This window comes from Paraglaciecola polaris LMG 21857 (assembly GCF_000315055.1).
Taxonomy (GTDB): domain Bacteria; phylum Pseudomonadota; class Gammaproteobacteria; order Enterobacterales; family Alteromonadaceae; genus Paraglaciecola; species Paraglaciecola polaris.
Window position 1 is genome coordinate 1 of sequence record NZ_BAER01000115.1, and the last position, 57,671, is coordinate 57,671.

The 57,671-nt window shown below is 45.5% G+C and carries 51 protein-coding genes and 1 pseudogene; 21 read left to right on the forward strand and 31 right to left on the reverse strand.

Features of this window, described 5'->3' with window-relative positions:
* Positions 1-1,023, forward strand: a pseudogene (locus GPLA_RS23635) (hypothetical protein); the annotation flags it as partial.
* A gap of 85 nt (positions 1,024-1,108) precedes the next feature.
* On the opposite strand, the gene GPLA_RS17840 reads toward GPLA_RS23635, so the two are convergent.
* The 16 genes from GPLA_RS17840 to GPLA_RS17915 form a co-directional block, all read right to left on the reverse strand.
* On the reverse strand, positions 1,109-2,245 hold the full coding sequence (locus tag GPLA_RS17840; protein ID WP_153810592.1) for an endo-1,4-beta-xylanase: 1,137 nt from the start codon (positions 2,243-2,245) through the stop codon (positions 1,109-1,111).
* Between the two features lie 293 nt (positions 2,246-2,538).
* Entirely contained in the window at positions 2,539-3,972 is a 1,434-nt protein-coding gene (locus GPLA_RS17845; RefSeq protein WP_007106371.1) for an NADH-quinone oxidoreductase subunit N, read from the reverse strand.
* On the reverse strand, positions 3,969-5,420 hold the full coding sequence (locus tag GPLA_RS17850) for a complex I subunit 4 family protein (RefSeq protein WP_007106372.1): 1,452 nt from the start codon (positions 5,418-5,420) through the stop codon (positions 3,969-3,971). The genes GPLA_RS17845 and GPLA_RS17850 overlap by 4 nt, the downstream gene beginning before the upstream one ends.
* On the reverse strand, positions 5,408-7,228 hold the full coding sequence (gene nuoL / locus GPLA_RS17855; protein WP_007106373.1) for an NADH-quinone oxidoreductase subunit L: 1,821 nt from the start codon (positions 7,226-7,228) through the stop codon (positions 5,408-5,410). Before nuoL ends, GPLA_RS17850 begins: the two co-directional genes overlap by 13 nt.
* Before the next feature lie 6 nt (positions 7,229-7,234).
* A complete protein-coding gene (gene nuoK / locus GPLA_RS17860) occupies positions 7,235-7,540 on the reverse strand; it encodes an NADH-quinone oxidoreductase subunit NuoK (RefSeq protein ID WP_007106374.1) in 306 nt (101 codons plus the stop codon).
* Complete coding sequence (nuoJ, locus tag GPLA_RS17865) at positions 7,537-8,076, reverse strand: NADH-quinone oxidoreductase subunit J (protein ID WP_007106375.1); 540 nt, start codon at positions 8,074-8,076, stop codon at positions 7,537-7,539. The genes nuoK and nuoJ overlap by 4 nt, the downstream gene beginning before the upstream one ends.
* Positions 8,073-8,588, reverse strand: coding sequence for an NADH-quinone oxidoreductase subunit NuoI (gene nuoI / locus GPLA_RS17870; RefSeq protein ID WP_007106376.1), 516 nt, complete (start codon positions 8,586-8,588; stop codon positions 8,073-8,075). Before nuoI ends, nuoJ begins: the two co-directional genes overlap by 4 nt.
* Before the next feature lie 2 nt (positions 8,589-8,590).
* Positions 8,591-9,544 carry an NADH-quinone oxidoreductase subunit NuoH gene (nuoH, locus tag GPLA_RS17875; RefSeq protein ID WP_007106377.1) on the reverse strand — a complete coding sequence of 318 codons (954 nt, stop codon included), beginning with the start codon at positions 9,542-9,544 and terminating at the stop codon, positions 8,591-8,593.
* Positions 9,544-12,321 (reverse strand): NADH-quinone oxidoreductase subunit NuoG, encoded by a 2,778-nt coding sequence (nuoG, locus tag GPLA_RS17880; protein ID WP_007106378.1) that lies wholly within the window; start codon positions 12,319-12,321, stop codon positions 9,544-9,546. The genes nuoH and nuoG overlap by 1 nt, the downstream gene beginning before the upstream one ends.
* A 3-nt stretch (positions 12,322-12,324) precedes the next feature.
* Positions 12,325-13,605 carry an NADH-quinone oxidoreductase subunit NuoF gene (nuoF, locus tag GPLA_RS17885; protein ID WP_007106379.1) on the reverse strand — a complete coding sequence of 427 codons (1,281 nt, stop codon included), beginning with the start codon at positions 13,603-13,605 and terminating at the stop codon, positions 12,325-12,327.
* On the reverse strand, positions 13,598-14,143 hold the full coding sequence (gene nuoE / locus GPLA_RS17890) for an NADH-quinone oxidoreductase subunit NuoE (RefSeq protein WP_007106380.1): 546 nt from the start codon (positions 14,141-14,143) through the stop codon (positions 13,598-13,600). Before nuoE ends, nuoF begins: the two co-directional genes overlap by 8 nt.
* The gene (gene nuoC, locus GPLA_RS17895) at positions 14,140-15,894 is read right to left on the reverse strand and encodes an NADH-quinone oxidoreductase subunit C/D (protein ID WP_007106381.1); all 1,755 of its coding nucleotides are present in this window, start codon (positions 15,892-15,894) and stop codon (positions 14,140-14,142) included. Before nuoC ends, nuoE begins: the two co-directional genes overlap by 4 nt.
* A 2-nt stretch (positions 15,895-15,896) precedes the next feature.
* Entirely contained in the window at positions 15,897-16,541 is a 645-nt protein-coding gene (locus tag GPLA_RS17900; RefSeq protein WP_007106382.1) for a NuoB/complex I 20 kDa subunit family protein, read from the reverse strand.
* Positions 16,541-16,930, reverse strand: a complete 390-nt coding sequence (gene ndhC, locus GPLA_RS17905; protein WP_007106383.1) for an NADH-quinone oxidoreductase subunit A — start codon at positions 16,928-16,930, stop codon at positions 16,541-16,543. Before ndhC ends, GPLA_RS17900 begins: the two co-directional genes overlap by 1 nt.
* A gap of 196 nt (positions 16,931-17,126) precedes the next feature.
* Positions 17,127-17,585 (reverse strand): hypothetical protein, encoded by a 459-nt coding sequence (locus GPLA_RS17910; protein ID WP_007106384.1) that lies wholly within the window; start codon positions 17,583-17,585, stop codon positions 17,127-17,129.
* A gap of 457 nt (positions 17,586-18,042) precedes the next feature.
* Positions 18,043-18,924, reverse strand: coding sequence for a LysR family transcriptional regulator (locus GPLA_RS17915; protein ID WP_007106385.1), 882 nt, complete (start codon positions 18,922-18,924; stop codon positions 18,043-18,045).
* 166 nt (positions 18,925-19,090) lie between these two features.
* On the opposite strand from GPLA_RS17915, the gene GPLA_RS17920 reads away from it, so the two are divergent.
* On the forward strand, positions 19,091-19,591 hold the full coding sequence (locus GPLA_RS17920) for a lactoylglutathione lyase family protein (protein ID WP_007106386.1): 501 nt from the start codon (positions 19,091-19,093) through the stop codon (positions 19,589-19,591).
* Positions 19,592-19,628: 37 nt separating this feature from the next.
* Here GPLA_RS17920 and GPLA_RS17925 read toward each other — a convergent pair whose 3' ends face one another.
* On the reverse strand, positions 19,629-20,513 hold the full coding sequence (locus GPLA_RS17925; RefSeq protein ID WP_007106387.1) for a LysR family transcriptional regulator: 885 nt from the start codon (positions 20,511-20,513) through the stop codon (positions 19,629-19,631).
* Between the two features lie 152 nt (positions 20,514-20,665).
* On the opposite strand from GPLA_RS17925, the gene GPLA_RS17930 reads away from it, so the two are divergent.
* Positions 20,666-21,340: a type 1 glutamine amidotransferase domain-containing protein gene (locus tag GPLA_RS17930; protein WP_007106388.1), complete on the forward strand. Its 675-nt coding sequence runs from the start codon at positions 20,666-20,668 to the stop codon at positions 21,338-21,340.
* A 163-nt stretch (positions 21,341-21,503) separates the two neighbouring features.
* Here GPLA_RS17930 and GPLA_RS17935 read toward each other — a convergent pair whose 3' ends face one another.
* Together GPLA_RS17935 and xthA are read right to left on the reverse strand one after the other, a co-directional pair.
* A complete protein-coding gene (locus tag GPLA_RS17935; RefSeq protein ID WP_007106389.1) occupies positions 21,504-22,160 on the reverse strand; it encodes an energy-coupling factor ABC transporter permease in 657 nt (218 codons plus the stop codon).
* A gap of 14 nt (positions 22,161-22,174) precedes the next feature.
* Complete coding sequence (gene xthA / locus GPLA_RS17940) at positions 22,175-22,984, reverse strand: exodeoxyribonuclease III (RefSeq protein ID WP_007106390.1); 810 nt, start codon at positions 22,982-22,984, stop codon at positions 22,175-22,177.
* Positions 22,985-23,317: 333 nt separating this feature from the next.
* Between xthA and GPLA_RS17945 the strand changes: the two genes are divergently transcribed.
* The 8 genes from GPLA_RS17945 (at position 23,318) to GPLA_RS17980 (ending at position 34,214) form a co-directional block, all read left to right on the forward strand.
* The gene (locus tag GPLA_RS17945) at positions 23,318-24,013 is read left to right on the forward strand and encodes a GntR family transcriptional regulator (RefSeq protein WP_007106391.1); all 696 of its coding nucleotides are present in this window, start codon (positions 23,318-23,320) and stop codon (positions 24,011-24,013) included.
* Positions 24,010-25,164 (forward strand): mandelate racemase/muconate lactonizing enzyme family protein, encoded by a 1,155-nt coding sequence (locus GPLA_RS17950; protein ID WP_007106392.1) that lies wholly within the window; start codon positions 24,010-24,012, stop codon positions 25,162-25,164. The genes GPLA_RS17945 and GPLA_RS17950 overlap by 4 nt, the downstream gene beginning before the upstream one ends.
* Positions 25,165-25,178: 14 nt before the next feature.
* Complete coding sequence (locus GPLA_RS17955; RefSeq protein ID WP_007106393.1) at positions 25,179-26,582, forward strand: MFS transporter; 1,404 nt, start codon at positions 25,179-25,181, stop codon at positions 26,580-26,582.
* Entirely contained in the window at positions 26,579-27,583 is a 1,005-nt protein-coding gene (locus GPLA_RS17960; protein ID WP_007106394.1) for a sugar kinase, read from the forward strand. The genes GPLA_RS17955 and GPLA_RS17960 overlap by 4 nt, the downstream gene beginning before the upstream one ends.
* A gap of 37 nt (positions 27,584-27,620) precedes the next feature.
* Positions 27,621-28,286, forward strand: coding sequence for a bifunctional 4-hydroxy-2-oxoglutarate aldolase/2-dehydro-3-deoxy-phosphogluconate aldolase (locus tag GPLA_RS17965; RefSeq protein ID WP_007106395.1), 666 nt, complete (start codon positions 27,621-27,623; stop codon positions 28,284-28,286).
* Positions 28,287-28,300: 14 nt separating this feature from the next.
* Positions 28,301-30,625 (forward strand): beta-galactosidase, encoded by a 2,325-nt coding sequence (locus GPLA_RS17970; RefSeq protein WP_007106396.1) that lies wholly within the window; start codon positions 28,301-28,303, stop codon positions 30,623-30,625.
* 12 nt (positions 30,626-30,637) lie between these two features.
* Positions 30,638-31,756: an SMP-30/gluconolactonase/LRE family protein gene (locus GPLA_RS17975; protein ID WP_007106397.1), complete on the forward strand. Its 1,119-nt coding sequence runs from the start codon at positions 30,638-30,640 to the stop codon at positions 31,754-31,756.
* A gap of 67 nt (positions 31,757-31,823) precedes the next feature.
* A complete protein-coding gene (locus tag GPLA_RS17980) occupies positions 31,824-34,214 on the forward strand; it encodes a hypothetical protein (RefSeq protein ID WP_007106398.1) in 2,391 nt (796 codons plus the stop codon).
* Positions 34,215-34,331: 117 nt separating this feature from the next.
* Here GPLA_RS17980 and acuI read toward each other — a convergent pair whose 3' ends face one another.
* Positions 34,332-35,318, reverse strand: coding sequence for an acrylyl-CoA reductase (NADPH) (gene acuI, locus GPLA_RS17985; RefSeq protein ID WP_007106399.1), 987 nt, complete (start codon positions 35,316-35,318; stop codon positions 34,332-34,334).
* A gap of 55 nt (positions 35,319-35,373) precedes the next feature.
* The gene (gene acuR / locus GPLA_RS17990) at positions 35,374-36,006 is read right to left on the reverse strand and encodes an acrylate utilization transcriptional regulator AcuR (protein WP_007106400.1); all 633 of its coding nucleotides are present in this window, start codon (positions 36,004-36,006) and stop codon (positions 35,374-35,376) included.
* 118 nt (positions 36,007-36,124) lie between these two features.
* Between acuR and GPLA_RS17995 the strand changes: the two genes are divergently transcribed.
* Positions 36,125-36,451, forward strand: a complete 327-nt coding sequence (locus GPLA_RS17995; RefSeq protein ID WP_161601753.1) for a diguanylate cyclase domain-containing protein — start codon at positions 36,125-36,127, stop codon at positions 36,449-36,451.
* Positions 36,452-36,671: 220 nt separating this feature from the next.
* Entirely contained in the window at positions 36,672-37,214 is a 543-nt protein-coding gene (gene gloA / locus GPLA_RS18000) for a lactoylglutathione lyase (RefSeq protein ID WP_007106403.1), read from the forward strand.
* A gap of 158 nt (positions 37,215-37,372) precedes the next feature.
* Here gloA and GPLA_RS18005 read toward each other — a convergent pair whose 3' ends face one another.
* The 5 genes from GPLA_RS18005 to GPLA_RS18025 all read right to left on the reverse strand — a co-directional run bounded on the left by GPLA_RS18005 (position 37,373) and on the right by GPLA_RS18025 (position 44,202).
* Entirely contained in the window at positions 37,373-38,746 is a 1,374-nt protein-coding gene (locus GPLA_RS18005; RefSeq protein WP_007106405.1) for a hypothetical protein, read from the reverse strand.
* 199 nt (positions 38,747-38,945) lie between these two features.
* Positions 38,946-39,815: an EamA family transporter gene (locus tag GPLA_RS18010; protein WP_007106406.1), complete on the reverse strand. Its 870-nt coding sequence runs from the start codon at positions 39,813-39,815 to the stop codon at positions 38,946-38,948.
* Between the two features lie 905 nt (positions 39,816-40,720).
* Entirely contained in the window at positions 40,721-41,455 is a 735-nt protein-coding gene (locus GPLA_RS18015) for an NUDIX hydrolase (RefSeq protein WP_040515318.1), read from the reverse strand.
* Positions 41,456-41,607: 152 nt separating this feature from the next.
* Positions 41,608-42,765, reverse strand: coding sequence for an aromatic ring-hydroxylating oxygenase subunit alpha (locus GPLA_RS18020; RefSeq protein ID WP_007106409.1), 1,158 nt, complete (start codon positions 42,763-42,765; stop codon positions 41,608-41,610).
* Positions 42,766-43,332: 567 nt separating this feature from the next.
* A complete protein-coding gene (locus tag GPLA_RS18025) occupies positions 43,333-44,202 on the reverse strand; it encodes an MYG1 family protein (RefSeq protein WP_007106410.1) in 870 nt (289 codons plus the stop codon).
* A 350-nt stretch (positions 44,203-44,552) separates the two neighbouring features.
* Between GPLA_RS18025 and mtgA the strand changes: the two genes are divergently transcribed.
* Positions 44,553-45,233 (forward strand): monofunctional biosynthetic peptidoglycan transglycosylase, encoded by a 681-nt coding sequence (mtgA, locus tag GPLA_RS18030; RefSeq protein ID WP_007106411.1) that lies wholly within the window; start codon positions 44,553-44,555, stop codon positions 45,231-45,233.
* Between the two features lie 186 nt (positions 45,234-45,419).
* On the forward strand, positions 45,420-46,319 hold the full coding sequence (locus GPLA_RS18035) for a fructose bisphosphate aldolase (RefSeq protein ID WP_007106412.1): 900 nt from the start codon (positions 45,420-45,422) through the stop codon (positions 46,317-46,319).
* Positions 46,320-46,436: 117 nt separating this feature from the next.
* On the opposite strand, the gene GPLA_RS18040 is transcribed toward GPLA_RS18035, so the two are convergent.
* On the reverse strand, positions 46,437-47,402 hold the full coding sequence (locus tag GPLA_RS18040; RefSeq protein ID WP_007106413.1) for an AraC family transcriptional regulator: 966 nt from the start codon (positions 47,400-47,402) through the stop codon (positions 46,437-46,439).
* A gap of 436 nt (positions 47,403-47,838) precedes the next feature.
* Between GPLA_RS18040 and GPLA_RS18045 the strand changes: the two genes are divergently transcribed.
* Positions 47,839-49,248: an FAD-binding oxidoreductase gene (locus tag GPLA_RS18045; RefSeq protein WP_007106414.1), complete on the forward strand. Its 1,410-nt coding sequence runs from the start codon at positions 47,839-47,841 to the stop codon at positions 49,246-49,248.
* Between the two features lie 133 nt (positions 49,249-49,381).
* Here the strand turns inward: GPLA_RS18045 and GPLA_RS18050 are convergent, their stop codons facing one another.
* The 3 genes from GPLA_RS18050 to GPLA_RS18060 form a co-directional block, all read right to left on the reverse strand.
* Entirely contained in the window at positions 49,382-49,888 is a 507-nt protein-coding gene (locus GPLA_RS18050; RefSeq protein ID WP_007106415.1) for an EF-hand domain-containing protein, read from the reverse strand.
* A 603-nt stretch (positions 49,889-50,491) separates the two neighbouring features.
* Positions 50,492-51,637, reverse strand: a complete 1,146-nt coding sequence (locus tag GPLA_RS18055) for a patatin-like phospholipase family protein (protein ID WP_007106417.1) — start codon at positions 51,635-51,637, stop codon at positions 50,492-50,494.
* Between the two features lie 200 nt (positions 51,638-51,837).
* Entirely contained in the window at positions 51,838-52,773 is a 936-nt protein-coding gene (locus GPLA_RS18060) for a LysR family transcriptional regulator (RefSeq protein ID WP_007106418.1), read from the reverse strand.
* Positions 52,774-52,893: 120 nt separating this feature from the next.
* On the opposite strand from GPLA_RS18060, the gene GPLA_RS18065 reads away from it, so the two are divergent.
* The 5 genes from GPLA_RS18065 to GPLA_RS18085 all read left to right on the forward strand — a co-directional run bounded on the left by GPLA_RS18065 (position 52,894) and on the right by GPLA_RS18085 (position 57,017).
* Entirely contained in the window at positions 52,894-53,919 is a 1,026-nt protein-coding gene (locus tag GPLA_RS18065) for a zinc-binding alcohol dehydrogenase family protein (RefSeq protein ID WP_007106419.1), read from the forward strand.
* A gap of 94 nt (positions 53,920-54,013) precedes the next feature.
* The gene (locus GPLA_RS18070) at positions 54,014-55,135 is read left to right on the forward strand and encodes an L-dopachrome tautomerase-related protein (RefSeq protein WP_007106420.1); all 1,122 of its coding nucleotides are present in this window, start codon (positions 54,014-54,016) and stop codon (positions 55,133-55,135) included.
* A gap of 105 nt (positions 55,136-55,240) precedes the next feature.
* On the forward strand, positions 55,241-55,531 hold the full coding sequence (locus tag GPLA_RS18075; protein ID WP_007106421.1) for a putative quinol monooxygenase: 291 nt from the start codon (positions 55,241-55,243) through the stop codon (positions 55,529-55,531).
* 61 nt (positions 55,532-55,592) lie between these two features.
* Positions 55,593-56,141 (forward strand): thioredoxin family protein, encoded by a 549-nt coding sequence (locus GPLA_RS18080; protein WP_007106422.1) that lies wholly within the window; start codon positions 55,593-55,595, stop codon positions 56,139-56,141.
* 78 nt (positions 56,142-56,219) lie between these two features.
* On the forward strand, positions 56,220-57,017 hold the full coding sequence (locus GPLA_RS18085) for a glycine betaine ABC transporter substrate-binding protein (RefSeq protein WP_007106423.1): 798 nt from the start codon (positions 56,220-56,222) through the stop codon (positions 57,015-57,017).
* Positions 57,018-57,086: 69 nt separating this feature from the next.
* On the opposite strand, the gene GPLA_RS18090 is transcribed toward GPLA_RS18085, so the two are convergent.
* Complete coding sequence (locus GPLA_RS18090) at positions 57,087-57,656, reverse strand: hypothetical protein (RefSeq protein ID WP_007106424.1); 570 nt, start codon at positions 57,654-57,656, stop codon at positions 57,087-57,089.
* Positions 57,657-57,671: the final 15 nt, after the last annotated feature.

Below are 57,671 nucleotides of genomic sequence, written 5' to 3' on the forward strand. Positions count from 1 at the left end.
GATGCGGCTGTTATCGTCAGTGTGACGGATATCGCAGGCAATGAAACCCTGGTTAATGCGACTGTGCCCATTGATGTAACCGCGCCGTTAGTGGTGCTGGATAAATTGGGCGAGATTGATGTCAATCTAGGACTGCCGGTTATCACGGGTACCTGTAATGAGCCTGTTGGAACACTGGTTACACTGACGTTAACTGATAGCGGTGGTACGGATCACATTTTATCGTCGAGTGTGCAAGCCGGCGGTTTAATATTAGTGGAAGTGCCGCTTGTGCTCGCGCAGGTTATTGAAGGAAATATTGGTATTTCGCTTAGCGTGGCAGACGAGGCTGGCAATACTACCACCACAAATGACACTGGTTTAATCGACGTAACCGCCCCCTTACTTACATTAGATAATTTAGACCTCACGAATTTACTCACTTTAGGCCCGTTATTAACCGGAACCAGCTCTGAACCCGCAGGAACGATAGTTTCTGTGAGTATTTCTGCATTGGGTATTGTGACCATAGAGACGCAAGCCATAGTACAAGAAGGAGGCGGATTTGGTATTCAATTAGGTTTAGGTTTACCCAGTGTCATTGATATAGAGGCGAGTGTAACTGACCTTTCTGGTAATACGACGACTGTGCTTAATAATTACAGTCTATTGGGTGGTCTCTTCGATGAATCTCCTGCGCTATCGGCAAAAGCAGCACCAGACACTATAGAAGCAGATGATAACTTGTTAAGTTTCACGTTGGGCAGTGAGGAAAAAATCGATCTTACTTTTACCCCAGAAACTACACAAGCTGAACCCATCACCGAAAGCAGTGAGGTATCCTTAGATATGGCTGAACTCATATCCGACCCTGCCGATGAGTTGTTTACTAGCCCGGAAGATACGCAAATCGTAAGTGTGATTAAGAGTGCGGACACATCTTCCACGCCTGAGTCTGCGACCGAGACACTCAGTGTTTCACTTGCCGATCAGGAACTGATGAAAAGCTTAATTCAAAATAATAGTTTGACGATTGATGCTTAAAACAACTATCTGGGCTTGTTAAATAGCCCCATATCCGCAGGATAAAGGGCTTGTTGACTATTTTATTCGTGACGATAACGCGCTATTAACGCTGCAGTGGCATAGCCATTAGCGCATCATATGCGGTTTTAGGCTGATTATTTCGGTCGAATAATAGCGGGTAGTCGGTGCGTCCGCGCATTGGCCAATTATTACGCCAGCTATTTGCATCATTTACACCCCAAAACGTCACGCGCGAAATAGTCGAGTGATGTTTCAAAAATAAGGCAAAGATTTCTTTATAGCGCTGGCTTAACGCTTCTTGCTGCGCCTTTGGCAACACATCAGGGTAGGGGTTTAGCGCTTGTTGTAAGGCGAAATCTTGGCTGATATCTGCGCCTTGCTGTGCGTCATTAGGAAAGGGTAATACGGACACATCTAATTCTGTGATCATGGATTTTATGTCAAGCGTCGTGAATAGCTGAAGCGCATCATCCAATTCATTTAAAGCTGGGTGGGTCAATGAATAATGACCCTGTAAGCCAATGCCATGAATTTGTATGCCTTTATCCTGTAGTGAAGCGATTAATTTTGCTGCACCTGCACTTTTTTCAGGTTTATATAAGTTGTAATCATTGTAATAAAGCTCAGCATTTGGGTCTGCTTGATGAGCGTAAATAAAGGCCTTTTCAATAAAATCGTCGCCGATGATTTGTCGCCATTTAGAATCTCGCAGACTACCGTCTTCGTTTAACGCTTCGTTCACCACGTCCCAGCCTTGTATTTTACCCTTGTATCTACCCACGACTGTGCTGATGTGTTTTTGCATGCGTGCAAGTAATGCCTCTCGGGTAAGCGTCTGGCCCTGCTCATCTTCAAAGACCCAATCAGGGGTTTGGCTGTGCCAAACCAACGTATGCCCTACGGTGAACATCCGTTGCGTCACGCCAAAATTAACGTACTGGTCGGCTAATGCGAAATCAAAGGTATTGAGCTTGGGATGAATGCGTTCCCACTTGAGTTCGTTCTCTGGGGTGACAGTATTGAACTGCTTTTGAATAACGAGATCTGTGTCTTTTTGGGTTTGTGCAGCTTGCTCGCTATTGATCGCACTGCCGACTAAAAACAGTCCAGCGAAGTGTTCTTTTAAACTATCTGCTAGCGAGTTTGAGCTGCTCATGAGCGAGCAGAGTGCGAAGGCAATCACACTGTTTTTAGGGAATAAAGTGGCGGGTTTGCACATAATCGACCTCGTTAATAATATGTTAATTATTACCTATGCTGCCTGTCAAACACGCATATAACGATTACGTTTTTTGCTATCAGTCCTCCGTTATTTATTGCTTTGCTGGTATCAAACTTTGCATTTTTGCGCTCACATTCACCACATCCCTGACGTTACATGAGCAACTGTTGAACAAGTTTGCTCGTAAAACCAGCAAGAAGGGAGGGTGGTAAGGCCACACTACTTTGGGCGGTGAAATACCCTGAAATACCCTGAGTAATCAACATCTTTCAGCAGGGGTAGTAACCTCGTTAACCGATCGCCAATATACGTCTGAGTTCGTCGCCCAGTAAGCCGGGTAATATACCTAGCAGCAATAATCCTGCGGTAATGACGCCAATCCACATTTTACTCAAGTACGCCCCAGATGTTTGCTGGATATCCCTTTGCAAAGGAGCGAATAAGGTGAAAATCACCCGCAAGTAATAATACAAACCTACGGCACTGCCCACTAACATGGCGGTTACTAGCCACCAAGCGGAAAGCTTTACCGCTAGGGTCAGTAAATAGAACTTGCCGATAAAGCCTATGGTGATCGGCATGCCGGCAAGTGATAAGAAGGCCAGCGTCATGACACTAGCGAGCCAGGGGTGCTGCCAGAATAAACCTTGTAACTGCGGAAGGTCATCCAGATCCTGTTGCTCATCAAGTTTAGAAAGCAAAGTCAGTACGGCAAATATTAAGATTGAGGCCACCAAATACGCCAGCAGGTAATAACTTGCCCCTTCTAATACCAGACTATGATCTATGCCCATAGCGATCACGCCAGCGACCAACACATATCCCATATGAGCAATAGCAGAGTAGGCCATTAAACGTTTCAGACTGCGTTGTTGTAATGCTAACCAATTCCCCAGCAACATGCTGGCAATTGCCATCCAGCTAAGCATACGCACCATATCAGCTTCAAATTCTGGGGGGATTAAGAGTATTAACTTGATAAACAAGGCGAATACCGCAGCTTTGGATAAACTGGTCAGCAGCAGAGTTGAGTTAACAGGGGCGCCTTGATAAACATCTGGGGTCCAGAAGTGCAGCGGAACCAGTGATAGCTTAAATGCAAGCCCGGCCACGACCAAAACAAAGCCGCTTTTTGCCACCAGTTGCATGGGAGATGACAACATCTGTGTCAACAATAGCTGGCCACTAGTGGCATACAATAAGGCAAAACCCAGCAACAATAGGCTGGTTGCGGCACCAGAGAGCAAGAGGTACTTCATGGCGCCTTCGAGGGCAAGCTTACGCTCACGGTTGTAAGCGAGCATAGCCAACATCGACAAACTCATCAGTTCGATACTTAAAATGACGCTGGCCACGTGTCTAGACATGACCAATAATATGCTGCCTAAGCAAGATAATAGCAGCAATATGTAAAATTCTTCTGCCACCTCTTTACTGTTTTTGCCCATGTATGGGCCCTGTAATAGAGCCACTGAAATGGCCACCATTAACAATAATAAACTAAAAAATCCGCCTATGGGTTCGTGTTCGAATAATAAGGTGATTGTGCGCATATCTGTTGGGTATTGGCGAATTAATGCTCCCAGTGCCAAGGTTAAGGTCAGCACGGTCAAACCTTGGGCTAACACATTGTTGCGCTGCCAAGCGGCCTGTAACATTAAGGTCAGCACACCGACACAAATTATCAGAACCGGCAGCAGTAACCATAATTCCTGTAAGCTCATGGCCGATGCTCCTTGGCTATCTCTAGCAAGTTATTTAAGGTGTCTGCGCTTAACTCCAGTAATATGTGTGGCTGCAATCCGAAGTAGAATAAGGCCAATATCAATAAGCTGGTGTAAACCACCTCCCGCCCATGCAGATCGCTGATGTCGGTATTCATCGGGCCTTGAAAAGCGCGCTGGAATAAATGCAGACCGTACACGGCGGACCAGATTATGCCTAATGCCGCTACTATAGTGTGAGTAGGGAACGTCTGATAACTTCCCAATAGGGTAAGGAGTTCGCCATTAAAGTTAGCCAAGCCCGGCATACCAATCCCTGCCATCACAAAAATGAGTGTCACGGTAGCCATCTTAGGTGCATTAGCCCACATGCCGCCCATGTCGCCAAGTTCACGACTGTGAATACGATGCTGAATTATTCCCGCCATACTAAACAGGGCCGCACTGCTGATACCATGGGCAACAATTGTTAATATTGCGCCTTGAAATGCCACTTCACGCCAACTGAATAACGCCAGCAATACAAATCCCATATGGCTGATACTAGAATAGGCAACCAAACGCTTGAAATCAGTTTGGCTGTACGCCATTAACGCGCCATATATGATGCTCAATACCCCGAGTGTGACGGCTATAGGGGCGAATTGCATACTTGCATCGGGGAACAGTGGCAAGACGATACGGATCAGCCCATAGGCTCCTGTTTTCAGTAAAATACCCGCTAACAACACGCTGCCCGCAGTGGGGGCCTGGGTATGCGCATCGGGTAGCCAACTATGCAAGGGCACCATAGGTAACTTCACGGCAAAGGCAATGAAAAAACCGAGCATCAGCCACCACTCCAGAACACTGTCTAAAGACAGGTTAGCTAATGCTGAAAGGCTGAAGCTCAGCTGGCCGGTTTGGGTTTGGTGCTCAAGTGCCAGGGCAATTATGGCTACCAACATCAGCAAACTACTGGCCTGGGTGAAGATAAAAAATTTGATGGCCGCGTAGCGCCGATTTTCATTGCCCCAGATCAAGATCAAGGCTGTCATGGGCAGTAGCATCACTTCCCAAAACAAGAAGAATAAGAAAAGATCGGCGGCTAAAAATACCCCTATTATCCCCGCAATACTAAACATTAGATTGAAGTGGAAAAAGCCTTGATGCAGCGTAATGTCGCGCCAAGATACCGCCAGCGCGAGTATGGCCAAGCCTATGGTCAATACCACCATCAACAGGGCAAGGCCGTCAAACCATAAGGCAAAATGAATATTAAAACGGGCAAACCAATCCCAACTTAGGGTGCTTTCGCCCAAACTACCCAAATATAATACGAGTAATAACATGCCGATTAAACCACTCAAGGTGATCCAGTTCCCCGCTCCCTGAAAGCGCTTTTCGACGGTCCATGCTAAGGCACCACATAATAACGGAAGCCAAATAAGCCAACTTAACGCCACCATATTAGCCCTCCTAACATTAGGACACAGCCCGCCAACGTGCCGTACAAATACCAACGTAATTTGCCGTTTTGACTGGTGACCAATACGGCATTTAGGCGAAAGTTTAACCAGGCGACGAAACGATAGAAGTGATCGATGACATCGGATTTATTTAGCCTCGCAAACAGCCGCAAGGGTTGGGTGAAAAGACGATTGTATAGCCAGTCAAAGCCTAAACCGTCTCGGCAAAAGCGGGTCATTGTGCCGTCAACCTGCCGAGGGGTTGTGCGCGGGAAGTATAATACCCAGGCAACAACGAAGCCGAACGCCGACACGGCAACTGGCATCCATTCAATCCACAGGGTGACATGGGGATGGGCTGCTTGCGCAAATACCCGGCTAAAATCCAACGTGATAAAGCCGCCCACAACTGCCAATACAAATAGTGGCAGCAAAGGCAATACAAAGTGGCTAGCGGGGCTGAAATCTCTTTCTTCTACATGCTGGCTCGCTGGGCCAAAGCAAACGATAAATAATAAACGGAAACTGTATAAACTGGTGAGAAAAGCACCCAGTACGCCCAAGCTCCAGAATACGGGGCCTGCGGTATGGGCTTGCCAAGTGGCAGCCAAAATGGCTTCTTTGCTGAAAAAGCCGGACGTGCCCGGGAAGGCAACCAGCGCCAACAGACCGATTAATAAAAATGTCGAGGTGAGTGGCAGGCTGCGAAACAAGCCCCCCATTTTATAGATGTTCTGCTGGTGATGTAATTTTACTATTATGCTACCTGCGGTTAAAAACAACAGCGCTTTAAAAAAAGCATGGGTCATCAAATGGAAAATAGCACTGTCGAATGCCAATGCCCCTAAACCGAGAAACATATAGCCAATTTGGCTCATGGTTGAATAGGCCAATACACGCTTGATATCTGATTGAAATAAGGCGGCAATCCCTGCCAATACCAGTGTCAGTGCGCCAATCCAAGCAACTAAGGTTAATATGCCTTCGACTTGTAAAAATAGCGGATGCAGTCTGGCAATGAGATACACGCCAGCGGTCACCATAGTTGCCGCGTGTATAAGTGCGCTAACTGGGGGAGGGCCGGCCATGGCATCGGGTAACCAGGTTTGCAGCGGCAGCTGAGCTGACTTGCCTACCGCGCCACCAACCAGCAATAAACAGGCTAACCAAAGTGTGTGTTGCGCCACGGGAACCGGCGAGCTCAGGATGGTCGCAATATGTAAACTGCCAAATTCAGTAAACAATATGAGCAAACCCAGCATCATAGCGGTATCGCCCACGCGGGTGACGATAAACGCTTTTTTGGCTGCCTTGACGTTATTGGGATCGTGTTGCCAAAAGCCGATTAGCAAAAAGCTGCATAAACCAACACCTTCCCAGCCTAGATACAAGAGTACTAGGCTGTCCCCTAATACCAAAATCAACATGGCGAACACAAACAAGTTCATATACACAAAGAAGCGTTGTATGTCTTTATCGTCATACATGTAAGCGGCAGCGTACCAATGGATCATCCACCCGACACCCGTAATGACCCCTGTCATAACCAACGACAGTTGATCTAGTTGCAACGCAGCATTAATTGGGGCGTTGGCAATAGGCAGCCAGTTAAATAATACTTGGTGAAATACGGGTTCACCTGAGGCGACAAAAGCCAAACCGATAAACAGACTGAGCAATGCAGCTAAACCTATTGAGCCCACTCCCAGTATGGCTACGACAAAGGGCGATAGCCGGCCAGCGGTCAACAATAAAACCAAAGCTGACGCAAGGGGCAACACAGGGACAAGGAATAACAGATCTTGCATGTCTATTTAACCCCTCAACTCGTCTAGTTTATCAATGTTCAAGTCGCTGACATGAGCCCGCAGACGGATAAGCAATGCCAGACCGAGTCCCACCTCTGCAGCGGCGACAGTGATGATCAATATATAGATAATTTGCCCGTCAGCTTGCTGCCATAGACTGCCAGCCAGAATAAAAGCCAGAGCGGCGGCGTTGAGCATGATTTCCATGGACATCAGCATAAAAAGGGTGTTTTTACGCGCTAATAAGCCAATTAAGCCTATGGCCCAGAGTAAGGCTACCAGCACAAAACCGTGTTCAATCGGAACCGTCATGGTTGGTTCACCTCTTTATTTACTGGCTTGTGGGGCAGGGCTTTGGCAAGATGATAGCCTCCTACTAAGCCAGCCAGCAGCAAAAAAGAAGCAATTTCAACGGCCAGCAAATAAGGGCCAAACAACAAGCTGCCCACCGCTTTCGCGTCGATTAATGTGACCTGGCTCTCGGTAGATGTCCAGGCAGGTTGCGACTGTAAAATGAACAGCACTTCAACTAACAAGACCGTCACCAACAAGCTGGGGCCCAGCCAACTTTGCCAGCTTAGCCATTGGCTTTCCCGCTCGATGTCCTGTTGGTTAATGTTGAACATCATCACAGCAAAGACAAAGAGCACCATGATCGCCCCTGCATAGACAATGATTTGCAGGGCCGCAGCAAAAGGCGCACCCAGCAGATAAAAACAAAGGGCTAGGGCTAATAAACTGACGATTAGATATAGCAGGGCATGCACAGCGTTTTTTTGGGTGATCACGCAAAAACTGGCAAGCAGCGCTATGCTGGCGCTAACATAAAATAACCCTAGGCTATTCATGGCAATAAGCTCCTTATGTCCACCGGTGGTTTTTCGTTATCTGCTTGCCCTTTGCCCTTGTCTTTTATACTGATCCCAGCTTTGTGATAAAAGTTGTACTCAGGGTACTTACCCACACCATCAATCAATAAATGTTCTTTCTCATACACCATGTTCTGCCTGTCATATTCAGCCATTTCCACATCAGGGGTCAGTTGAATGGCATACGTTGGGCAGGCCTCTTCACATAAACCGCACATGATGCAGCGAGAGAAATTAATACGGAAAAAATCTGCACGCCAACGACCATGCTGGTCTTCGGTTTTTTGCAGTGAAATGCAATCTACCGGGCACGCTACCGCGCATAAATTGCAGGCAACGCAGCGCTCTTCACCGTCTGGATCTCGGGTCAACACGATACGCCCTCGATAGCGGGGCGCTAAGTAGGGCTTTTGCTCCGGGTATTGCACGGTATCGGTGCGATCAAATAGGTGTTTAAATACAGTCCACAAGGTTCTTATTTGGCTATACATAACTAAAAATCTCCCCACAGTTTGACAAATGCGGTGGCGACCAGATTAAGCAGAGCGAGAGGTAATATCCACTTCCAGCCCAATTCCAATAACTGATCAAATCGTGGCCGAGGTAGCGCCGCTCTTAGCAATACAAAGAAACAAATTAAGCTCAAGGTTTTTAGCAAAAACCACACAATCGGTGGTAACCAAGGACCCAACCAGCCGCCTAAAAAAACGGTGGTGATCATCATGGATATCAGCATCATGCCCAAATATTCACCGAGGAAAAAAAGCGCAAATTTAATGCCTGAATACTCGGTGTGAAAACCGGCTGTCAGCTCAGTTTCTGCCTCAGGTAAATCAAATGGCAGACGATGACTTTCGGCTATACCAGCAATCATGAAGATCACAAAGCCGAGAAACTGCGGAATGACATACCACATATTCTGTTGGGCTAACACAATGTCACTGAGTTTAAAACTGCCACTTAAGATGACGACCCCAAGCAGGGACACCCCCATAAAAACTTCGTAGCTGATCGTTTGGGCCGCCGCGCGCATCCCCCCTAACAACGCATACTTATTGTTGGATGCCCAACCAGCCAGCACGACTGAATACACCGCCATTGAGGTCATTGCCAGAAAGAACAGCAAGCCTATATTGCTGTCTGACACCATTAAGTTTGGACTCATAGGCACCACAGCGAAACTCATTAACACCGCCAATGCACCAATCAAGGGTGCTAAAACAAAAACAGGGCGATCGGCGAAAGGTGGGATCCAGTCATGCTTGAACAAAATCTTTATCAAATCAGCGAGAGACTGCAAGATACCAAAATAGCCCACCCGATTAGGGCCGTAACGCTGTTGGAAAAAGCCCAGCAAACGCCTTTCAAACCACACTAACATAGCGGCAGTTGGCACCAATATGGCGACCATAGCAGCAATCATTAGCACGAGATCTAAGGTTGGCATTAGTTAGCTCCCTGAATAAAGCGAATGGGGATCGTTTGGTCTTGGGTTAAAAACCTCGTATGCTGCGCCTGCTTTTGGGCTTCTTGGGTTCCCGTCAAGTTTGCTAACTGGGCGCGATATGCCTGAGTCTGTTCCTGGGTCGCCAGAATTAGCGCGTCGCAATGCGTCAACGGGAAGTATTGGTCGGCCGGTGCGTAGATCAATAGGCTGCTTTTTGGAACTTGGCTGCTAATTACCACCTGAAAAAGTAAGGGGTTGTCGTCACAACTGACCAATTGGCCAGCTTGCAATTTCAGGCTCTGTGCTTGGGCGGCACTCATGACGATTTGCGCCTGCACTTTAAGTTGAGCGATGGGTAGGGCGTGTAAGCTCAAACTGTCACTGCCAAACACTTTTTGCATGGGCAATAACTGCCACTTGGCTTTATTGACCTTTGACCAATCCATTTGCCAGTTAACCCATTGCTTGCTTGGGTTTGCAGAGATACACAGCACGCCTTTTTGCGCCGTAAGCGGACCATTAAGATATTCGTCTTTAAACTTGTGGTTTGATTGATTCGAATTCCAGCCAGGCGACCAGCTGTATGCCAAGGGTTGCTCACCTTTATCTCCGGCAATGGTACCTTCCATGCTCTGCTTATACGGCGCAAGGCTCTCTGCAAAGGGCTTTGGTTCATGTACAGTTTGATTCGCTAACATTGCTGTGCGGCCACTGGTTCTTGGTGTCTGTAGTGCCATTTGCCCATGGGGATCTGACAGCCAGTGAGCGACTAGCTGGGGATAATGCAGGCAAATATTATCTCTTAGTTGGCCCAAGTTCGTCATATTGCCCAGCGCATGCCCAGTGAGTTTGCCGATATTAACAAGCCACTGCCAGCCAGGCATGCATTGTCCAGATGGCTTGGTTGCAGGAATATGCGACTGAATTAACCCTTGATAATTGAGCTGAGAGCCACTGCTTTCACTGAAGGTTGAAAGCGGCAAGGTGAGTTCATTTTTATGCCCAGCCCTGAGCTGTGTTAAACGTACTAGGTGGTTGGCGCTCGCGCCCAGCTTGGTTAATTGCTCATTGAATGGGGCTTGAGTGTGGTCCAGCACCATCAAGTTGCATGTATTATGTGTCAGTCTTTGTGCAAGTTGTTGCCCACTGAGTCCACCTTGCTGTGCCAGCAGACCCAAGCCTAGGGTATTTGTTTCCGGAGGAACGATGCACAGCATGCTTTCATCATGTTCTGGCTTGAGCTGGGCCAATGCGTTACGAATATTATTTGCTGCTGCTAACAGTGCCGGATGACCCGCAGACCAGCCCGTGATGATCAACGGTTGCTTGGCATTTTTAAGGATCTGCGCCAGTTGTTGGATTTGGGGATCTACTTTGTGTGCCTTGGGAGAAGGGGCCTGCCCACTAAGCAAATTCGCCAGCATAAATCCCTGCTCTGCTGCGTGTTTGGGGTCGCACAGCACCTTGATAGTGGCTAGTTCACTTAAGGTGCTCGTACCATAACCAAAATAAGCCAGAGGTACCGGGTTATGCGGAGCAAGGGCGCGTACCGCCGCGTCTTGCCAAGCCGGGACGCGCAGTTTTTCAGCTTGTTCCCGGGCATTATTTAGCAAAGCTTGACGAATGGATAAGGCAATGCGCGGGGCGCTATTGTTGACGTCTTCTCCCAATATTACGATAGCATCAGCCTGTTCCATTTGCGCTAAACTGGCTTGGGGCCACTGCTGTAAAATCGTCATATGACGGGACAGTAAGTCTTCTTGCTGCGGATCTAAGGCGGGACAAAAGTTTTCAGGGCCAACTAATTGCTGTAGGCAAAAATTATCTTCTAGGCTGGCTTGACTACTACCAATACCCAGCCAAGGGTTTTTATCCTTGAGCAAGGTGATTAAGTCAGCGTCTCGCCAATCTGTTTTTTTGCCGTGTAGGTATATGTCCCGTTGGCGTTGTTCACTGTTCACAAAGCCAAAGCCAAAACGTCCTCGGTCACACAAAAAATAACTGTTTAGGTGTGCGTTAAAGCGATTGGTTACGCGTCGAACTGAGCCGTAGCGTTCAGATACACTGGTGTTGCAACCCACCGCACAGTGCTGGCAGATTGAAGGGGCCGATTGTAAATCCCATTTACGGCTGTAATGGTCGCCAAAAGGTTTGTCAGTGAAGACTCCGGTAGGGCAAACTTCGACTAAATTTCCGGCGAATTCGCTTTGCAGCGTGCCATCGCTTTGGCGGCCAAAATACACATGGTTTTTCGATGCTTGAGCACTGAGATCAGTACCCCCAGCATAGTCTTTATAGAACCGTTCACAGCGATAACAGGTAATGCAGCGATTCATTTCATGTTTAATCAAGGGACCAAGTTGCTGATTTTCAAAGGTAGTCTTTTTGCCTTTGTAGTGTCTTACACTATGCCCTGTCATCACCGTCATATCTTGTAAATGACACTCGCCACCTTCGGCACATACCGGACAATCATGGGGGTGATGAGTCATAAGCGCGCCAATCACCTGTTCACGAAATTCTTGTTCCGCTGGTTGTTGCATACTAACGCGCATTCCATCAGAAACCGGTGTCATACAGGCGACAATCAGGCGGCCGCGGTTATCATTTTCATCTTGATATTGTGTCATGGCGCACTGCCGACACGCCCCCACAGCCCCCATGGCTGGATGCCAGCAAAAGTAGGGTAGGTCCATTTTTAATGACAGACAGGCCTGTAATAGGTTCTGGCCATCACGAACTGTGTACTGCTGATTGTCGACAAATATTTTAGCCATAAATTACTGTCGGTGAGGACACCCCTTGTGGTCAATATGTTGTTGAAAATCATCGGCGAAGTACTTCATACCACTGCGTAGTGGCTCAACCGCTCCCGGTGCAAGTGCACAGAAGGTTTTACCTATCCACATAAAACCGCACAGTTGTTGTAACGTATCCATGTCGTCTTGATTGCCATGCCCGCTTTCGATACGGGTTAATATTTCCACCGCCCAAGGCAGGCCGTCTCGACAGGGGGTGCACCAACCACAAGATTCCTGAGCAAAAAACTGTAATAAATTAAGGATCATGCCCACGGGACAATGTTGATCGTCCAAGGCGATAATCAAGCCGGTGCCCATGCGACTGCCTGCTTTGGCAATGGCGTCATATTCCATGGGTAAATCCAAATGTTCTGGCATGAGGAAGTCCGTTGAGGCTCCGCCGGGTAACCATCCTCTTAGTGTCAGACCATCTTGCATGCCACCGGCTAATTGAAATATCTCTCTGGCTGGCGTGCCCATAGGCAATTCCCATAAACCGGCATTTTTGACTTTGCCGCTAATACCATAAATTTTACTGCCACTATCCGTGCCGGCAGTCAATTGGGTATACCAGTGCGAACCGTGTTTTAAGATGCTCGGCAAATTACATAAGGTTTCGCAATTGTTGACTATGGTTGGTCGCCCAAAAAGGCCCACGACTTGCGGAAAAGGAGGTTTAGCGCGAGGAGTGGCACGCTTGCCTTCAAGTGCATTGATTAAGGCGGTTTCTTCACCGCAAATATAACGTCCTGCGCTCGTGTGAAGATGTAACTTAAGTGTGTAAGGTGTCCCTTTTATGTTTTCACCCAGCCAGCCAGCAGCGTAGGCTTCTTCTATGGCCTGGTGCAAGCGAGTGGCGCATAAGCGGTATTCACCGCGTAGGAAAATATAGGCGACATCTGCACCTATGGCGTAGGCAGCGATCAACATACCTTCGATGAGTAGGTGAGGGGCACCTTCCATCAACCAGCGATCTTTAAAGGTACCCGGCTCCATTTCATCGGCGTTACAGACTAAGTATTTATGCTCAGGCGCATTTTCGCCCATGGGCACAAAACTCCATTTCATGCCAGTAGAAAAACCTGCTCCCCCTCGACCTTTTAAATTCGAATCTGTGACTTGTTGCTGCACTTCTTGGGGGGATATTTTGAGTGCATTTGAGAAACCTTGGTAGCCACCTGTACTTTGATAAGCGCTTAGATTTTGCGGATTTTCCACGTCTAGGTGTGTGCTCAGCGGACGGTCTGTAGGGTTATTCATTTTTGCCTCCGCCCAAGCTTTGTAGCAGTTTGTCTATACTGGCTATATCCAAGTTCTCTATCAGTTCGCCGTCTAACATTAAGGCGGGGGCCTTGTTACAGCAACCCAGACAAACATTGGGTAATAGGGTGATATTTCCATCACTGGTGGTTTGGCCAAATTCTACGTTTAAGGTGTTGCGCAGATGGTCGGCAATCGTCTGAAAGTCATTTAACCAACAACTAATACTGTTGCACAAATGGATCACATGTTGGCCGACGGGCTGGCGATAAATCAAGTTATAGAAGGTGGCGATCCCTTCCAGTGCAGTGGCTGACATACAGAGCATATCAGCGATGGCGTATAAGCTTTCATCGCTTATCCAGCGACGTTCGCGCTGGACAATTTGCAGCGCATCAATCGCGGCGGCAGGACGACTTTCATATAAGGCGCACTCGTGCTCAATGGCATCAATTTCCGATTGGCTGAGTACTTGACGGTAATCGACGGTTTGCTCAGCGTACGCTTGGACTTGCTTGATCGGTATTACTTTACTCATCGGTCTACGTCCGCCATCACAAAATCTATGCTGCCAATGGTGGCAATTAAATCCGCGATCATCTGGCCTTTGGCCATCACAGGTATCATCTGTAAATGTGGGAAAGAGGGGGTACGAATACGGGTACGATAACTCATGGTACTGGCATCACTGGTGAGGTAATAAGCATTGCTGCCTTTGGTTGCCTCCACTTCCATCATGGCTTCCCCGGCAGGAATGACCGGCCCCCAGCTAACCCCTAAAAAATGGGGGATCAAGGTGTCTATATCTTGCATCGTGCGTTCTTTTGGTGGGGGAGTGGTCAGCACGTGATCGGCTTTATAAGGTCCTTCTGGCATATGTTGCACACATTGGCGAATGATCCGCATGCTCTGGCGGATTTCAGCCACCCGCACCGCGCAGCGATCATAGCTGTCGCCACGAGTGCCAAGGGGGACGTCAAAATCGAAATTTTCATAACCGCAATAAGGACGTTTTTTACGTAGATCCCAGTCGAAACCGGTTGCTCTAAGTCCGGGACCCGTTACCCCCCATTCGATGGCTGTGGCAGTATCATAAGCCCCTATGCCCACAGCGCGTTTTTTGACCAGACTGTTTTGCATTACCATCTGGTCGTAGTCGGCCATTCGGGCTGGCATATAGTCAAGCCATTCGGTGATCATCTTGTCCCAGCCCTTAGGTAAGTCAGCGGCTAGACCGCCAATTCTGAACCAAGCTGGGTGCATGCGGGCGCCAGTGATAGCCTCGACAATGGCAAACAGTTTTTCTCGGTCGACGAACATATAAAAAATAGGCGACAGTGAACCAATATCTTGAGCGAAGGTGCCATAAAACAAGAGGTGGCTGAGGATCCTAAATATCTCTGCCATCATCACTCTGATGACCTTTACCCGCTCAGGCACCTCGATACCAGCGAGTTTTTCTATGGCCATCACATAGGGCAGGTTATTCATTACCCCGCCCAAGTAATCAATGCGATCTGTGTACGGTATGTAAGAATGCCAGCTTTGGCGCTCCCCCATTTTTTCAGCGCCGCGATGGTGATAACCGATATCCGGTATGGCCTCGACAATCTCTTCACCGTCCAGTTGTAGCATGATGCGGAAAACGCCATGCACACTGGGGTGATTGGGTCCTAAATTGAGCCACATGAATTCGTCGGGAGCGCCCTGGGGGGTTAATCCCCAATCGGCGGGGTTAAATTTCAGTGCTTGCTGTTCTATATCTCGCAAGTCGTCAGACAAACTGTACTCACCCATTTCCGTGGCGCGGGCAGGATGGGTTTTACATAAGGGGTGGCCCAGCCAAGTGGTAGGCATCATGATGCGGCGCAGGCACGGGTGTCCGTCAAATTTAATCCCAAACAAATCCCATACTTCACGTTCGTACCAGTTGGCATTAGGCCAAATCGACGTCACACTGGCCAATGCTTTGTTATTTTGGTCTAGGGCGACCTTAATACGCACATCTTGATTGCGCTCGTAGGAACGTAATAGATAAACCACCGTAAAATCTTGGCGCTGGGGGAGGACCATATGTTGGCGAGTAGTTTCGTCGATAGCAGTCAAATCGAACAGGAAGGTAAAAGGCTTATCCAGTTTGTAGCGAGCGGCATCGCACAAGGTTAATAGGTCTTTTTTAGCTACCCAAAAGGTCGGAATTTGATCCGCAGTGGTCTCTGTCAGTAGCACGGAATTCGCCAACCAGGGCTGTAGTTCGCTGAGTAAATCTGGTGTCGATACTTGCTGCATATCTACACTCTATCCGGCGGAGTGAGATCCCGAGCGCGCATGCGTTCACTATTATGAATGTCTCGCTGACTCGGTTTTTCAATTTGGCTGACGTGGTTGTCATCGCCAATTACCCAGCTAATAGGACGTTGCTCACGACCGATGGACTCTTGCAACAAGAGTAAGCCTTGCATTAATGCCTCTGGGCGGGGCGGGCAGCCAGGAACATAAACATCAACAGGCAGAATTTTGTCGACCCCTTGTACCACAGAATAAATGTCGTACATGCCGCCGGAATTGGCACAAGAGCCCATAGATATGACCCATTTCGGCTCTAACAGTTGGTCATATAGATGTTTAACGACTGGGGCCATTTTTCGAAACACAGTGCCTGATATAACAATCAGGTCTGCTTCTCTAGGAGTGGCGCGAATCACTTCGGCGCCAAAACGGGCGATGTCATGGCGGGCGGTAAAACTGGTGGCCATTTCCACATAACAACAAGACAAACCGAAGTTGAAAGGCCAGATAGAATTTTTGCGACCCCAATTGATCATGTTGTTAAGACTGGTAAAAATGACATTCTTTTTTACCGCTTGCTGAACTTGCTCATCTAAAACAGGGATCTGTTGCTGAGCGGTGTTTGGATCACTGAGATTCCAATCCATTAATTTTGCTCCGGCAGGTGTCGTTTACGAATATTTAGCGCGCCAATACGCCACAAATAAACTAAAGCAATCAAGAGTATGAGTATAAATACCAAGGCCTCGATAAAACCGGTCACGCCCACCTGTTCAAAGGAAATGGCCCAAGCAAATAGGAACAAGGTTTCTAAATCGAAGATGACAAAGAAAATAGCGTATAGAAAAAAGTGATTGGCAAATTTCACCCGAGCATTACCGAGAGGTAATATTCCGGATTCATAGGGTAGGTGAGTAGAATGACCGCGTGTTCTTGGCCCCAATATTGTCGAGACGAGCATCACTCCCCCCAGCAATACTAACGTAAAGGCAAAATACAGCAGTATTGGCCACAATTCGACCAGTGCTTGCTCCATACCAGTTCCCCCAAATTAAACAGTAGTTACGGTCATAAATGCCGTATTACCTCTTTGGACTGATCCTCTACAACGTCCGTTGAGGTTGTACTAAAAATAACCAAAAATATTCTTGTTCGTCAAATAAATAAACATTGTCATAATAGGAAAATGCTCCCTAGGCGTTACTAGGAAAGACTTTCAACCATTAAATTTTTTACATATCCAGCATTGAATATATGTCGATGGAAAGACGTTTTTTCTCTTCAATCATATGTAGATGCAAATGCTCAAATAACTCCTGCACTTGTTGGCAGTCGACTGCGTCCACCATTTCTTGGTATAGATCACAGAAATAATTATCAAGGTCGGTAGCAATGGCTTCCACTTGTGAACTGGTGATTGAGCGGGTAACAAATTTATTAGCGAATAAATCGTCTACACCATGTTCGTGGTCAAATTGAAAATACGTATTGAGGATTTTGGCAGGGGCTTTTTGAATATAGCCAAGCATAGACGTACACAATTCTGCTTCGTGTTTGGCCAGTGTGGCCAGCAGCATTTTAACCCGTTCGTTGTCGGCTTGAAAGGCTAAGTCTTGATAAAATGTGCTTGCCCGGGCATGTAATTGCTGATTATGTTGCAATAATTCACGCACTTGAGAAAAGTTACTCATTGATAGTTTTCCTGTTCCAGAATCCGCAATGATCATGTTTTCAAATGTTCCAACTTTTGCTGACTAGCTGGTTAACACATTTTTAACATAGCGCAATAATTGTTCAGAAGATACTGAAAGTTAGGATGTTTTCAATATTGAAAAATTTATTTTTATTTTAACGTCTTGGGTTATAGGCACCCCTAGTATGGCTTACTGGCATTTATCTCTGGGGGAGTTTGCCCAATGCTTCATGCTCATATCGCAATGCAAAGACTTACTGCATAGGACGTCATTGGAAAACGTTTGCGGACTAGCAAAATCAATTTACTCGTGAGACTAAGCAACGGCATATTCACTCACAACGACGATAATATATTTGTGATAGGTTAGGTAAATCAGGGATATTTTGTGTGCAAAGTTCGAGGTGTTGCTGGCGTAAATAGCTGTGGTATCTAAACGGCTTGTGGGCGCGTATTTATACCTTTGCTTGCAGCAGCGTCTGTATTTTGTCCGCCACGTAGCGCACACGTTGGCTTTGCGAGACCTGTGTGTGGCGACAAAGATATAAGGTTTCACTAACCGGATGGGCTAAAGTATGAATACGAATTTTGGCTTGCTTGGCAAAGGCTTTTGCCGCATGTAATGGTAAAACACTGAAACCAAAACCTCTGCTAACGGGCTCTAAAATGAGACTAATTTGATTAGAAAACCCTCTCTCTTGAAACTGTTCTGGATGTTCAAATTGAAGAAAATTCGCCCGCAACAAAGCCTGACAATGATGATGTCCATCTGGATGAGAGATAAAACCCAACCTCTGTAAAACCGGCCAATTAATATCTGCAATACGGTTGTCAGTTACCAATACGAGCGCCTCTTGGGCGATAGCTTGAGTGAATACATCTGGGAGCGTACTGGGCTGGGTCGTAATACCTAGGTCAAAATGCCGTTGACTCACGTCACGTTCAATACTCTTATTTGGTGCAAATGAATGCATTACGCTCAATTTAGGGTGTTGCTGTTGTAAATCGAGTAAAAACGGGTACAAGGTTAACCCCACGCTGCCAGGCGTAGCGATGCGCACGCGTCCGCTATGGGGATCATCTTGCTTGATATTCTGCTCAAGTAATTCAGTTGCTTGTAATAATTTTCGACCATCTCGATGAAGCGCTACACCTGCGTCGGTCAAAGTAAAGGATTTACCTACTCGAATGAGCAACGGAGTAGCCAATTGCTGTTCAAGTTTTTTGATCTGCTGACTCACACCTGATTGCGTCATAAACAAAGCGTGGGCGGTTTGGGTGAAGTGTCCCAAATCAGCCAGAGTACAAAAGGTTTTTAACCAGACGGTGTTAATCATTACAAGTCGTACTCATTTTCATTCCAAATCATAATTTTTCATACTTTATCATAGCGGGTACAGTAGCGTCACTTGATTGATGAGGCATCAATCATTCCGGCAATTCAGTCTCCCATTGACCGAATAAAGCCAAAATTTAGCTGACAAATTATTAAGGAGTGACATCATGACTACCCCGTATCCACGTACTTTTTCCCACATAGGCATTTCTGTACCCGATGTAGAAAAAGCGGTTGAGTTTTACACCCAAGTCCTTGGTTGGTACTTGATTATGCAACCAACTGAAATCATTGAGGACAAAAGCCCCATCGGAGAAATGTGCACCGATGTATTTGGCGCCAATTGGAATAAATTTAAGATAGCGCACCTGTCCACGGGCGACCGAGTGGGTGTGGAAATCTTCGAGTTCGCTAATCAGAAAGACCCAGAAGATAATTTTGAGTACTGGAAAACCGGCGTTTTTCACTTTTGTGTGCAAGATCCCAATCTGGAAGAACTCGCAGATGCGATTGTCGCTGCCGGTGGCAAGAAACGCATGGCCAAACCGCGTTATTATTACCCGGGTGAAAAACCATACCGCATGATTTATATGGAAGACCCTTTTGGCAATATTTTAGAAATTTATAGCCACAGTTATGAACTAACGTATGCTGCAGGCGCCTACTAAATCTTGTCGAGTAACCCTTTTAATAATGATAAACGGGTTACTCTTGCCAGTTAGCAAAGTGTTCCAATAAAAAGTTGATCGCCAGACGTGCTTTGGCCGGTAAAAAATTACGGTTAGCGTACACAATCCAAGTGGCAATATCGCGATTCCAATAGGGCGCTAAAATAGGCTGCAAATTGCCATTTTTTAGGGCATCGCCATAACTTGATCGCGGCATATACGCAATCCCAAGGCCGCGTTCACAAGCACTGACCACACTTCGACCACTGTTTGAGCGCCATCTGGCATCCAGCTTAACCTCAAGGCGCTTATCCTCATGGCTGAAAAACCACGTGGTGTTGTTGGTCATTAGGCAGTGATGTTTCGCAAGTTCGCTTGGGTGCTCAGGCGTTCCGTGTTTGCTGAGATACTCTTGACTGGCGGCTGCAACGAGGGAGCGGTTGGTTAACTTACGGGCAATCAAGCTCGAGTCTTTCATCGGCCCATATCGAATGGAAAAATCAAACGCATCATCAATAAAGTTGACCATTTGCGAATTGAAGTCCATCTCAATGGCTAGTTTGGGATGTAGTTGGGCAAACTCCATTAATAAAGGGGCAATATGTTGCTCGGCGAATTCCCCCGCCGCAGACACTTTTAAGGTACCGCTTAGTTCCACTTGTTTGTCGAATACTGTCTCATTTGCTTCTTGTAAGCCGTACACCAATTCTTGGCAGCGGCTGAAATAAGATTGTCCGGCATCGGTTAAACGCACATTTCGCGTGCTACGAGCAAGCAATGACACCCCAAGTGCTTTTTCCAACGCAGCTACCTTGCGGCTTATATGTGACACATTGACATTTAATTTTCGTGCAGCCGCTGAGAACCCTTGGGTTTCAGCCACGGCAACAAACTCTATGATCCCATTGAAGGTAATGCTCATATAAGGTAACTCAACAATTTTTCCACCCAGAAATGATTATTGCATATTTGCAATAATCATTTGCTATTTATCGGGATTATCAAAAATACACCAAGAGACTAGACTCTCTTCATCGTAAAAACACAAACCAATTTCAACGCAAGGAGATACAAATGAAAAATGTACTTATTATTTTGACCAACCATGCCACGCTAGGAACGACCGACGAAGCAAACGGTACTTACTCTCCTGAGCTGACCCATGCCTTACACGCATTTTTAGAAGCGGGATACCGCTATGATCTCGTCTCGATTAAAGGTGGAAATGCCCCAGTTTATGGTGTTGATATGGAAGACGATCAGGTCAACAGCGAGGTGTTTACAGCACAAGATCTGGCCAACAAGTTAGCCAATACCAAAAAAGCCAGTGACGTTAATCCAGATGACTACGACGCTGTATTCTATCCTGGTGGATTTGGCTTGCTATCTGATTTAGCCGACGATGAAAATGTGGCAAAACTAACGGCAACCTTGTTTGAAAAAGGTGCGGTTGTGGGCGCCGTGTGCCATGGTCCTGCTGGCTTACTACCCGTTAAATTGTCTAACGGCAAATACCTGATTGAAGACATCATGGTGACCGGCTTTACTCGAGAAGAAGAAGTGGAATACGGCACTATCAGTAAAATTCCTTTCTTGTTAGAAGAAGCATTAACCAGACGCGCGGGGCAGTACGCAAAAATCGCTCCTTGGGGAGAATATGTTATCAAACAAGATAGGGTGATCACTGGGCAAAATCCAGCTTCGGCAGGGGCAGTAGGCCAAGCAATGGTTGAACGTTTAGCGCAATAATCCCAGTCAGTCGCCAACCTAAGTGCGCTGCGAACAGGGTGTGCGACGAACAGAGTGTGCGACGAACAGAGTGCAATGATTGGCTAAAGCTGAATTGTTAACACCATAAAAACCCGCTAATTAGCGGGTTTTTTGGCGGGTTTAACTTCAAAAGGCTACCAAACTACTTTTTATGAATGTAAAACTTCTCGTAGAAGGTGTATACCCAATGCGGTTTATAAATGACCATTAAAGTTATCGTCATGCCGTTTAACATCCCTTCGGGGAACAAGAGCAACCAAATCAGTACCAAATAATTATCTTCAATGGTCAGCCAGTCGTATTGGCCGTCAAGATAAAAGTATCCTCCGAGCAAGCACATTTTGACTGCCATCATTAGCGCGCCGGGTAAAAAAGCGCAAACAAAAATATACACAAATACGTGGCGAGATAATTTATGAAAGGCAAAGCTGTAAATTAAATAACTTAAGCCCAGCGGGGCCATGACGCCCAGTAATCCATTCACGCCAAGCATTCGCCAGCTTTCTTCGCCTACTAGGGTTACGCCAACTAATGCCAAACATGCACTGACCACAGCCCAGCGAAAACCGAGTATGAGCATCAGGGCCGTTAACCATAAAAAGTGTACTTGTAAACCGGGGTAAATGCCGGTTTGGAATATCCATAAAAAGAACACACTCGCGGCGCAGCCAAAGACTAAATGTTGTACTTTTTTGTCTTTGACTAAGCTGGCTATGGATAAACTGCGAACAACCGCAACTAAACAGGCAATGTAACCCGCCCAGGCAAAATACTGGATATTAGTGGTGTAGTCTAACAAACTAACTTCCTCATTTACGGCTTATAAACAGCCCAAATAGGCGCATGATCAGAGGGTTTTTCGATACCGCGCAATTCGTAATCGATACCTGCGTCGGCAAGTGTATTGTGCAGTTTTTTCGTCGCGAGGATCAAATCGATACGTAAACCGCGATTATCTGGGAAACCTTTCGAGCGATAATCAAACCAGCTGAAATGTTCATTCGTTTCTGGGTTAAGGGTGCGAAAGCCATCAGTGAAGCCCCAAGAAATCAAATCATTTAGCCATTCACGCTCCTCAGGTAAGAAACTACATTTACCTGTTTGCAACCAGCGTTTGCGATTTGGCTCGCCGATACCTATGTCTAAATCGGTATGAGAAATATTCACGTCGCCCATGACTACTACATTGTCGTCAGGACTGTGATGTGTGGTTAGATACTTAGCCAGATCTTGATAGTATTTGCGTTTTGCAGGAAATTTCGTTTCGTGAGAACGGTTTTCACCTTGCGGGAAGTAGCCGTTTAATACTCGTACTGTTTCACCATTAGGCATGGGGTAACTCACCATGATCATGCGCCGCTGGGCCTCGGCGTCATCGGTCGGGAAGCCGTACTGCACATCTTTTGGCTCTTCTTTACACAACATCGCGACGCCGTAATGGGCTTTCTGTCCATGAAAGTAAACTTTGTAGCCCATCGCCTCTACATCGGCAATGGGGAACATGTCGTTGTGCACTTTGATTTCTTGCAGACCGATTATATCTGGCTGATGTTTGTCGATTAACGCTTGCAGCTGGTGAAGGCGGGCACGTATGCCATTGATGTTAAAAGAAATTATTTTCATATGAGGCCAATTATAATAAACGCTAAAACGGCCTTTATCTTACCAGAACCCGCAATGCCAATTCCATTAATTAATCCAGACATCCTAGTTCGATAGGGTTGACACATTATAAATGCAAAAAATTACCGCACATTTTTATGCTCAACTAGCGTTATCGGTAGGGGAAAATACAGGATAATTCACGGTATAAACGTATATATTTAGTTAATTAAATTAAAGTTAATTGTTGACAATTTACTTTAATTTGTAGAATGTGTAATAACGAGATAGGTAAGTGACTTTGTGAAGTTTGCAGGCACTTATCATTAACTTTATGTGTAATTTGGATTTTCCATGAGTCAACTAGCCCCTGAAACAAGTCTTGGCATGCGTATTTTATTGCAAGGCGAACAAAGTATTTACAACCGGATCCTGGCGGATATTGCCACAGGGAAATTAGTCAGTGGTGATCGCCTGGTCACAACGCATTTGGCAAGTTGTTATCAAACGAGCATTAATCCGGTACGTGAGGCATTAAAGCAATTAGAAGGCGAAGGATTTGTAACCTTCCAGAAAAATAGCGGCGCGAGGGTTGCCTCTTTTGAGTACGCCACTATGCGCGAAGTATTCGAAATATTGCAGCTTTTAGAACCATATTTTTTATCTTGGTACGCAGGGCATTGCACCCCTGAAAGCCTTGTCTGTTTAGCCGATATTCAAGAACAATTACGCGCCCTTGATATTAGAGATTCTGCTGGATTACGGGATCTTGATACCGCCTTTCACTGGGAAATGTATCGTCATCATTACAATGCCAGCGCCCTACGGTTGTGGAAAAACAAGAAGCTGATTTTACAAGCACTGCATGGTGATTTACCCGTGTGCGAAAAACGCTTTAAAGCCACCTTAGATGAACACGACCATATTTTGTATCTTCTAAATGCGGGTGACGACGAATCCGCTGTACGGGCATTAACTAAGCATGTGGTCAGTGGCGGTGACTATTGGTCAAGTGTCATTACCGATCAGCTACGAGCGTTATCCGCATGAAAATAACCAATATCAAAACCTACGGTTTCTGGCTCGGTTTTCGGAATGTGTGCTTAGTCAAAGTGGAGACAGATCAAGGTATTCACGGATGGGGAGAATCTGGTTTGTCTGGCCGTGAACAAGCTGTGATGGGCGCGATTGAACACTTTAGGCCTTTTTTAATTGGCCAGTCTGCGTTGAATATTAATGCCCTTTGGCAAGAGATGTATCGCGGTCAATATTTTGAGGGGGGGCGAGTATTAGCCGCCGCCATTTCTGCCATCGATATTGCCTTACATGACGTATGCGGAAAATATTTAAATGTGCCTGTCTATCAATTATTAGGTGGCAAACAACGACACAGTATTCCGTTATTTGTTACCTCCACTCTGGACTTTGGCGAGGCGTTTGTCGAGCATGTTTGTCAACTCAGAGATGAAGGTTGGCAGGCTATTCGTGCCACGACTGGTGAACACGGTAACAGTGAGCATGTCAGTATTTTTAACCCACGGAAGTCGATTGCTAAAGCCGCTACATGGTTAACCAAAGCCCGCGAGGCCTTGGGTAGTGAAAGTGTGCTAGGCATCGACTATCACCACAGATTAACCGTGGCGGAAACCGCGTCATTTTGCCAAAGAATGCCGAGTGGCACGCTAGATTTCCTCGAAGAGCCCATTCGCGACCAGTCCCCTGTGAGCTATCAAAACCTTAGGGCCTTGACTGATGTTCCTTTCGCTATTGGTGAAGAGTTCTCCAGCAAATGGGACTTTGCTCCCTATGTAGACACGGCATTAACCAATTTTGCGCGTATCGATATATGCAATGCCGGCGGTTTTACCGAAGCGATGAAAATAGCTGCCATGTGCGAAACACGCTACATCGACATGATGCCACACAATCCATTAAGTCCCATCTGCACTGCGGCCTCTGTGCATTACTGTGCAGCGTTGGCTAATTTAAGTTGGCTCGAAATTGCCCCTTATGAGGGTGATCTTGATATTCATGATGAGATATTTAGCCATCGTCCTAAGGTGACAAACAATACGTTCGAGGTCAGCGATCGTGCAGGGCTGGGCATAGACGTAAATGAGTCAGCCATTCCAAACGATGGTTTCAAATTTTGGGAGCCACCGCGTTTAACCAAGCCTGACGGCTCATACACTAACTGGTAAGCGAGTAGAGTCAAATGACAACAACACAACAGATGAAAACGCCCGTTGCTAAGCGAAAGGGCAAAAGCAAGTTTGCTGTTCTCGCGCTTATCTTTTTGAGCGTGGTGATCAACTACATGGACCGAACCAATATCTCAGTTGCCGCCCAGGCGATTTCGGATGATCTGGAGCTGACTAAAGTGCAGATGGGGATTATCTTTTCAGCCTTCGCTTGGACTTATTCGATAATGCAGATCCCCGGCGGTATGTTGGTGGACTCAGTACGCATTCGTATTTTGTACCCAGTGATTTTGGTTGCTTGGTCGCTGGCGACGATAGTGCAGGGGATGGTCAGTAGTTTGGCTGCCGTGGTGGGTTGTCGCATGGCCATCGGTTTCTTCGAAGCGCCGTCTTATCCGGCCAATAATAAAATTGTGACCCAGTGGTTTGGTGAACATGAGCGTGCCGGAGCGATTGCTGTGTATACGTCAGGCCAGTTTATCGGTCTTGCGTTTTTAATGCCGGTGCTGGCAATTATTCAACAGTGGTTTGGCTGGCGAGGACTCTTTTTTATCTCAGGGGGTATCGGGATCCTATGGGCTGGGGTGTGGTATTTACTTTATCGAGATCCCGTTGTTGATGATGAAATGCACGATACGCCAGATGATGCACTACCGACCAGTAGTGCAAACGCCGCAGAGCAAGCACAGCAGGTACCAGTGACGGCACACACTCAAGCGACCGCAAGTTGGAGTAATATCAAAATAGCCTTTTCGAGTCGCAAATTGTGGGGTATTTATATCGGACAATTCTGCTTAGGTGGCACGTTGATCTTCTTTTTGACTTGGTTTCCAACGTATCTTGCTGAGTATCGTGGGTTAAGTGAATTAACCACCGGTTTTGTGGCATCCATTCCATTTTTGGCCGCTTTTTTTGGGGTGTTGCTGTCGGGGTTTGTGTCCGATTGGTTAGTCCGCAAAGGCGTGTCAAACGAAGTCGCCCGTAAAGCGCCGATCATTCTAGGTTTGTTGCTCTCCAGCTCGGTGATTTTTGCTAATTACGTGGAAAGCACTCAGTGGGTCACATTCTTTTTATCCGTTACTTTTTTTGGTAACGGACTGGCGTCCATAAATTGGGTGTTTGTTTCGCTTATTGCGCCTAAACACATGGTGGGGCTAGTTGGTGGTTGTTTTAATTTCATCGGTGGTTTGTCAGCGGTCACTGTACCCATTGCCATTGGTTATTTAGCCAAAGACGGTGACTTCCGACCGGCCTTGGTATTAGTCGCTGCGCTGGCATTAATCGGCCTATGTTCTTACATTTTCTTGGTTGGCAAAGTAGAGCAGATTCAACTGCCAAACCTTGCAGTTGATAGCGACTCGCCTTCCTCTGATCCCAGCGTGAAAAATCAGTCAGAAGCTGCGGGAGGTGCCCAATGAGCCTAGTGTTTTTCGGTGAACTGATGTTGCGATTGACGCCAGTATTGCCTCAACAACAACTTATTGTTGCCAAGAACTTGAGCGTTGATTTTGCGGGTGCTGAGACAAATGTGGCCAGTTCTTTGGCGCGCTTAGGCAGTAAATGTCAATTTGTTACCAAGCTGCCACAAAACCCATTGGCTGAGCATGCGCTGGCCAGCTTGCAGCAATATGGTATTACCACAGATAACATTGTGCGTGGTGGCGAACGTATTGGCAGCTACTTTATCGAGCTAGGGTGTTCGATTCGACCGTCGCGTGTGGTCTATGACAGAGCCAACTCTTCCATTGCGGGGATTAGTGAGAACGAATTTGACTGGTCGCAGATATTGACCGGTCAAACGCATTTACATCTCAGTGGCATTTTGCCAGCGCTGTCCAAGCAGTGCGCAGCCGAAAGTATTAAGGCGGTTAAAGTAGCCAGTGAAATGGGCTTAACCATCAGTTTTGATTTGAACTATCGCCGCAGTTTATGGCACGACAGCGGTCTCGCGAGGGATTATTTTAGCCAAATACTGTCCTACAGCTCCCTCGCGTTTGGCAATGCCGGAGTGATGCAAGATGTGTTTGCATTCAGCCCTAAAGCGAATGACAGCAAATGCGCAGCACAAGAAATTGGGGTTTATCTATACGAACATTTCGGGGTTGATGCTGCCATCACTGAGCGAGTGCATCACAGCGCCAATCAAAATACCTTGCGTGGATTTTACTTGCGCGCAGGGAAGGTGTTTGCTTCAACGGATATCACGGTGGATATTTTAGACCGCCTCGGTACAGGCGATGCATTTGCCGCCGGAATGTTACATGGGCTGCAACAAAAGTGGACAGCAGACAAAACCGTGCAGTTTGCCAATGCTGCTTTTGCTTTAGCGCATACCTGTTATGGCGACCAAAACTGGTTAAACGAGTCTGAAATCATGGCCGTAGCCGAGGGACAGTTATCCGGCCATATCATTCGTTAACCCGAGAATAATTGAAGCAGAATAAATGAGAGACAACATGCCAAATAAGCAAATAAGCCAACCTGAACTTTCCCGCGAAGACGTAAGGCAACGGCTAATCCGTGACAAATTAATCGTGATCATTCGGGTCAGCGATCCCGACGAGATAGGCCCCATTATCAAATGTATGTTCGATGCCGGAGTGGGAGCAGTTGAGATCACCAGCAATACCCCAGGTTATCAAGAAGCCATCACCCAAGCACGAGCTCGCTACCCAAATATGTTAGTGGGCGCAGGTACTATCACTGAGCCGGGCTTAGTGGAAGAAGCTGTTAAGGCAGGGGCGCAGTTTTTAGTCACCCCCAACACCTGTGCTGAATTAGTACGCTGTGCGCATAACGTTAATGTGCCAATCGTGATGGGCGCGTTGACACCCACAGACGTGACCGTCGCCAATCGTGCTCATGCCGACATCGTTAAGCTTTTCCCTGCAGGCTCTATGGGGTGTGATTATTTAAAGTCGTTGGCGAGTGGTCCCTTTTTAACCACGACCTTTTTCCCAGTAGGAGGGATAGACGAACACAACTTCGAACAGTGGATGCAAAGTGGCGCTGCAGGTGTTGGCATAGGCGGAGCGCTGGCGGGACCGGTGCACAGTGACGAAGAAGCTAGGGCGTTAACCGCTAAAGTACGCGCCATAGTCACTAGATTAAAAATCGATTAAATCCAGGAGAACCCATGAAATCAACATCATGCAAACTAGCCTTTTTGTTATCTACTTTAACCAGCCTTACCGCTTGTAATGGCAATCAATCAACTGACACAGCTCAGCGGACTATGAGTAACAATGCCCAGCAAAGTGCTTTCCCTTGGGATTTTACCGGCGTCTCGGATTTATCTGAGCTAACGCTTACCGGCTCAGATACACGGATTATAGATGACCATGGTGAGCAAAAATTGGCAATCGACTTACACGGGAAAAGCAATAATACAGCAGGTTTTAGCTTTACGCCGACTTCCCCTTGGGATTGGAGTAAAGAAGGGCAATTTGCGTTTGCTATCGACATTGAAAACCCGGATGCATCTTCGGTTCATCTGTATGTGTCAGTGAAAGACACTTCGGGTCAGTCGCACAATCGCAGCTTTGTGGTGCCTGCACATTCAAGTGATAGTTATTTTATGCCATTGAAGGATCCAGATTTAGCCATCGAAACAGGGATCCGCTCTAATCCCAATAACTGGAAAAGTGAATACACGCCTATGATATGGCGCTATGGCGACAAACAACTTGATCTCAGTCAGGTCGCAAGTATTGCGTTTGACGTGAGAGGCGTGGCACAAGACAAGCACTTGGTTGTGGACAACCCACGGCTGATTAAACCAAAGCAGTTAGACAAAAACTATCTAGTCGGTTTGGTGGATAAATTTGGCCAAAATGCCAAGTTGACGTTTACCAATAAGGTTACTAACACTGAGCAATTGCGGACTTTTAACGCAAACGAGCAGGCCAATTTTACACATAAAGTGCCACAAGGGCGGTCTAAATTTAACGGCTGGATTGCTGGGCCTAAATTAGCCGCCACTGGCTATTTCAGAACGGAAAAATACCAAGGTAAATGGAGCTTAGTTGACCCACAAGGTTATCTGTTTTTCTCAAATGGTATCGCCAATGTGCGTATGTCTAACACCTCAACTATTACCGGTTTCGACTTTGATGAAAAATACATTAACCAACGAAAAGCTGGGGATTTCACCCCAGAAGATTCCATCGGTTTAAATCGGGCCCCTAAAGCGGCATGGCCTTCAAGACATGTCACATCTGAACTACGGGCTAACATGTTCACCTGGTTGCCAAATTACCAAGAACCACTGGCAGAACATTTTGGTTACCGTAGAGAAGTACATTCAGGCGCAGTTAAAAAGGGGGAAACCTACAGTTTCTATCGCGCTAATTTAGCCCGTAAATACGCCAGTGACGACCCCGATATTTTTATGCAAAAGTGGCGTGATACCACGGTTGATCGCATGTTGGACTGGGGTTTTACTTCGTTTGGTAATTGGATAGATCCGAGCTTTTATCAACTTAATCGCATGCCATATTTCGCGAATGGCTGGATCATAGGTGATTATAAAACGGTCAGTAGCGGTAATGATTATTGGAGTCCTTTGCCGGATCCCTTTGACCCCGTATTTCAAGAGCGCGCCCTCGTTACTGCCACTAAGATTGCCAGTGAGGTGCAGAATAACCCTTGGTGTGTAGGCGTGTTTATCGATAATGAAAAAAGCTGGGGGCAAGAAGGCTCATTAGCAGGCCATTACGGTATCGTTATTAATACGCTAAAAGTCGATGCGGCTGATAGTCCAACCAAACAGCAATTTGTCTCCTATTTGCAAAAAAAGTATCGTGAAATTAATGGTTTAAACACAGCATGGCGCAGTGACATTAGCTCTTGGGATGAGGCATCAAACGGTATCACGCTGACGGATTATAACGATGAAGTGATTGCCGACTTGTCAGCCATGCTTAGCCTGTACGCAGAGCAGTATTTCGCTGTTGTGCACGATGCGTTGCAACAAACCATGCCTAACTACCTGTACATGGGGGCTCGTTTCGCCGACTGGGGCATGACGGATGAAATCCGTCATGCGGCCGCAAAATACGCAGATGTCATGAGTTACAACTACTACAAAGAAGCCATAACCGACAAAGTGTGGACCTTCTTGGTGGACTTAGACAAACCAAGCATCATAGGCGAGTTTCACAATGGTGCTATGGACTCAGGCTTGTTAAACCCTGGGCTTATTCATGCTGCATCACAGGCAGACCGAGGCAAAAAATATCAGGAATATGTCAATAGTGTTATCGATAACCCATATTTTGTTGGGGCACATTGGTTTCAATATATTGACTCCCCGCTGACTGGGCGTGCCTATGACGGTGAGAATTATAATGTGGGGTTTGTGAATGTAACTGATACCCCATATCAGCCGTTAGTCGATGCAGCTAAAGAAGTGAACAGCACAATATACAGTCGTCGTTTTAGTGATGTTAGCGCTAAATAAGGTGCTGAGATAATGCCAAAAAAACACAAATTAGCCGCCACACATGCCAAGTTATGGTTACTGGGTTTAAGCATATCGGCTTTACTGGGTGGCTGCGTTTCTTCTGAGGACGCAATGCTTGAACCCGTTAGCACCAGCGCGGAGAAGCCGTTAGTGAGTCCGTCTCGTGAAGCTATTGGGCAGAGTGTAACGCAAGCGTCGTTTCACCAGCCTGCACGTGTGGGGCCTTACGAGATTTTTGATCCTAAGGCTTTGAGTGTGCTGGATGTTAGCGCCCCCATTGACGTTCTTGCCACTGGGTTCGAATGGCTAGAGGGGCCAGTATGGTCATCAGTCGATAATGTATTGCTGTTTTCGGATATCCCCACTCATAAAGTCTATCGTTATCAAGAAGGGTCGGGGGTTAGCGAATTCTTGAGCCACAGTGGGTTTTCCAATGGCTTGCTTATTGATAATCAACAGGAACTGATTTTACTTCAATCCCGTTCGCGTCAAATCGCAAGGTTACGTTTGGCTTTGTCAGCTGCACAAAGGCAAGCATTTACGCCTGATGATTATCATGTGTTAGTGGATAATTATCATGGGCATAAGCTTAATAGCCCTAATGACGGAGTGTTAAGTCGCGGCGGTACATTATATTTCACCGATCCCCCTTATGGTTTACCTAAGCAACTGGACGATCCAGCAAAAGAGCTCGATTTCCAAGGCGTGTACGCGTTAAGCCCATCTGGCGTTCTAACCTTGCTGGATAAAAGTTTGAAGTATCCCAACGGTATCGCTCTGTCAAAGGATGAAAAAAGCCTTTACGTGGCGGCGTCAAATCCAGATAAGCCAGCTTGGTATCGCTATAGCCTAAGTGACGACGGTAAAGTTAAACACCGGGAGCTGTTTTATCAGGCCAGCGTCATTGGCGGTGAAAGTCATGGTTTACCCGATGGTTTAAAAGTACACGCCAGTGGTTTTATTTTTGCCACCGGGCCGAATGGTATTTGGTTATTTGATCCGTCAGGCCGTTTGCTGGCAAAAATTCATATGCCAAGTACTTCGGCAAATGTGACCTTTAACGCCGATCAGAGCAAAGTATTCGTCACTGCCCACCATCAATTACTTAGTTTCAATTTAAAACCTTAGGCTCTGTTCATCCTTAGCAACCGCACGTGCTAAGGCGTGAATACCCTATTTAATAATGGAAAATACGATGACACAGACCAATTTATCGAGACAATTAGCATTTAATTTAAGTGCTATTACCCTGGCTTTGTTACTCAATGGTTGTAGTCAAGGTCAGCATACTGTCGCTGAACCCAATATCCAGCAAGGTGAAGTGAAAGATGCCTTCGCGAACGAGACTAAAATCGTTACCTTAATTGATTTTGAGCGCAAGGAGCAAAATCAGTGGTTGCAGAAAACCGATACAACAATTATGGACGTCATCAGTGCTGATAACCTGAATACCCAGCTGGCGGTGGAATTTTCTAAAGCGGGGAATATCTCAACCCTCAGGATTGAACCGCCCAAACCTTGGGATCTGAGTGAATATAAAGATTACAACATAGCCTTCGATGTACAAAACACCGGGGCAGACTCGGTTCATTTGTATCTGTCTTTGGAAAACCCAAAAGGGGACGTTCAAAGCCACTCAATTAGTTTAGCCGCAGGTTACAAGGGGACAGTCTATTTTCCTGTGGATGGTGTTGAAGCCCAAACCGACAGTGGTATGTGGGGGGATGTACCGCCTTGGCAGAGCAGAGACGATTTGATGGTTTGGCGTTCATGGCGCAACGCAGATCAAGATTACTCGCGCATTTCAGCACTGAATTTTTTCACCATTGGCATATTGGAAAACAAATCAGTGATTTTGGATGACGTGCGTTTGCGGACAAACCCGCCCCATGATCCAGAGGTCATGGTCGGCTTAATTGATAAATATGGTCAAAACGCCAAGCAAACGACGCCTCTGGATGTGCATTCTGACGCCCAGTTGAAGCAAAAAGCCGATGAAGAACTGGCTCAGTTAGCAAAATCCACTGGCATGCCAAACCGTTCGCGTTTTGGCGGTTACACCCAAGGTCCAAAATTAGACGCCACTGGCTTTTTTAGAACCGAAAAAGTTGACGGAAAATGGTGGATGGTTGACCCTGAAGGCTATGTGTTTTTCTCTCACGGGCCAGCAAATGTGCGCATGGCCAATATGAGCACGTTAACAGGGGTAGACTACGACCAACCAAGTATTCGCCAGCGCAGCAGTGATGAAATTACCCCAGAAGATTCCATGGGCATAGTCACCGTACCCGATAGCGCAAAAGACAAACGTTACGTTATTTCAAAGGCCCGCCACGATATGTTTCAGTGGTTACCGTCCTACGATGATGAACTGGCCGATCACTATAGTTATCGGCGCACCACCCATAAAGGCCCCATTCCCCATGGTGAAACCTTCAGTTTCTATCGGGCTAATTTAGAGCGTCGTTATGGCGATGACTCTCAGGTGTCAAAACAAAACTCAACGGATAAATCCTATAAGAAGACCTGGTTAGATGTTACCGCCAAGCGTATGCATGATTGGGGATTCACCTCGTTTGGTAATTGGGTCGACCCAGGCTTTTATCAATCGGAACAAGTGCCGTATTTTGCCAATGGCTGGATCATCGGCGATTACCAAACTCTGTCAGGTCACACCAACCATTGGGGCTTAATGCCGGATCCATTTGATCCCGTTTTTGCAGCGCGAGCAAAAGTGACCATAGATGCCATCGCCGATAATATTCAAGGGTCGCCTTGGTGCGCAGGGATCTTTATTGATAATGAAAAAAGTTGGGGAGAACGAGAAGGCAGTGTTGCACAGCGTTACGGGGTGATCCTGGATGCATTGTCCAAAGACGTCAAAGCAAGCCCAGCGAAACAGGCATTTGCGTCTTATCTACGTGATAAATACCACACAGTGAGCGCATTAAATGCGGCATGGAAGAGCGATTTAGCCAATTGGAGCACATTGGAGCAAGGCGTAACGTTTGACGCTTATAGCGATGCACAAACTGCCGATCTATCCAAAATGCTGGAAATGCTCGGTGAGCAATACTTTAAGGTGGTACACAATACGTTAGCGCAGGTGTTGCCGGACCATTTGTACATGGGCGCACGCATGGCAAATTGGGGCATGCCAGATGAAATTATCACTGCCTCTTTGAAATATTCAGACGTACTTAGCTTTAATATTTATGAAGAAGGTGTGCAGGAAGACTACTGGAAGTTTCTTGAAAAAGTCGACTTGCCTGTGGTCATAGGTGAATTTCATATTGGTAGCACCACTGAGTCAGGTATGTACAATCCGGGCATTGTGCACGGGGCTAATCAGCAAGATAGGGCGACTATGTATAAGGATTATATGCAAAGTGTGTTAAACAAGCCTTATATGGTGGGTGCTCATTGGTTTCAATACATAGATGAGCCAATATCTGGGCGGGCGTTCGATGGTGAAAATGCCAACATCGGTTTTGTGACCGTAACGGATATTCCTTATCCAGAAATGATTAAAGCAGTAAAAGACGTGACTTCGACCATGTACCAAACTCGATTAGCGCAAAAATAACGGGTTACTATTGCTTAAATGAAACACGCAATAACCCGTTAGCGTAAAACGCCCAAGCCGTTGGGCGTTCTACTTTTAACACAGGAATTCGTCAGCTGTTAAGCCTTCATGCAGCACCTAATCGGCTTGCACATCTACCACTACTCGGCCACGCACTTTACCCGCTAACAGTTGATTAGCGGTTTCAACCACCTCAGCTAGTTTAATTTCTTTAGCAATATCGTCAAACACACTGGGTTCAAGGATGTCAGCAAGGCGTTGCCACGCTTCTTTTCTATCTGCAATAGGGCGCATCACGCTATCGATGCCGGCCAAGGTAATACCGCGCAGAATAAAGGGGGCAACAGATGCCGGAAAGTCCATACCTTGGGCTAAACCGCAGGCGGCGATGGTGCCACCGTATTTTGTGCTGGCACAGGCATTGACCAAAGTGTGGCTGCCAACAGAATCAATCACCCCAGCCCAACGTTCTTTAGCTAACGGTTTGCCTGGGTTTGATAGGGTGTCTCGGTGAATAACATCACTGGCACCGAGTGACTTAAGGTAACTTGCTTCTTCCATGCGGCCTGTTGAGGCCACCACGGTAAAACCGAGTTTTGCTAGTATCGCAATGGCAAAACTGCCCACACCGCCATTGGCGCCGGTAACCAATATTTCGCCCTTGTCCGCTGTTACGCCGTTTTTCTCCAGCGCAATGACAGATAACATAGCGGTGTAACCCGCAGTACCAATAATCATCGATTGTTTTGCTGTAAATGCATTGGGCAAAGGAATAAGCCATTCACTTTTTAAGCGTGCTTTTTGGGCTAATCCGCCGCAGTGGTTTTCACCTACACCAAATCCGTTTTGGATAACGATATCGCCAATGTTGAATTGGCTACTGTTGCTGTGCTCGACTACGCCGACCAAATCTATTCCTGGGATCATCGGAAATGCGCGTACAACCGGGGCGTTACCTGTGATGGCAAGGCCATCTTTGTAATTCAAGGTACTGTACAAAACGTTTACGCTGACATCACCCTCAGGCAATGTATTGTCGTCAATGTTTTGCAAAGCAGCGTGATACCCTTGCTCGTCTTTGTTGATTAAGATGCCTTTGAACATATGTCCTCCAATTTAGACTGATCGTCTATAAATGATTAAAAAAAACGTTACATTTTTATTTTGGTAATGCTTGTAAAAAATAATGCAAAAATAGCGTAAGCGGCTGAGGCGCTTGCATCAGTTTTGCACGACTCACTGCGCCTTCCCAGCCGATCCAAAAAAACTCAGCTAATTGCGCGCAATCCGCTGTGCTAGCAATATCACCTGTGTTTTTAGCTTCCTGTAAACAGGTTTCAAGACGGTGTTGCCAACCAGCAAATATCGCGCTGAGCTGACTACGGAAACCCAATGGTAAGGCATCCACTTCTTGGCTTAGATTACCGACTAAGCAACCGCGCTTAAAATCGTGACGAGCCATACCTTGTGCGGCATGGTCCACAAAATTTTCAAGACGTTGAATAGGTGTAAATTGCGTATCCAAAAGATGCATATCTAACTTGCCAGCGAAATACCCATCGTAGTGGGCCAATACCGTTTCGCCAAAGACTTCTTTACTGGCAAAGTAATGATAAAAAGATCCTTTAGGTACACCGACCTTTTTTAGAATAGGCTCAATACCCGATGACGAAAAACCAAACTCGGTCAGGTGTTCAAGACCACTGCGGATCAGTTCAGCTCTGGTGTCGCGGTTTTCACGAGCTATTTTGGGCGGGCGGCCACGCCTAGGTTTTACGGATAATGTTGTCATGCTTTTATATTAGACCGATCGTCTATTTAATTGCAATGATTAATTCCGAATAAGGTAATGACGGAAGTTGACCCGCTTTATGCGGGTCGCTCAATTCAGGGCCTATCAGGCCAATGTAATGGCCATTTTACCGATAGACTTGCCACTCTCTATACTGCGGTGGGCTTCTTTAAATGTTTCAGCGTTGAATCCATTAAACGTTTGGGTCAGCGTGCTTTTAATACTGCCTAATATCGCAAAGAAGCAAGAGCTTATTGATGAGGCAAATCGAATTCGAGCCGATATCGAAAGTTCTATACTCGTCGAAGGTGAAACGATTACGGTGAGTATTGGTGCAGGTTTATATAAATCAGGCGACTGTCGAACTGACTTGTTAAAACGCGTTGATATTGCACTTTACAAAAGTAAGACTGATGGTAGAAATCGCGTTACTTTTTCTGAATAGTGTATTAAGAATTGCACTTCTATTGCTAGTTGGCTTAAGTTTGTCGTAAGCCAAATCCGCAATCTGTTACTAGGCTACTTTTTTATTCTGACCACACTTTAGGCACTACTTCTACATCTTGAACAATTTGCTTCGCGTTTTTATCCAACACAGTTGTTAATCGCGTTTGTTATCCCCATTCTGAGTACATCAACAAATAATTGTTTAAGGAGCTATTTTTATGAGTCGCCATTTTGATAAGGCCGAAGGGCTGTGTGAAGACAGGGATCCCGCCACCCTTGGTTTTGTGTTTAACCAGACCATGTTGCGCATTGCAGATCCAAAGCGTACGTTAGATTTTTACACTCGCGTGCTAGGCATGACCTTGTTGAAGCGACTGGATTTCGCTGAGATGAAGTTTAGCCTTTATTTTTTGAGCGCAGGAGATGATTTTTCTGACATTAGCCAAGATGCCAATCGCCGCACAATTCAGACGTTTGGTCGCCCAGCCATGCTTGAACTGACGCATAACTGGGGCGACACTGGGGATAGCGTGCAGTACCATAATGGCAATAGTGAACCAAGAGGGTTTGGGCATATCGGATTTCATGTGCCTGATTTAGATAAAGCTTGTCAACGTTTTGAGGCATTAGACGTACCGTTTCAAAAGCGCCCCAATGATGGTGCAATGAAAGGCATCGCGTTTATAAAAGATCCTGACGGCTATTGGATTGAAATATTCGATGCCAGCAAGTCAGGGGACATTTGCGCTGAGCATTCGTAGTCATCAAAACCGTTTTATACTTGATGGGCGTGAGTGTACGCGCCTACTTTCTTTTTTACGTTTATCATTGACCTTTTTGTCTTCTACTGTCTAAAAAGCTAACCCCAGAGGTCAAGCGATGTGATGTAAGTTAATCAGAGCGCTATTCTGGCGAATACTCAGTCACCGTTACGCACTTCAATCGCCTCAATATTGATAATGTTTGAACGATTGAGGGTAATTTTGAAACGCTGGATCTGCTGTTGTTTTTGCTTATTCGTATGCATTAACACCACATTAATTTGATAGCGTCGTTCGACGGCTTGCTTGGTGATTTTGTTGTTTTCCAGTGCATAAAGTCGGCCTTCGCCTTTTCTGAGAAAGCGAATAAAGGGGGTTAAATTAAAATAAATCCGCTGTTGTATTTCATCATAACCCGGCAAAAAGCTTTTGGCATTCACCCTAGTATCACTGCGAAAATGCAGCAATTGCGCCGCCTGTTTGTTCTGCTGTCGGCGAGTTTGGAATAATTTATCTACTTGTGGCGGCAAATCTTTACTGCCAATGTACTCAAGCCAAATAGTCTGATTGGCCACTTTGCTTTTGTTCACGCTGTGGCTGTAAATGATCTTCCATTTCGGTAGACCCTTTTGAATTCTCCGCCAAATAATGCGCGTAATGTCTTCTTTAAAGATTTCTCTTAATCCGTAAATAACTCCCAGCATGCCCACTAATGCAATGGTGACTTCGGTAAAGTTGGTTCGAGCGTTTAGCACTAACACCATTACGAACGCCATAATAATGGCAGTAACTGTGCCTTTTACTATGCGATTTAAATAGCTATTTAGATTCTTGGTGTTCTTTTGAAAAACCACTCCGTATTCAATCAAACGTTGTAGCAAACGCATTTTATTGGTGATGCGATTAGGATCAGCCAAGGTGACCTGCGAGTTATATTGGTTTTCTGCTCGGTATTCGTTTTCTCTGCGACACAAGGCAAATAAGAAATTTCGCTCACTGGTATATTCAGTGCTCTTCGGCGCTCTTGATAATAACTTTAAAAATGACTGCTCTACTTGCCAGCTAAGATAGTTGTCGGCATTTTCAAAATACGCCCTAAGTTTTTGATCAGAGGGGGTATAGCGTCTTAATTTTTTCAGCAAGCCAGAAATTTGCTCTGCTAATTCAATCGCTTGAGGATAGAAGTCTTTGCCCTCTTTGAGCTTAATGGTTTGCTTGATGTCAGTGTCTAGAGCGGTACGAATTTGATATGAATATAAATTCAGGTTTAAGCGGTAATCGCTTTGCTCACCCTTTTTTTGGCTGATGAAACGACTACGAACCAAGGGCACATGCAGTTGATCGGAATAATATGCACTGTGGTTTTGAATGCTATGGTGAAAGTACTGCTCTTCAGTCAAAGTTTTAGCGCTAATACCCATCTCGTCAGGCAATGAAAAATACAGATCGAGCCTCTGATGGTCACTGGGTAACAACTGATAACCGACTTTAATGGAGAGGTTTTCATCTTGCGTGAGTTTAATTTTGTTCACTTATAGGGTTCTCTCCTTATTGGTTGTTGTGTCGTTAATGTACATGATAATTATGCCTTATTTTTGGCGCATTCCCCAAGTTTAGCGGCTACTGTGTTACTTTTTAACGGTGGGTTCGCGGGGGATCTCACAGCCAGAGACCGCTTGTTTTGTTAGCGATAGGTGGCAAGCGCCCGGCGCCCGGCGCCAAAGTTAAATATTACACCCCCATCTCGATGGCTTTTTTAGGGGTAAAACTGCTGCCCATTGAAGCGATAATGACCAAGCCGATGGCTGCCCACTGCAATAAGGTGAGTTGCTCACTTAAAATCACTAGACCCGCCAAGGCGGCAATTGCTGGCTCTAAACTCATCAGCACACTAAAGGCCTGTGTAGGCATGTTTCTAAGCGCGACCATTTCCAAAGAGTAGGGCAGAGCACTGGATAACACGCCTACCAATAATCCAAGGGGTAACACTTCCCAGCTAATTAATGCTAAGCCTTGGGTTACTGCGCCAATGGGCACGAGCACTATGGCTGCTACCGTCATACCTAGCGCCACTGTGATCCCACCTGATGCTTGCTTGCCAGTGCGGGTACCAAATAAGATATAACCTGCCCAGCACGCACCAGCGCCTAATGCCATTAATGCGCCAGTCAGATCAAGCCCTTGGGCGCTTGATAAGTCAGGCATGAGAAGAAAAATCCCGGCTATGGCGCACGCAACCCAAAAAAGGTCGGTTTTTCGTTTAGAAGAAAACAAAGCCACGGCCAAAGGACCGGTAAACTCGAGGGCCACGGCGATCCCTAAAGGAATGCGCTCAATGGCCATGTAAAACAGGATATTCATTCCGCCTAAACACAGGCCGTAAATTATAATGCTGCGCCAATCTCGACCTTGAGGCAGTGCGCGCCATGGGCGAAACACTAACCAAAGTACCGCCGCGGCGAACCCTAAACGCAGGGCAGTAGTGCCTTCTGGGCCAACAATAGGAAAGAGTTGCTTTGCCAAGGATGCACCAGATTGAATAGTCACCATAGCCAGCAGCACACTGGCGATGGCAGTTAGCAGTACGCGATTGATTTGCATCGAAAAATTGTCCAGAAAAATGAATCATCTAAGGGGCGGTATTCTACCTGAGGAAATCGGATTTCACACTGCGTTTGGTTATACGCTGCGCACACGTTATGATCTTCGTGCACCAGCATCCTTGCTGGATTTGACAGATCATCCATGGTCAGCCAGTCACTTCTTTTATAAAGTGCGTCCATGCACTTTACCTAAAGGCTAGCTAAAGCTGTTCCATATTTATCCCGTAAATATTGGTCAACAGCTGAAAGAAGTAACCAAGACAAAATGGTCGGGAACCATTTTGAATTTACGTAGTAAGGCCTGAAAGGCAAAATACAGGATGTATTTTGTAAAGCCCGCCCTCCAGCAAGTTTCTATTCCTGCGCGTCTTGCCACACTCTGCTCGTGAAAACGCGAATTGAGGTTGATTGGGTTTTGGGTTTCAACACGTCCTTGATGATCGGCTCCCCATAACGGAGTTACAGTCTCGCCTTCCTTGGCGAGCCGTTCAGCTGGGCGCTACTGCGTAGCTAAAGATACCAACTTCGCCCCTGCAATCGAATCCGAGTGAGCGTGCGATGCTCGGGAAACTTGAGTCGGAGGTAAATAAAAAGCAGCGACTTTGTCGCCAAGGCACGAGTTTCTGTCACTTTATCTATGGAACAAGTGAGTGTTTTTTCACATAATTTGCTTGCAGGTACTCGTCAATCGGCGGGGGTCACACAATCAGCGGTATCAGAGACGCTGAAAGGATAGTTATGGAATGTAAATCATCTGGGCAGATGTGATAATGAGAGCGAAAACTGAACTGATATTAAGCTGTTTTTAAACGCGCTCTATATCAGGTTAGGTGGCCTGTTGATGTCGCTTGGTTAATTTTTTTGTGTTGTCCCTGTCAATTTTAATCCTGCCGGTTTTAAGTTTCATATTTTATCTATAACGGGTTTGCCGTTGCGAAAGTAGATAAAAGGGCCTTCCACATCAGGTGATTGGCCAATGGCTAAGCGTTGTTCAACTTCTTTGAGTATCATTCGGGTGATAATGGGTAAATCGAGCTTTTCGGCATCGATAAGTGATACCCAGTGCATGGCGAGTAATTCACCCGACCCTAGTGGTGTTGCGTGTACATCCCCTTGGATAATATCGGCTTCAACCATAAAGAAGCGGGTGTCGAAACGGCGGTTTCGATAAGGTGGCGTAATGGCTCTGGCGATTAAATTCAGGGTATCCAGGCGCGGATTAATGCCGTGCTGTAAAAACGCCTGCCACTGAGGCGAACGGGTCTTGATTGTTAAGCTGTCGGTTTCGCCGAGGACAAATCCCGTTTCTTCGTAGGTTTCACGAATAGCCGCCAGTGCAAGTCCTCTAGCTCGAGACTCAGAGCATCCCTTCATCAAACGTTGCAGCACACTGGGATGGAGATCTTTAGGTGGGCGAATACGCCAATCTCCCGGGTCAACTTTGCCACCAGGAAATACAAACTTATTGGGCATGAATTTATGGCTGGCCGCACGTTTACCCATGAGGATGTGGGGTTGTTTACTGTCCCGGCGGACAATAATCAATGTTGCCGCATCTTTGGGTTTCACGGCACGTCCTTGGGAGCGCATTTCGTTGGCTGGCGTATTGTTAGCAGCATGTTGTTCATTGATGGACATGTTAACCCTCAGTCAGTGTTATTACTTCTTTTAGCCGCGGCTGGCAGCACGTGAATGACGAAGGCACCACGGTAAAAATACAAAAACATATTGTTCGATCCCATGTCATGGCTGCCTTGTTAAAAGTGAATTATTGATTTGTAATCAATGAGCTACGGCCTATTTTCTCTATCTAGTTGTTCAATTTCTCTTGCCAGGTGACTATGCAAGCGAACAATCGCGCTCTCAAACAAGCCAAATTCTAGAAATTCATTTGCCCCGCTTAACAGTCCTTTTTGCGCTGATAAGACTATCTGTTGATCTTCAATGGCGCCTTTGGCTGCGAATTTTTGCCCTTCAAAAACGCCATCAAGCAATTCTGTCTCATTCTCGTTAATATCACTGATAAGGTAGGTATGTTGCCGAGTGGTTGACTCATCAATTGGCTCAAGCACATTGACTTGCATGCATCCGGGGAAGGTTGAAATCACTACATTTGGGAATAAGTGGTAAACGTAGGTTAGTCGGCCATCAAGCGAGATGTCAGCCTGCTTTTTATGTCTTAATCCTTCGATTGATTGGTAGGGAAATGCGACGCGACTATTTTCCCCAAAGGTTTCGACCACCGTGAGGTTGTCGTATTGTACGGGGAAGAAGGTACTTTTGTGAGTTTGCCTAATATGGTAACCCTCAAGAGAACTTTCGAGATGTAATTTCCAATTCGCGTTGACTATCTGACTCGTTGAATTCAACAAACGGTAGTTGTCAGGGATAAGCTTTGCTAGAGACGCAATATCGAGCTCTATATTTGCTTGCGGGTTTTGGTTGATAAATACCAAGCCATTACTCTCCACGCACGCTACTGCGACAAGTCCCCGGGTTGCCTTATCAACATCAGGAAACCCCTGCTCGTGGGGAACACTTCGCAGGCTCCCATCAAGACTGTAAGCCCAACCATGATAGGGGCAAACGAATGCTCGGGCACAACCGTGGCCATCGGCAAGTTGAACCCCTCTATGCCGGCAGGCATTCTTGAAGGCACGAACGATCCCGTCTAATCCACGCACAATGATCAAAGGAATGCCGGCTACGTCACGAGCAACATAGTCTCCCGTTTTGGCAAGCGCGCTTGAAGGACAAAAAACGATGCTTCGGTTTTGCAGAATTTTGAGCTCTTCATCTAAGCGCTTTTTCGAACGGTAGTTATCCACGGGCTCCTTCCAGCTTTGCTTGCCTAAGTCTGTTGTGGAATTGTCGATATGAGCAAAAATTCTCTGCACTACCTGCATGTCGCTCAATAGTTGTTTTTGGTCATTCGTATTCACTGGCATATTATCTCGCAAGCTGGATAAGTAAGACTGTTCGAAATTAGAACAAAAAATAGACTTTGCGAAGTCAACTATCCTTATACTTGGTAATCAAGGATCGTTATATAGATAGGCTAGGTCATTGAACAGATGCTTCCCACGTTAGGCCATACATTCAGCTTATTCCAACGAACATGCAATCCATCAAAGCGATAGAGGCACGACAAGGCAAGCAGATATAAATGCGTTGAAAGCGTTTTCAGGGATGGACTAGAGGCGAGTGGTCAAAATAGAAATGTATCAGAGCACTATAGAGATATAAAACTAGCGTCTGCAATGGTTTACGATGTGGGTTCTGGGGCAGTAAACAGCCTATTCAAAGGGCTTTACCGGCTATTTTCATCAGATTATGAATAGCAGCAATCAATAAACCTTGTGAGGTTGGTTTAACCCAAGCAAACAATGGGCTGGCGCATTCCAGATAAATTTAATCTAGGCATCTAAGCAAGGTCACACAGCCACAAAATGAAGAATAACGTGAATATAAAAGGTTAAATCACCATATCCACGCATCTCACCCCATTTGCCGCGTTATTCTTGCAGCGCCAATGCTGCCATTTTCATCGTGCTTGCAAATGATGCTGCGCCCGCAATAAATAAACCATTGTGGCAAAACATCGCGTCATCAATACCCGTCTCATCTTGTAGGGCTACATCAGACAACCCCGCCCATTCTTTAGGCAGTGGTCTTCTGTCTTCGAATGAACCTGGTTCAACCGGTACAGTTTGAATCATCCATTGTCCAGACTGAGATGGGTAAATCATATATAAAGCCTTGTCAGATAAGGCGTGAACCGTTTTTTTCCATGGAGTATATTTTTCCAATACAATCACCCTTGGATCTTGCGCGTTTTTTATGGCGTCGGCGACGATTGCTTTTGCATTTAGACCACCGCTGGCTGCCGCTATGAAGCGTGTTAATACCCGGGCAGCAAATTCAACCGCTTCATCAAAGCCGCTATCAAAGTCACTCTTTTCTTGCCAAGTTGGGTTGAACATGGAAATCGTTTGGCTAAGACTAATGCCTTCAGCCACACCTTTAACATGCCCACAATCCACAGCATCGATGGTTGATACCAGCCCGGCATCAAGGGCATTGGCTAGGTTTTGGTTATTTTCGCAAATGGCCAAGCCATACTTCTGCCAAATCAAACCAAATGACGAGTAGGGGATACCATTCTCACGCTCACCAGCACCACCGCGTTGATGATGATCAAAGCGGTCTGTTTCTGGGTCGTATTGCCCCCCCACATCAATCACAATATCGGCCTTAGCGATAATCTCTAAATCACGTGTGCGAATGAGGGTAAAAGAAGGAAAAATGCGCTTAAGGGCAGCAACACTGAAAACATCATCAGCATGAAAATTACCGCTGTGGGTGACTACTATTTTATCATTCATTATTTTTTGTCATTTTAGAAAGGAGTGGGAAGGTGTCTTCAGATATATGTTAACGATAGAAAATACTTAACAAGTAAAAAATCAAGACGTGGATCCTATACGAAAACAGCCAATAAAATAAGATTAAGTTTGTGTATCAATGGATATTACGCGGAATGACGGTATTGATAGGAGTTCGTTGTCACTGACCTAAGTTGCAAATAGCATGGGTGCCCTGATTAATTCGAGCGAGTTGAATCAAACGCGCTGAACCTGCAGATCCTAGCGTTTGGTTTTGATGCTTAATACCCTATACTCGCACGTCTTAGGCTGCAAAGCCTCAAAGCTCGTTAACCTAAAAAGAGATGTGCATGGCAAAGCGTAAACGAGGTATTTTCGGTTGGATATGGTTTGTCACATGGCGGTTTTTGCTATTTCTGACCCTATTCTTACTATTGCTACGATTTGTGCCGCTATCTACCACGTCATTTATGCTGCAAAGCTCTTATCCTGTCACTCAGCACTGGATAAGCATCGATAAGCTGCCGGCACAAATGGCCATGGCAGTGGTTGCCTCGGAAGATCAACGCTTTCCAGAGCACTTTGGTCTCGATTTTACCGCTATCAGTAAAGCCCTTAACCAGTACCAATATGACGACGGCCTTCGTGGTGCCAGCACCATCACGCAACAAACTGCGAAAAACCTCTTTCTATGGCCGGGGCGAAGTTTTGTGCGCAAAGGTCTCGAAGCAGGTTTAGCGGTAAGCCTTGAAGTGATTTGGGGGAAAAAACGTATCTTAGAGGTCTATTTAAACGTGGCTGAATTCGGTAAAGGGATTTACGGCGTCGAAGCAGCTTGCCAGCATTATTTTCAAAAATCAGCTCGCCATCTAACCCCTGAGGAAGGCGCGCGGCTTGCTGTGTTACTGCCAAGCCCTCGTACACGAGATCCTCACAATTTAACCCCTTACCTTCGCCAGAGAGTGGTCTGGGTTGAACAGCAAATGCAACAGCTTGGTACAGGCTATCTAAATCCTATCCTTGATAATTAAATTAGCTCTGGGGCAAGAGCGCTTGAAATTTCATCGACTCTGCCCCATCGGTTCGTGGCTATACTTAGACAAAATCGGCCTTGTTTTTAAAGTACAAAATAGCGGACGGTAACAGGTTGAGATGTTAAAAGGCTGCATTCAAAGTTCATTTTTGTATCTACTATTACTCCTAAAAGGAAATGGTCAATGTCATCACAAGTTCACTTAGAGATGTTAAAAAAAATAAACACTGAAAAAGGATTTATTGCCGCATTGGATCAAAGCAGTGGCAGCATACAACACGCGTTACGATTATATGGCATTTCAGAACGCCAATATTCTGGTGAAGAAGAAATGTATACAAAAGTGCATAAAATGAATACTCGCATTATGACTAGCGAGGCCTTTTCTGGCGATAGAATTTTAGGCGCAATTTTGTTTGAAAATACCCTAGACAGGGAAATAGAAGGCCTTGCTTCACCAGATTATCTATGGCAAACGAAAAAAATTGTGCCATTTTTGAAGGTTGATATAGGCCTAGAAGCCGAGCATAACGGTGTGCAATTGATGAGACCAATTGGTGGCTTAAATGATTTACTAGACAAAGCGGTCGGCAAAAATATATTTGGCAGTAAAATGCGTTCATTCATAAGATTGGCAAATTGTAGTGGTATTCATATTATTGTTGCACAACAGTTTGCCATTGGTGCACGAATATTAGCCAAAGGCCTGGTGCCCATTATTGAGCCCGAGATTGATATTCATAGTCCTGAAAAAGGTGCGGCAGAATTAATACTACGTGAAGAGCTGTTGTTACAATTAGATGCGATACCCGATTCACAACAGGTGATCTTGAAATTGTCGCTGCCCAATATTACAGGTTTTTACAATAAGTTAATTGCTCACCCTAGAGTCTTGAAGGTGGTTGCTTTGTCTGGTGGCTATAGCCGTGAAAAAGCGAACCGTTTATTATCCGAAAATACGGATATGGTGGCGAGTTTCTCTAGGGCTTTTTCTGAAGAACTTTTCGATCTCATGTCTCATGATGAATTTGAGTCAACCATCAATGAATCGATAGATAGTATTTATCAAGCGTCTAATCAATAAAATCGATGGGGAGCCTATACGAAAACAACCAATAAAATAGGTTTGAGTTTGAACAAATCATTCATTATCAGTTTACCCCGTCATTTGCTCATGGGATGACCGTAACCTTATGAGATCTTATGTTGCCCGCCATTCGCCAGCGGTTTGCCCCACATAACGTTTAAAGGCTTTTTGAAAAGCTGACTCAGAGCTGTAACCAATATGTTCAGCAACACGCACAATGCTCATACCATCAGATAATAACTTTGAGGCTAATTGCATCTTCCAGCAATTAATATATTTCATGGGGGGGTGTCCAACATAATGGTTAAATCGCTCAGTGAACGAGGAGCGTGACATGCCACATTCATTTGCCAACAATGCTAGGCTCCATTTTTTAAAAGGCTCTTGATGAATCAAGGTCAAAGCTTTGCCTATGTGATCATCTCGTATTGCGGTAAGCCAACTGTGATCATTAAGGCTTGTGTGGTTTTCCATATGCTGTCTTAAGGCTTGGGTGAAAATTAACTCGGTTAATTTTGTGACAATATTTCGAGCGCCTTCATTGGATTTGCCCATTTCATTTAAAGTGGAAAGTAGCAATTGCTTCATTAACCCTTCATTACTGACATGCTCTTTAACGACTAATATTTTTGGCAACGTCTTTAACATTGGATTCAAAGGCTTGGCATTAAAGCCAATATAGCCACAAACAAGTTTGGCTCGCAGACCATCTTGACCTAGCTTTACTGCGGTGAATGGCTTTTTTTTGGCGGCTGTTTGTTGATAGAAGCTGGTATCGGCTGCAATACCTTGCCAATTGTTAATGTCTGATGTTAACGAGTGACTGGATCCCATAGGGAACATCACCACATCACCAGATTCAAGCTTTAATGGCGGTATCAGGTTGTCATCAGATTTAGCCCAGCCTTGACCTTCTAACATGATATGAAACGGAATAACGTGTTCAAGTTCGGGTAACATAAATGAACCAATTAAGTTCATGGCGGGATTCACCAATACCCATGGGTGAGCTGCCTGCACCTCAAAATACAGCGCACCTTTTATATGTATGGTATCGAGTACTTCTGACAATATATCCATATCAGGTTTCCTCCTTTTCATTGATACAAAAGACAAGTTCCGCTGGTTCAAACCCGAGTGAGCTTATTTTTCAGGCCTGCGTGGAATACAAAAGCACGATAACTTCATTAGCATAGCCTAAAAAATGGACGATCGAACATCAAATAAGGACGTTTGGCGCTAAACTAAACGGTCTTCATAACCCACAATAATTCATACATTTTATTGATTGGTCTGAGGCTTAACCGAGTACCAATCATCAACATGTTGCTTAACTAGAGTCATAAAGTAAATCGCTGCAACATTGGTGTATTTCTGATAGCACAAAAATGATCCGTTTTAACGGATGTTACCGAGGGAAAGCGATGACGTGTCTTTATCATTTGTCTGGCTGGTTTAGTTCTCTCATTAAGTCAAAACAATGACGTTAAGTACTTATCGATAGGAGCAAGAAGTTATGAATACACTGGGTTTTCAAAAAATGGATGGAAGCGCTGTAGAAATAAAGAAAAGCGATATTATCAACTCAATTTCAGGGGAGATTATTGCGCCTGACACAGACAATTACAATGAAGCGCGTAGCCTATGGAATGGCATGATAAATAGTTATCCGGGTTTGATAGTTCGCGTTAAAGACGAGCAAGACGTCATTAAGTCGGTAAACTTTGCGCGCAATCATGGGCTCTTATTGGCTGTAAAATCCGGCGGGCATAATATTGCCGGCAAGGCTTTAGTTGATGGGGGATTGGTTATCGATTTTCATTTCATGAAAGCAGTCAAAGTTAATGAGCGACAAAAAACCGTTAAAGTCGGACCAGGAGCCACCTTAGCTGATGTCGATAAAGCCACTCAAGAACATGGTCTGGTCGTGCCAACCGGGATTAATTCAACTACCGGTATAGCGGGCCTAACGTTGGGCGGCGGTTTTGGTTGGACAACCCGAAAATTTGGTTTAACGATTGATTGTTTGCGTTCAGCTAAGCTGATTATTGCAACCGGCGAATTACTTGAAGTGAACGCCAATCAACATGCAGATTTATTCTGGGCAATATGTGGAGGGGGCGGTAACTTTGGCATAGTGACCGAATTTGAATTTAATTTACACCAAGCAGGCCCCGAAGTATTCGCCGGTATGGTGGTGCATCCCTTTAGTGATATGAAAAACGTTTTGCAAAAATATCAAGTTGCAATCGATAACGCACCCCAAGAGCTAAGTTGTTGGGTGGTCATGCGTAAAGCCCCACCGCTACCATTTTTACCTGAACAGTGGCACGGTAAAGAAGTACTGGTACTTGCTATGTGTTATATCGGTAACACTGACGAAGGTCATAAGGTAACACAAGAGCTTAGACAGATAGGGCAACCGATAGCCGATGTAGTGGGGCCAATGCCTTTTGTTGATTGGCAATCTGCATTTGATCCCTTATTAACAGAAGGGGCTAGGAATTATTGGAAAAGTCTTGATTTGGCGCAGATTAATGCAAAAACTGCCACAGAAATCGAAAACGCGATACACACTTTACCCAGCGACGAGTGTGAAATTTTTATTGCCCACGTGGGCGGTGCAATGACAAAAATAGCGCCTCATGAAACGCCTTGGTTAAATCGTGATGCACACTTTACGATGAACGTGCATACCCGCTGGCAATCACCAGAAGACGACGAAACCTGTTTAAATTGGGCTCGAAAATTACATACAAAGTTAACCCCGCAGTCAATGGGCAGTATTTACGTGAATTTTATCCCACAAGGCGATGAAAATAGTGTCGGTGAGGCTTATGGATCTAACTATGCTCGACTTAAAAGCATCAAACAACAATTTGACCCTAGTAACCTCTTTAGAATCAACCAAAATATAGCGCCTTAGGATTTACCTTAAATTATCAGGGCATCCATCAATTATCAGGACAACCATGTGAATTCAGTTGTTGTCATGGATGTCCTGATAATTGGGGTAGTGTTTATCAGAGATAATGGTATCTGCGAACAACTCCCTGTGTTTATGCGGAGGTATTGATCGGTGGGGCGACTTTATTCATCAATTCAACTGAACGTTGAGCACCGTCTTTTGAATAACCGTCGTTTTTCAATTCCGCTAACAGAGCATTTAATTGAGTAGCTGTTTCGTGATCATTAGTATCATTAGCGATAGAAGATAACATGGTTTTAAATGAATCAAACTGAGACTCTTTGCTGGCATCTGACTCCCCATATAAACCGGATCCCCCGTCCATACGAGCCATTATTTGCTCCATTTTATGCTCGCGTTGCTGAATCGCTTTATTGTGCTCTTCTTGGGATACGTTGCCATCACCATTGCCGTCCATTTTACTGAACATATCTGCAGACTTAGTGCTTTGTACACCTTGGGTGGTTAGTGCTTCCATAAATTCAGTCGCACTAACCGTTCCATCTTGATTGGTATCGGCAATATCAAATTGCTGTTGTGATTGTTCCTGTTTACGGGCAGACGGATCAACGCCTCCACCGATAGACATTATACTCATTGCTTGCTCCTATTGGTTGAAATCACTTATACCGAAGCATGAATAAGTCCAATTAATGTAAAGATTTCGTAAAAGTGTCGTAAAGGTAAATAAGTCTTTGATATTTATATAATAAATTTTTTTACCCACAAGGCGGCTAATTAATGACGCTTTTTGCAACCGATTTTGGGTGGATTGTGGCAACGTTTTGCCAGTTTCAGGAGGTCCATGAGGCAATATTTGGCATGTTACCCATAGTAAAAAGTAGCACAAAGGCAGTTTTGTTCTGAGCTTTAGGGTATGCAAACCATCATGGATGGTCTGTTATGCCTCAGCTTCAAAAAAAATGAGTATAATGGTTTCGCCTAATTACTCTGGCAAGCCATGCTGTGTTCGCCGCTCTAATTTTGTAAGGCAAGAGCAAACATTCAGGACGATTTTAATAAGCAGGTTTATATAATCTTCAAACGAATACGATCAACGGCTTAAACCACAGATAAGGCACATAGTGGCTAGTGAGTTATCAACTAATAATTCTATATCCTTTAAAATTGAACTCACTACTTATGCTGGATAAACCTAATAATCAGACGAGTCCAGCGATTAAATATAAATTAGCCCAGGTTAAGCTGATAAACGCTGGTCAGTTGCTGATTGTTGTGCCGCAATCTGCTTAGCGCCTAGGTGATACTCGGCTTCTCTATATTCGCTTTCGGCATATCTATACTCGCTCTTGGCAGAAGTGGTGACGTCTGCTTGGTCTATTTCATTTAGCTCGTTATTCTCAAGTGCGCTTTGTTGTTGCAGATACATTTTGCCAGCAGCAACACCGGCTTTGTGGTCGTGTCTAAGGTCGCTGTCTGTGCTGCCCAGTAACTTACTTTGCAGTTTTTCATCGGCAAAAATTTGCACTATTTCGACATCTGCCGGTGGATTGGCAATAAACGCTAACTCGTCTTGGTACGCTTGCTCGTGCTGCACTAAATAATCAATGGTTTTGGGGCAATAGCCAGATACACAAACTAATGATCTGAGTTTGTGTACCCAAGCGGATTGTGCTTGAAAGTGAGCATCCACCGTACGGATGACCACAATTTTACGTGCCCCGCGATTGTAGGCTTCACGCACGGGCAAAGGCGCGGCTAAGCCGCCATCAAGATAGAAGTCTGCTTGTGGCTGTACATTCAATTCTTGGCTTTTTTCGTCTGGAGCATCGGGTTCATTGGCCGCTTGTGCATTTAACCAAGGTGTTAATTTCACCCCTTGTTTGTACAAAAAAGGCAGTGCGCTGGACGCTTTTAACAACTCGCGCCATTGGTGACTGTCACCTGTTGGGCTTAAAAAATACGGGGCGCGGTCTCGTGAATTGGTCGCAGTGATCAGCAGTTCGCGCTCGCCCAGTGATTGCTTGGCAGTTGCAAAATCTATGGCGCGATTCGCTTCGGTGGTTTTGTCGAAGTACCAATCTAAGTCCACTATGTGTTTGCCCATCAAACCGCGACCTAATCGAAAAAAGCGTTTTTGACGAGACAAACCGCGAATAAGTCGTTTGGCGTAGCCTTTTTGCCGCGCTAAATAGCTGGTTAGGTTTTGCGAACCAGCCGACGTGCCAATAAACATATCGAAGGGGTCGTAACCTTCCTCTAACCATGCGTCGAGTACGCCTGCAGTGAATATCCCTCGCTGACCGCCGCCTTCTGCAATCAGAGCAAGCTTGGGCTGAGCTGCATTGTTTGAAGTAATGGCTGGAAACGTGGCTAGGGATTTCATAGTGAACCTTCTTGTTCAATTTACGGATTATTGTGTCATTGAAGGTAGTGTAAGGATGAAGCATGCTCGGGGATAATTGATAGATTGAATCGCCTTGATTGATAAAAACGTTTAACTTCCCAAATGTTAATTTATTAAATAGATTTTAACAAGCTGTTCACCCAAAGCGCCAAGCCGAGCGTGCAGGTGATTTTTATAAACTAATCAAACACACTGGGCGGTAAAATTTTCTTTTTGACCATCATGGTTAGAATATCGTGGCATTTTTGCTTGAGCGTATCACGCAGCAAACGTGCAGCTGGGGTAATCGATTGTCTGCTAGGGAATATTAGCCACAGCTCGGTTGGGGTAGGAGTATAGTTGCCCATTACCGGTACCACTTGATCCGTGAGCAACTCGGTCGACATATCTAAACAGGATTTCACCGCGAGTCCTTTACTGTCGATGCACCAACGGCGAACCAAATCACCGTCGTTAGAGGCATGCCTGCCATTCATTTTAATTTTATATTCGCCCTTGGTATCTGAAAACACCCATACATCTTTGATAATGTCTTTGAGCTGATAAAACAGCCCGTTATGTGAGGCTAAATCGTGGGGGTGCTCAGGCACACCGTACTCATCTAAATACGCTTGGGTAGCACACAATATTCGCGGTACATTACAAATTTTGAAGCCGTACATACTGGCGTCACTGGGAGAGCCGTAACGCAGGGCTAAATCGACTGAGTCACGATAAAAGTCGATGTTACTGTCGCTTATATTGGCGCGTAAGCTGATCTCAGGGTAGTTTTCCATTAATTCACTTAACCAGGGCAGCACTAAATTGCGCCCAAGATCAGACGATAAACCGATGCGTAGCTCCCCATCGATAATATCCAAGTCGCCTTTAACATTTTGTTTGGCCAACGCTAGCGTTTGTAGGGCTTGTTGGCAGTGGGGAAGGTAACGCTCCCCAGCACTGGATAAGCGTAAGTGCCGAGTCGTACGAATAAACAAATCAACCCCAAGACTTGCTTCAACCCGTTTGATTGCTGCGCTGGCTGTGGCGGTTCGCATATCTAAACTCTCGGCAGCGGCCGTTATACTGCGAAACTCAGCGACTTTTAATACCAAGTAGAGATCTTCTAATAACATATTGTCTATTATTTTTTGTATAATGTTTCAATCATTATGCTGTTTATGGTGAGTAAATCAAAGTCTATTATCTATCCATCAACTTTGCAGACCCAAATTTACTTAAACAAGGACATTATTATGAAAGCCATCGGTTATACCCAGTCACTACCCATCAGCAACCCAGAATCATTGATTGATTTAACACTTACTCAACCTATTGCCACGGGCCATGATTTACTGATCAAAGTAAAAGCCATCGCAGTCAACCCTGCAGACTATAAAGTACGCTTAAATATGCCGCCAGCAGCGGGGGAAAGTAAAGTCATCGGTTGGGACGCAGTCGGTGAAGTTGTCGCTACGGGCGAATTAACCAGTCAATTTGTGCCAGGTGATATCGTTTATTACGCTGGGGATATTACGCGCCAAGGCGCTAACGCTGAATATCAGTTAGTTGATGAGCGCATCGTCGGGTTTAAACCTAAAAGTTTATCTGATGCAGAAGCCGCTGCATTGCCATTAACAGCGATTACCGCATGGGAAATGTTGTTTGAACATTTAGCCATCAAGCAAACATCACCTGAAGCAAAAGAAAAGTCAGATGAAATCATCTTGGTAGTTGGTGCTGCTGGTGGCGTTGGCTCGATTCTAGTGCAAATAGCCAAAGCTGTGACAGGCGCTACCGTAATAGGTACTGCTTCACGTGAAAGCTCAAATGCTTGGGTTAAAAAGCTAGGTGCTGATTATGTCATCGACCATAGCAAGCCACTTAAAGCGCAAATTGACGCATTGAATATTGGTGATGTAACACACGTTGCTAGCTTGAACAGCACAGATGCGTACTTTGAAGCCTATACCGATTTGCTCGCACCGTTTGGCAAAATCGCCATGATCGATGACCCAGAAGCACTTGATATCACTAAATTGAAAATGAAAAGCTTGTCCTTGCACTGGGAATTTATGTTTGCCCGTTCAATGTTTAAAGCCGCTGATATGCAAGAGCAAAGCGTATTACTTAACCGTGTCGCTGAGCTTATCGACCTAGATTACATTCAAACCACAGTAGGTCAGCATATGGGAGCGATAAATGCGCAAAACTTACGCGCTGCCCATGAAGCGTTAGAAACTGGTCGCGCCATTGGCAAGATCGTTTTAGAAGGCTTCTAAGCTGTCTAATGTGACCATCATACTTTAAATGACTTGAGTGCAAAGCGGCAAAAATTCGACGTTAGCACTCACTTTTAACGACTTAGGATGCCCCATGAAAACATCTAATATCTTGAATAAAGTTAACACTATGGTTGCGATTTCAGCCGCAATAGCATGCACCTTCATTTTTAGCCAAGCACATGCCGCAACAGACAACATTGAAGTAGTTGCTGAAATGACCAACACCCGGCCGGGTAATTTAACGATTACGCCAAATGGGCGAATGATTTTATCTCAACAACCACTTGATGTGCCTGAGTTACGTGTGGTTGAAGTGATGGCCAACGGTGAGTTACAACCTTTCCCAACCCTTGACTGGGCAGATGGCCCCGATAAAGGTGACGTGGGTTTCGCTGCCGTGATTGGTGTGCACACCAGCACAGGCGGTATCGTGTGGATTTTAGATATGGGCAGTGCGACAAGCCAAGCAAAACTTGTCGGTTGGGATAGCGTAAATAATAGGCTGCATAAAATCATTCCCATTGATAAAAGCGCCACGGTTGATAACTCTTTCTTACAGGACTTTGCTATCGATGAAAAACGTGAGCAAATTTATATTGCGGACACGACACTGGGTAATTTGTTTGGCGAGATTAAATCAGCATTTGTGGTGGTCGACTTACAGAGCGGTGCGTCGCGTCGGGTGCTACAGGCACATCCTAAATTGATGCCGCCTAAGCATACCGTGGTAATAAACGGTTCAGTATTGGGCGCAAAACGTGAAGACGGCAGTAAAGAACCTATTTATCTTGGATTAAACCCCATCGCAATCGATTATCAGTATGAATGGGTGTACTTCGGCACAGTGAATGGCAGTGAGCTATTTCGTATGCCTGCTGCGCAATTAGCTAATGAAAGCAACGATGATAACGCCCTTGCTGCACAGATTGAGCTGTATGGTGAAAAGCGTCCGTCAGATGGCATCACCATTGATAAAGATGGTACCGTTTACGCTGGAGATGTTGAAAACTCCGCAGTAGGAATTGTCACAAAAAATGGTTTTAAGACCATTGCCAAAGACAAAGCTTTATTATCTTGGCCTGACGGTTTTGCAATCGACCACGGTTGGCTGTATGTCACGCAAAACCAATTGCACCTGACTGCTCCGCTTAATGAAGGGGAAGCACAAGGGACGAAGCCATACCGTATATTACGCATGAAACTGACTAACTAAGTCTGTTGATTGGTTAGCTGCACTATGCATGTTAATGGTGGTTCAAACAGATTGTTGAACCAGCAGATTTATTATTAATCGTTATTAAAAATTAAGGCATATACCATGAGTAAACTCACTATATTAGCCAACATAGTTGCCAAAGCAGACAAAGTTGATTTGGTGAAAACCGAGTTGTTAAAGTTGATTGATTTAACTCGCGTCGAAGAAGGTTGTCTTGAATATAACTTGCATCAAGACAACGAAAACCCAGCGCATTTCATGTTTTTTGAAAACTGGCAAAGCCGCGAGTTATGGCAGCATCACATGAATGCTGATTACATGGCAGCGTATGGCACTGCAGTTGATGGTGCAATTGAATCCTGGACCTTAAATGAAATGTCTCATATTGCTTAGCTTGCTCATCAATCGGACCTAAAAAGTCACCCAGGGATCAAATTATAAGGTAGAGGATCGTATGTTACTCGATACCCCAATATGTGACTTTGGCTATCAAGCGCCAGATTTTAGCTTGAAAACACCAGAGGGTGAGACGTTCACCCTGAGTGAACAGTTAGGTGGTAAAGGCTTGTTGATTGCCTTTATATGTAATCATTGTCCCTATGTGCAGCGTATCGCTGAACGACTCGCGGCTGACACCAAAACGTTAATGGATGAGGGGATTAATGTTTTGGCTATTATGTCCAACGATTACCGTTACCTAGACGCGGATTCGCCGGTTAATATGCAGCGTTTCGCACTAAAACATGGCTTCGAATTTCCTTATTTGGTGGACGAAGACCAATTTGTGGGCAAGCTTTATGGCGCGGTCTGTACTCCGGATTTCTTTGGGTTTAATACTAAGGGAGAATTGCACTACAGAGGTCGATTAGACGATGCTCGCATGGGTGATGCGCATAATCGTGTACCTGAGCTGGTCAATGCTATGCGCTTAATCGCTGAAACAGGCCAAGGGCCAAAAGAACAAACACCGAGTATGGGCTGTTCGATTAAGTGGCGGGATTAATAACAGCGCTTATCCGTTAATATACGTGCCTACTGGTACCTAAGCATAAATGGCAACCAGCAAATAAGGGGTTTATCTATGTCGTCTCGAGCAACAAAAAACATCACGCTGGGGGTAACGGATTTATCCTTTCACCGTGTTACCGCTTCACTGGTTACACATGTTTTGCAAGACATGGACTTCAATGTACAACGGGTATATGCCCCCCATGAAGAGAATTTTTCTCACTTGCGTCAGGGTAAGGCTGATTTACTTAGCTCAGCTTGGTTACCATCTAGCCATGGTATATACAAAGCACAAGTCGAGAAGCAAATTGCAGTGACTGAACTCGGCCTTCATTATGCGCCGTATGCATTGTGGGGAGTACCGAGTTATATACCAAAAGAAGCAGTGAGCGAGATCAGCGACTTACGCAAGCCTGACGTTATCGCCAAGATGAGACGCGATATACAAGGCATTAACGCGGGCGCCGGTATTACACGCTTTTCTATTCAGATGATGAAAGAATATAAATTGTCAGAAGCGGGTTACCACTTTTTTCCAGGTACTGAACAAGAGTGCTTTGAAACGTTTGAGCGAGCCGTCGCCAATAAACAATGGGTGGTTGTACCTTTATGGAAGCCCCAATTTTTACACCATAAATATACCGTGCGGGAACTTGTAGAACCAAAAGGCTTGTTAGGTTCGGTTGACCGTGCCGTATTGCTGGTACGCAACGATAAAAAGGCGTTATTTACCTCCGAGCAACTAGCACGTTTAGATGCGTTGCACTTCTCAAATAGCATAGTCGCTGAGCTTGATTATCAGGTGTGTCGCGAAGGTAAAGCGCTGGACCTCGTCACCAAATTATGGCTACGGGAGCACAATTTTCTGTAGCAACTTTATATGAGTACTTAATGCGCATTTAAGTACTCATATTGTGATTTTTGTTTTGCGGCTTCGGAACTATTGCGCTGGACTTTGTTTTATTTCTTTGTGTGCAAAACGCGTTAACCATTGTTGTCGAGCGGCTTTGCGATCTTCGTCTTTAAGTGTCTCGCCGTCAGCTAATTCAGTGGCGATTTGCTCGATGATGTTATCTCGTTGGGCGATCAGTTTATCCGCACTGGCAAATAAATCTTCGGCTTCAGGGTAATCTGCTTTTATTTCGTCTATGCCCAGTAAGTCATAATAGGCCTGTTCCACTGCATCATTAAATAAGCTGCGGTTGGCTTGAAATATCACATAATCTTTGGCCATATCTGATTGTATATAATTAATGTCTTGTTGCGACATTTCGGCTTCTTTAGCTAAGTCGATAGCTTTGTCTAGCCATTCATCTATGGCTTTTTCATCGTGTTGTTGCAGTGCTAGTTTTACCCCTTCGACCAAGTCGCTGGCGGTGAGAATGTCTTGACGAGTGATAACGGGTAACTCAGTTTGCTCGGTGGTGACGTTGTCATCGCTCGGTTGATTGGTAAACCAGGCAAGGGCCCCAATGCTGAGCAAAATAATAATCGCTAATATAACTTTCATGTACTTACCTTTTTA

Bases quoted from the DNA above. Each gene is read 5' to 3' on its own strand.
- GPLA_RS17840 (WP_153810592.1), bottom strand. From the start codon at position 2,245: ATGTGCAAACCCGCCACTTTATTCCCTAAAAACAGTGTGATTGCCTTC.
- GPLA_RS17845 (WP_007106371.1), bottom strand. From the start codon at position 3,972: ATGAGCTTACAGGAATTATGGTTACTGCTGCCGGTTCTGATAATTTGT.
- GPLA_RS17850 (WP_007106372.1), bottom strand. From the start codon at position 5,420: ATGGTGGCGTTAAGTTGGCTTATTTGGCTTCCGTTATTATGTGGTGCC.
- nuoL (WP_007106373.1), bottom strand. From the start codon at position 7,228: ATGCAAGATCTGTTATTCCTTGTCCCTGTGTTGCCCCTTGCGTCAGCT.
- nuoK (WP_007106374.1), bottom strand. From the start codon at position 7,540: ATGACGGTTCCGATTGAACACGGTTTTGTGCTGGTAGCCTTACTCTGG.
- nuoJ (WP_007106375.1), bottom strand. From the start codon at position 8,076: ATGAATAGCCTAGGGTTATTTTATGTTAGCGCCAGCATAGCGCTGCTT.
- nuoI (WP_007106376.1), bottom strand. From the start codon at position 8,588: ATGTATAGCCAAATAAGAACCTTGTGGACTGTATTTAAACACCTATTT.
- nuoH (WP_007106377.1), bottom strand. From the start codon at position 9,544: ATGCCAACCTTAGATCTCGTGCTAATGATTGCTGCTATGGTCGCCATA.
- nuoG (WP_007106378.1), bottom strand. From the start codon at position 12,321: ATGGCTAAAATATTTGTCGACAATCAGCAGTACACAGTTCGTGATGGC.
- nuoF (WP_007106379.1), bottom strand. From the start codon at position 13,605: ATGAATAACCCTACAGACCGTCCGCTGAGCACACACCTAGACGTGGAA.
- nuoE (WP_007106380.1), bottom strand. From the start codon at position 14,143: ATGAGTAAAGTAATACCGATCAAGCAAGTCCAAGCGTACGCTGAGCAA.
- nuoC (WP_007106381.1), bottom strand. From the start codon at position 15,894: ATGCAGCAAGTATCGACACCAGATTTACTCAGCGAACTACAGCCCTGG.
- GPLA_RS17900 (WP_007106382.1), bottom strand. From the start codon at position 16,541: ATGGATTGGAATCTCAGTGATCCAAACACCGCTCAGCAACAGATCCCT.
- ndhC (WP_007106383.1), bottom strand. From the start codon at position 16,930: ATGGAGCAAGCACTGGTCGAATTGTGGCCAATACTGCTGTATTTTGCC.
- GPLA_RS17910 (WP_007106384.1), bottom strand. From the start codon at position 17,585: ATGAGTAACTTTTCTCAAGTGCGTGAATTATTGCAACATAATCAGCAA.
- GPLA_RS17915 (WP_007106385.1), bottom strand. From the start codon at position 18,924: ATGATTAACACCGTCTGGTTAAAAACCTTTTGTACTCTGGCTGATTTG.
- GPLA_RS17920 (WP_007106386.1), top strand. From the start codon at position 19,091: ATGACTACCCCGTATCCACGTACTTTTTCCCACATAGGCATTTCTGTA.
- GPLA_RS17925 (WP_007106387.1), bottom strand. From the start codon at position 20,513: ATGAGCATTACCTTCAATGGGATCATAGAGTTTGTTGCCGTGGCTGAA.
- GPLA_RS17930 (WP_007106388.1), top strand. From the start codon at position 20,666: ATGAAAAATGTACTTATTATTTTGACCAACCATGCCACGCTAGGAACG.
- xthA (WP_007106390.1), bottom strand. From the start codon at position 22,984: ATGAAAATAATTTCTTTTAACATCAATGGCATACGTGCCCGCCTTCAC.
- GPLA_RS17945 (WP_007106391.1), top strand. From the start codon at position 23,318: ATGAGTCAACTAGCCCCTGAAACAAGTCTTGGCATGCGTATTTTATTG.
- GPLA_RS17950 (WP_007106392.1), top strand. From the start codon at position 24,010: ATGAAAATAACCAATATCAAAACCTACGGTTTCTGGCTCGGTTTTCGG.
- GPLA_RS17955 (WP_007106393.1), top strand. From the start codon at position 25,179: ATGACAACAACACAACAGATGAAAACGCCCGTTGCTAAGCGAAAGGGC.
- GPLA_RS17960 (WP_007106394.1), top strand. From the start codon at position 26,579: ATGAGCCTAGTGTTTTTCGGTGAACTGATGTTGCGATTGACGCCAGTA.
- GPLA_RS17965 (WP_007106395.1), top strand. From the start codon at position 27,621: ATGCCAAATAAGCAAATAAGCCAACCTGAACTTTCCCGCGAAGACGTA.
- GPLA_RS17970 (WP_007106396.1), top strand. From the start codon at position 28,301: ATGAAATCAACATCATGCAAACTAGCCTTTTTGTTATCTACTTTAACC.
- GPLA_RS17975 (WP_007106397.1), top strand. From the start codon at position 30,638: ATGCCAAAAAAACACAAATTAGCCGCCACACATGCCAAGTTATGGTTA.
- GPLA_RS17980 (WP_007106398.1), top strand. From the start codon at position 31,824: ATGACACAGACCAATTTATCGAGACAATTAGCATTTAATTTAAGTGCT.
- acuI (WP_007106399.1), bottom strand. From the start codon at position 35,318: ATGTTCAAAGGCATCTTAATCAACAAAGACGAGCAAGGGTATCACGCT.
- acuR (WP_007106400.1), bottom strand. From the start codon at position 36,006: ATGACAACATTATCCGTAAAACCTAGGCGTGGCCGCCCGCCCAAAATA.
- GPLA_RS17995 (WP_161601753.1), top strand. From the start codon at position 36,125: ATGGCCATTTTACCGATAGACTTGCCACTCTCTATACTGCGGTGGGCT.
- gloA (WP_007106403.1), top strand. From the start codon at position 36,672: ATGAGTCGCCATTTTGATAAGGCCGAAGGGCTGTGTGAAGACAGGGAT.
- GPLA_RS18010 (WP_007106406.1), bottom strand. From the start codon at position 39,815: ATGCAAATCAATCGCGTACTGCTAACTGCCATCGCCAGTGTGCTGCTG.
- GPLA_RS18015 (WP_040515318.1), bottom strand. From the start codon at position 41,455: ATGTCCATCAATGAACAACATGCTGCTAACAATACGCCAGCCAACGAA.
- GPLA_RS18020 (WP_007106409.1), bottom strand. From the start codon at position 42,765: ATGCCAGTGAATACGAATGACCAAAAACAACTATTGAGCGACATGCAG.
- GPLA_RS18025 (WP_007106410.1), bottom strand. From the start codon at position 44,202: ATGAATGATAAAATAGTAGTCACCCACAGCGGTAATTTTCATGCTGAT.
- mtgA (WP_007106411.1), top strand. From the start codon at position 44,553: ATGGCAAAGCGTAAACGAGGTATTTTCGGTTGGATATGGTTTGTCACA.
- GPLA_RS18035 (WP_007106412.1), top strand. From the start codon at position 45,420: ATGTCATCACAAGTTCACTTAGAGATGTTAAAAAAAATAAACACTGAA.
- GPLA_RS18040 (WP_007106413.1), bottom strand. From the start codon at position 47,402: ATGGATATATTGTCAGAAGTACTCGATACCATACATATAAAAGGTGCG.
- GPLA_RS18045 (WP_007106414.1), top strand. From the start codon at position 47,839: ATGAATACACTGGGTTTTCAAAAAATGGATGGAAGCGCTGTAGAAATA.
- GPLA_RS18050 (WP_007106415.1), bottom strand. From the start codon at position 49,888: ATGAGTATAATGTCTATCGGTGGAGGCGTTGATCCGTCTGCCCGTAAA.
- GPLA_RS18055 (WP_007106417.1), bottom strand. From the start codon at position 51,637: ATGAAATCCCTAGCCACGTTTCCAGCCATTACTTCAAACAATGCAGCT.
- GPLA_RS18060 (WP_007106418.1), bottom strand. From the start codon at position 52,773: ATGTTATTAGAAGATCTCTACTTGGTATTAAAAGTCGCTGAGTTTCGC.
- GPLA_RS18065 (WP_007106419.1), top strand. From the start codon at position 52,894: ATGAAAGCCATCGGTTATACCCAGTCACTACCCATCAGCAACCCAGAA.
- GPLA_RS18070 (WP_007106420.1), top strand. From the start codon at position 54,014: ATGAAAACATCTAATATCTTGAATAAAGTTAACACTATGGTTGCGATT.
- GPLA_RS18075 (WP_007106421.1), top strand. From the start codon at position 55,241: ATGAGTAAACTCACTATATTAGCCAACATAGTTGCCAAAGCAGACAAA.
- GPLA_RS18080 (WP_007106422.1), top strand. From the start codon at position 55,593: ATGTTACTCGATACCCCAATATGTGACTTTGGCTATCAAGCGCCAGAT.
- GPLA_RS18085 (WP_007106423.1), top strand. From the start codon at position 56,220: ATGTCGTCTCGAGCAACAAAAAACATCACGCTGGGGGTAACGGATTTA.
- GPLA_RS18090 (WP_007106424.1), bottom strand. From the start codon at position 57,656: ATGAAAGTTATATTAGCGATTATTATTTTGCTCAGCATTGGGGCCCTT.